This window comes from Flavobacterium flabelliforme, assembly GCF_017948675.1.
Taxonomy (GTDB): Bacteria; Bacteroidota; Bacteroidia; order Flavobacteriales; family Flavobacteriaceae; genus Flavobacterium; species Flavobacterium pygoscelis.
In genome coordinates this window covers 57,672-115,342 of record NZ_JAGFBU010000002.1, presented here as the reverse complement: position 1 = coordinate 115,342, position 57,671 = coordinate 57,672, and the positions used below count along the sequence as shown (strand labels likewise).

64 protein-coding genes (2 of these 64 cut by a window edge) are annotated in these 57,671 nt (G+C 32.9%); 6 read left to right on the top strand and 58 right to left on the bottom strand.

Annotated elements, in window-relative coordinates; all coding sequences use genetic code 11:
• The 15 genes from J3S90_RS06820 to J3S90_RS06750 form a co-directional block, all read right to left on the bottom strand.
• Positions 1-1,525, bottom strand: the 5' portion of a protein-coding gene (locus J3S90_RS06820; protein ID WP_210645576.1) for an FAD-dependent oxidoreductase. The gene continues 134 nt to the left of window position 1, outside the view; the window shows 1,525 of its 1,659 coding nt (coding positions 1-1,525); the start codon lies at positions 1,523-1,525; the stop codon falls past the left edge of the window.
• 54 nt (positions 1,526-1,579) lie between these two features.
• On the bottom strand, positions 1,580-2,977 hold the full coding sequence (locus tag J3S90_RS06815; protein ID WP_210645575.1) for a lipopolysaccharide biosynthesis protein: 1,398 nt from the start codon (positions 2,975-2,977) through the stop codon (positions 1,580-1,582).
• 2 nt (positions 2,978-2,979) lie between these two features.
• Positions 2,980-4,098 (bottom strand): non-hydrolyzing UDP-N-acetylglucosamine 2-epimerase, encoded by a 1,119-nt coding sequence (wecB, locus tag J3S90_RS06810; RefSeq protein ID WP_210645574.1) that lies wholly within the window; start codon positions 4,096-4,098, stop codon positions 2,980-2,982.
• Between the two features lie 3 nt (positions 4,099-4,101).
• Positions 4,102-4,536 (bottom strand): adenylyltransferase/cytidyltransferase family protein, encoded by a 435-nt coding sequence (locus tag J3S90_RS06805; RefSeq protein WP_210645573.1) that lies wholly within the window; start codon positions 4,534-4,536, stop codon positions 4,102-4,104.
• A gap of 2 nt (positions 4,537-4,538) precedes the next feature.
• Positions 4,539-5,606: a Wzz/FepE/Etk N-terminal domain-containing protein gene (locus J3S90_RS06800; RefSeq protein ID WP_210645572.1), complete on the bottom strand. Its 1,068-nt coding sequence runs from the start codon at positions 5,604-5,606 to the stop codon at positions 4,539-4,541.
• A gap of 92 nt (positions 5,607-5,698) precedes the next feature.
• Positions 5,699-8,104, bottom strand: coding sequence for an SLBB domain-containing protein (locus J3S90_RS06795; protein ID WP_210645571.1), 2,406 nt, complete (start codon positions 8,102-8,104; stop codon positions 5,699-5,701).
• Positions 8,105-8,645: 541 nt separating this feature from the next.
• Entirely contained in the window at positions 8,646-9,650 is a 1,005-nt protein-coding gene (locus tag J3S90_RS06790) for a mannose-1-phosphate guanylyltransferase (RefSeq protein ID WP_188049978.1), read from the bottom strand.
• A 57-nt stretch (positions 9,651-9,707) separates the two neighbouring features.
• Positions 9,708-10,991 carry a nucleotide sugar dehydrogenase gene (locus J3S90_RS06785; protein WP_210645570.1) on the bottom strand — a complete coding sequence of 428 codons (1,284 nt, stop codon included), beginning with the start codon at positions 10,989-10,991 and terminating at the stop codon, positions 9,708-9,710.
• A gap of 158 nt (positions 10,992-11,149) precedes the next feature.
• Entirely contained in the window at positions 11,150-11,623 is a 474-nt protein-coding gene (locus J3S90_RS06780) for a UpxY family transcription antiterminator (RefSeq protein ID WP_188049976.1), read from the bottom strand.
• 114 nt (positions 11,624-11,737) lie between these two features.
• A complete protein-coding gene (locus J3S90_RS06775) occupies positions 11,738-13,129 on the bottom strand; it encodes a UDP-glucose 6-dehydrogenase (RefSeq protein ID WP_210645569.1) in 1,392 nt (463 codons plus the stop codon).
• Between the two features lie 122 nt (positions 13,130-13,251).
• Positions 13,252-14,235 carry an SDR family oxidoreductase gene (locus tag J3S90_RS06770; RefSeq protein WP_210645568.1) on the bottom strand — a complete coding sequence of 328 codons (984 nt, stop codon included), beginning with the start codon at positions 14,233-14,235 and terminating at the stop codon, positions 13,252-13,254.
• Positions 14,236-14,266: 31 nt separating this feature from the next.
• Positions 14,267-16,714 carry a polysaccharide biosynthesis tyrosine autokinase gene (locus J3S90_RS06765; RefSeq protein ID WP_210645567.1) on the bottom strand — a complete coding sequence of 816 codons (2,448 nt, stop codon included), beginning with the start codon at positions 16,712-16,714 and terminating at the stop codon, positions 14,267-14,269.
• 16 nt (positions 16,715-16,730) lie between these two features.
• Positions 16,731-17,522 (bottom strand): polysaccharide biosynthesis/export family protein, encoded by a 792-nt coding sequence (locus J3S90_RS06760; protein ID WP_210645566.1) that lies wholly within the window; start codon positions 17,520-17,522, stop codon positions 16,731-16,733.
• Positions 17,523-17,597: 75 nt separating this feature from the next.
• The gene (recR, locus tag J3S90_RS06755) at positions 17,598-18,218 is read right to left on the bottom strand and encodes a recombination mediator RecR (RefSeq protein ID WP_188049971.1); all 621 of its coding nucleotides are present in this window, start codon (positions 18,216-18,218) and stop codon (positions 17,598-17,600) included.
• A 411-nt stretch (positions 18,219-18,629) separates the two neighbouring features.
• Positions 18,630-18,995, bottom strand: coding sequence for a CoA-binding protein (locus J3S90_RS06750; protein WP_210645861.1), 366 nt, complete (start codon positions 18,993-18,995; stop codon positions 18,630-18,632).
• A 146-nt stretch (positions 18,996-19,141) separates the two neighbouring features.
• On the opposite strand from J3S90_RS06750, the gene J3S90_RS06745 reads away from it, so the two are divergent.
• Complete coding sequence (locus J3S90_RS06745; protein ID WP_188049970.1) at positions 19,142-19,768, top strand: MarC family NAAT transporter; 627 nt, start codon at positions 19,142-19,144, stop codon at positions 19,766-19,768.
• Between the two features lie 53 nt (positions 19,769-19,821).
• Here the strand turns inward: J3S90_RS06745 and ctlX are convergent, their stop codons facing one another.
• From ctlX to rpsL, 37 genes are all read right to left on the bottom strand, one after another.
• The gene (gene ctlX, locus J3S90_RS06740; protein ID WP_188049969.1) at positions 19,822-20,757 is read right to left on the bottom strand and encodes a citrulline utilization hydrolase CtlX; all 936 of its coding nucleotides are present in this window, start codon (positions 20,755-20,757) and stop codon (positions 19,822-19,824) included.
• A gap of 50 nt (positions 20,758-20,807) precedes the next feature.
• On the bottom strand, positions 20,808-21,722 hold the full coding sequence (locus J3S90_RS06735) for a dimethylarginine dimethylaminohydrolase family protein (protein ID WP_210645860.1): 915 nt from the start codon (positions 21,720-21,722) through the stop codon (positions 20,808-20,810).
• A 62-nt stretch (positions 21,723-21,784) separates the two neighbouring features.
• Positions 21,785-23,068, bottom strand: a complete 1,284-nt coding sequence (locus J3S90_RS06730) for a citrate synthase (RefSeq protein WP_210645859.1) — start codon at positions 23,066-23,068, stop codon at positions 21,785-21,787.
• Between the two features lie 162 nt (positions 23,069-23,230).
• Positions 23,231-24,523: a phosphopyruvate hydratase gene (gene eno / locus J3S90_RS06725; protein WP_210645565.1), complete on the bottom strand. Its 1,293-nt coding sequence runs from the start codon at positions 24,521-24,523 to the stop codon at positions 23,231-23,233.
• A gap of 245 nt (positions 24,524-24,768) precedes the next feature.
• Positions 24,769-25,869 carry a glutamine-hydrolyzing carbamoyl-phosphate synthase small subunit gene (gene carA / locus J3S90_RS06720; protein WP_210645564.1) on the bottom strand — a complete coding sequence of 367 codons (1,101 nt, stop codon included), beginning with the start codon at positions 25,867-25,869 and terminating at the stop codon, positions 24,769-24,771.
• Positions 25,870-26,215: 346 nt separating this feature from the next.
• A complete protein-coding gene (rplQ, locus tag J3S90_RS06715; protein WP_188049966.1) occupies positions 26,216-26,704 on the bottom strand; it encodes a 50S ribosomal protein L17 in 489 nt (162 codons plus the stop codon).
• A 63-nt stretch (positions 26,705-26,767) separates the two neighbouring features.
• Complete coding sequence (locus tag J3S90_RS06710; protein ID WP_035668087.1) at positions 26,768-27,760, bottom strand: DNA-directed RNA polymerase subunit alpha; 993 nt, start codon at positions 27,758-27,760, stop codon at positions 26,768-26,770.
• 21 nt (positions 27,761-27,781) lie between these two features.
• Positions 27,782-28,387: a 30S ribosomal protein S4 gene (gene rpsD / locus J3S90_RS06705; RefSeq protein WP_188049965.1), complete on the bottom strand. Its 606-nt coding sequence runs from the start codon at positions 28,385-28,387 to the stop codon at positions 27,782-27,784.
• Between the two features lie 91 nt (positions 28,388-28,478).
• On the bottom strand, positions 28,479-28,862 hold the full coding sequence (gene rpsK, locus J3S90_RS06700; protein WP_024981527.1) for a 30S ribosomal protein S11: 384 nt from the start codon (positions 28,860-28,862) through the stop codon (positions 28,479-28,481).
• 8 nt (positions 28,863-28,870) lie between these two features.
• Complete coding sequence (rpsM, locus tag J3S90_RS06695; protein ID WP_161644169.1) at positions 28,871-29,245, bottom strand: 30S ribosomal protein S13; 375 nt, start codon at positions 29,243-29,245, stop codon at positions 28,871-28,873.
• A 2-nt stretch (positions 29,246-29,247) separates the two neighbouring features.
• Positions 29,248-29,364, bottom strand: coding sequence for a type B 50S ribosomal protein L36 (ykgO, locus tag J3S90_RS06690; RefSeq protein WP_008992256.1), 117 nt, complete (start codon positions 29,362-29,364; stop codon positions 29,248-29,250).
• A gap of 12 nt (positions 29,365-29,376) precedes the next feature.
• Positions 29,377-29,592, bottom strand: coding sequence for a translation initiation factor IF-1 (infA, locus tag J3S90_RS06685; protein WP_007136545.1), 216 nt, complete (start codon positions 29,590-29,592; stop codon positions 29,377-29,379).
• A 4-nt stretch (positions 29,593-29,596) separates the two neighbouring features.
• Entirely contained in the window at positions 29,597-30,943 is a 1,347-nt protein-coding gene (gene secY / locus J3S90_RS06680; protein WP_188049964.1) for a preprotein translocase subunit SecY, read from the bottom strand.
• Positions 30,944-30,956: 13 nt separating this feature from the next.
• Positions 30,957-31,409 (bottom strand): 50S ribosomal protein L15, encoded by a 453-nt coding sequence (gene rplO / locus J3S90_RS06675; RefSeq protein ID WP_066081007.1) that lies wholly within the window; start codon positions 31,407-31,409, stop codon positions 30,957-30,959.
• A gap of 11 nt (positions 31,410-31,420) precedes the next feature.
• On the bottom strand, positions 31,421-31,603 hold the full coding sequence (rpmD, locus tag J3S90_RS06670; protein ID WP_166138180.1) for a 50S ribosomal protein L30: 183 nt from the start codon (positions 31,601-31,603) through the stop codon (positions 31,421-31,423).
• 12 nt (positions 31,604-31,615) lie between these two features.
• The gene (gene rpsE / locus J3S90_RS06665; RefSeq protein WP_121925773.1) at positions 31,616-32,143 is read right to left on the bottom strand and encodes a 30S ribosomal protein S5; all 528 of its coding nucleotides are present in this window, start codon (positions 32,141-32,143) and stop codon (positions 31,616-31,618) included.
• A gap of 6 nt (positions 32,144-32,149) precedes the next feature.
• On the bottom strand, positions 32,150-32,500 hold the full coding sequence (gene rplR, locus J3S90_RS06660; protein ID WP_121925772.1) for a 50S ribosomal protein L18: 351 nt from the start codon (positions 32,498-32,500) through the stop codon (positions 32,150-32,152).
• Positions 32,501-32,511: 11 nt separating this feature from the next.
• Positions 32,512-33,054: a 50S ribosomal protein L6 gene (gene rplF, locus J3S90_RS06655; RefSeq protein WP_121925771.1), complete on the bottom strand. Its 543-nt coding sequence runs from the start codon at positions 33,052-33,054 to the stop codon at positions 32,512-32,514.
• Between the two features lie 18 nt (positions 33,055-33,072).
• A complete protein-coding gene (rpsH, locus tag J3S90_RS06650) occupies positions 33,073-33,471 on the bottom strand; it encodes a 30S ribosomal protein S8 (RefSeq protein WP_121925770.1) in 399 nt (132 codons plus the stop codon).
• Between the two features lie 124 nt (positions 33,472-33,595).
• A complete protein-coding gene (gene rpsN / locus J3S90_RS06645; protein ID WP_188049963.1) occupies positions 33,596-33,865 on the bottom strand; it encodes a 30S ribosomal protein S14 in 270 nt (89 codons plus the stop codon).
• Positions 33,866-33,868: 3 nt separating this feature from the next.
• Positions 33,869-34,420: a 50S ribosomal protein L5 gene (gene rplE, locus J3S90_RS06640; protein ID WP_121925769.1), complete on the bottom strand. Its 552-nt coding sequence runs from the start codon at positions 34,418-34,420 to the stop codon at positions 33,869-33,871.
• A gap of 2 nt (positions 34,421-34,422) precedes the next feature.
• Entirely contained in the window at positions 34,423-34,737 is a 315-nt protein-coding gene (gene rplX / locus J3S90_RS06635) for a 50S ribosomal protein L24 (RefSeq protein WP_188049962.1), read from the bottom strand.
• An 11-nt stretch (positions 34,738-34,748) separates the two neighbouring features.
• Entirely contained in the window at positions 34,749-35,117 is a 369-nt protein-coding gene (gene rplN, locus J3S90_RS06630; RefSeq protein WP_026717863.1) for a 50S ribosomal protein L14, read from the bottom strand.
• Positions 35,118-35,119: 2 nt separating this feature from the next.
• On the bottom strand, positions 35,120-35,380 hold the full coding sequence (rpsQ, locus tag J3S90_RS06625; RefSeq protein ID WP_072992295.1) for a 30S ribosomal protein S17: 261 nt from the start codon (positions 35,378-35,380) through the stop codon (positions 35,120-35,122).
• 17 nt (positions 35,381-35,397) lie between these two features.
• Positions 35,398-35,589, bottom strand: coding sequence for a 50S ribosomal protein L29 (gene rpmC / locus J3S90_RS06620; RefSeq protein ID WP_066081030.1), 192 nt, complete (start codon positions 35,587-35,589; stop codon positions 35,398-35,400).
• 13 nt (positions 35,590-35,602) lie between these two features.
• A complete protein-coding gene (rplP, locus tag J3S90_RS06615) occupies positions 35,603-36,028 on the bottom strand; it encodes a 50S ribosomal protein L16 (protein ID WP_121925766.1) in 426 nt (141 codons plus the stop codon).
• Between the two features lie 19 nt (positions 36,029-36,047).
• Positions 36,048-36,809 carry a 30S ribosomal protein S3 gene (gene rpsC, locus J3S90_RS06610; RefSeq protein WP_039110223.1) on the bottom strand — a complete coding sequence of 254 codons (762 nt, stop codon included), beginning with the start codon at positions 36,807-36,809 and terminating at the stop codon, positions 36,048-36,050.
• Positions 36,810-36,815: 6 nt separating this feature from the next.
• Complete coding sequence (gene rplV / locus J3S90_RS06605) at positions 36,816-37,226, bottom strand: 50S ribosomal protein L22 (protein WP_007136561.1); 411 nt, start codon at positions 37,224-37,226, stop codon at positions 36,816-36,818.
• 6 nt (positions 37,227-37,232) lie between these two features.
• Positions 37,233-37,511, bottom strand: a complete 279-nt coding sequence (gene rpsS / locus J3S90_RS06600) for a 30S ribosomal protein S19 (protein WP_007136562.1) — start codon at positions 37,509-37,511, stop codon at positions 37,233-37,235.
• 6 nt (positions 37,512-37,517) lie between these two features.
• Positions 37,518-38,342, bottom strand: coding sequence for a 50S ribosomal protein L2 (gene rplB, locus J3S90_RS06595; RefSeq protein WP_035668122.1), 825 nt, complete (start codon positions 38,340-38,342; stop codon positions 37,518-37,520).
• A 6-nt stretch (positions 38,343-38,348) separates the two neighbouring features.
• Entirely contained in the window at positions 38,349-38,639 is a 291-nt protein-coding gene (rplW, locus tag J3S90_RS06590) for a 50S ribosomal protein L23 (protein WP_066081040.1), read from the bottom strand.
• A 6-nt stretch (positions 38,640-38,645) separates the two neighbouring features.
• Positions 38,646-39,275, bottom strand: coding sequence for a 50S ribosomal protein L4 (gene rplD, locus J3S90_RS06585; RefSeq protein WP_035668126.1), 630 nt, complete (start codon positions 39,273-39,275; stop codon positions 38,646-38,648).
• Positions 39,275-39,892 carry a 50S ribosomal protein L3 gene (gene rplC, locus J3S90_RS06580; RefSeq protein ID WP_072945403.1) on the bottom strand — a complete coding sequence of 206 codons (618 nt, stop codon included), beginning with the start codon at positions 39,890-39,892 and terminating at the stop codon, positions 39,275-39,277. The genes rplD and rplC overlap by 1 nt, the downstream gene beginning before the upstream one ends.
• Before the next feature lie 155 nt (positions 39,893-40,047).
• The gene (rpsJ, locus tag J3S90_RS06575) at positions 40,048-40,353 is read right to left on the bottom strand and encodes a 30S ribosomal protein S10 (RefSeq protein ID WP_011963470.1); all 306 of its coding nucleotides are present in this window, start codon (positions 40,351-40,353) and stop codon (positions 40,048-40,050) included.
• Positions 40,354-40,364: 11 nt separating this feature from the next.
• Positions 40,365-42,521, bottom strand: a complete 2,157-nt coding sequence (fusA, locus tag J3S90_RS06570; protein ID WP_210645563.1) for an elongation factor G — start codon at positions 42,519-42,521, stop codon at positions 40,365-40,367.
• 10 nt (positions 42,522-42,531) lie between these two features.
• Positions 42,532-43,008: a 30S ribosomal protein S7 gene (rpsG, locus tag J3S90_RS06565; RefSeq protein WP_035668130.1), complete on the bottom strand. Its 477-nt coding sequence runs from the start codon at positions 43,006-43,008 to the stop codon at positions 42,532-42,534.
• A gap of 70 nt (positions 43,009-43,078) precedes the next feature.
• Positions 43,079-43,462, bottom strand: a complete 384-nt coding sequence (rpsL, locus tag J3S90_RS06560; protein WP_022828353.1) for a 30S ribosomal protein S12 — start codon at positions 43,460-43,462, stop codon at positions 43,079-43,081.
• 267 nt (positions 43,463-43,729) lie between these two features.
• On the opposite strand from rpsL, the gene J3S90_RS06555 reads away from it, so the two are divergent.
• The 4 genes from J3S90_RS06555 (at position 43,730) to rlmB (ending at position 51,105) form a co-directional block, all read left to right on the top strand.
• The gene (locus tag J3S90_RS06555) at positions 43,730-45,433 is read left to right on the top strand and encodes a BamA/TamA family outer membrane protein (protein WP_236023904.1); all 1,704 of its coding nucleotides are present in this window, start codon (positions 43,730-43,732) and stop codon (positions 45,431-45,433) included.
• An 85-nt stretch (positions 45,434-45,518) separates the two neighbouring features.
• Positions 45,519-48,788 carry a SusC/RagA family TonB-linked outer membrane protein gene (locus J3S90_RS06550; protein WP_210645562.1) on the top strand — a complete coding sequence of 1,090 codons (3,270 nt, stop codon included), beginning with the start codon at positions 45,519-45,521 and terminating at the stop codon, positions 48,786-48,788.
• 18 nt (positions 48,789-48,806) lie between these two features.
• Positions 48,807-50,291, top strand: a complete 1,485-nt coding sequence (locus J3S90_RS06545; protein WP_210645561.1) for a SusD/RagB family nutrient-binding outer membrane lipoprotein — start codon at positions 48,807-48,809, stop codon at positions 50,289-50,291.
• A gap of 79 nt (positions 50,292-50,370) precedes the next feature.
• Positions 50,371-51,105, top strand: coding sequence for a 23S rRNA (guanosine(2251)-2'-O)-methyltransferase RlmB (gene rlmB, locus J3S90_RS06540; protein WP_188049955.1), 735 nt, complete (start codon positions 50,371-50,373; stop codon positions 51,103-51,105).
• A gap of 57 nt (positions 51,106-51,162) precedes the next feature.
• On the opposite strand, the gene J3S90_RS06535 is transcribed toward rlmB, so the two are convergent.
• Positions 51,163-51,939 carry a rhomboid family intramembrane serine protease gene (locus J3S90_RS06535; RefSeq protein ID WP_210645560.1) on the bottom strand — a complete coding sequence of 259 codons (777 nt, stop codon included), beginning with the start codon at positions 51,937-51,939 and terminating at the stop codon, positions 51,163-51,165.
• Positions 51,940-52,222: 283 nt separating this feature from the next.
• On the opposite strand from J3S90_RS06535, the gene J3S90_RS06530 reads away from it, so the two are divergent.
• Positions 52,223-53,500, top strand: a complete 1,278-nt coding sequence (locus J3S90_RS06530; RefSeq protein WP_210645559.1) for a replication-associated recombination protein A — start codon at positions 52,223-52,225, stop codon at positions 53,498-53,500.
• Between the two features lie 48 nt (positions 53,501-53,548).
• Here the strand turns inward: J3S90_RS06530 and J3S90_RS06525 are convergent, their stop codons facing one another.
• The 5 genes from J3S90_RS06525 to J3S90_RS06505 all read right to left on the bottom strand — a co-directional run.
• Entirely contained in the window at positions 53,549-54,862 is a 1,314-nt protein-coding gene (locus J3S90_RS06525; RefSeq protein ID WP_210645558.1) for an amidohydrolase family protein, read from the bottom strand.
• A 67-nt stretch (positions 54,863-54,929) separates the two neighbouring features.
• A complete protein-coding gene (locus J3S90_RS06520; protein WP_210645557.1) occupies positions 54,930-55,679 on the bottom strand; it encodes a hypothetical protein in 750 nt (249 codons plus the stop codon).
• Positions 55,680-55,682: 3 nt separating this feature from the next.
• On the bottom strand, positions 55,683-56,372 hold the full coding sequence (locus J3S90_RS06515; protein WP_210645556.1) for a YjjG family noncanonical pyrimidine nucleotidase: 690 nt from the start codon (positions 56,370-56,372) through the stop codon (positions 55,683-55,685).
• A gap of 9 nt (positions 56,373-56,381) precedes the next feature.
• Positions 56,382-57,077 carry a RadC family protein gene (radC, locus tag J3S90_RS06510; protein WP_210645555.1) on the bottom strand — a complete coding sequence of 232 codons (696 nt, stop codon included), beginning with the start codon at positions 57,075-57,077 and terminating at the stop codon, positions 56,382-56,384.
• Between the two features lie 33 nt (positions 57,078-57,110).
• Positions 57,111-57,671 carry the final stretch of a UDP-N-acetylmuramate--L-alanine ligase gene (locus J3S90_RS06505; protein ID WP_210645554.1) on the bottom strand. Its footprint extends 798 nt past the window's final position, so 561 of the gene's 1,359 nt are visible here — the last part of the coding sequence; its start codon lies off the right edge, out of view; it ends in the stop codon at positions 57,111-57,113.

Genomic DNA, 57,671 nt, shown 5'->3' with positions numbered 1-57,671 from the left:
GCTCCATTCGTATAGAACCCATAGCGATATGACTTGCAGAAAGGCAAACCGGAACAAATAAATTAGTACACTCTGTACTTTTAGGAACAATCGAACGGTAATCTATAGGGTAAGGTTTAGGCGTGGTAGCCATTAACTGTCCTTCATTTTTTAAATTACCCTTACTATCTATATAACGTTGTACAATATGGGAATCCATAGGGTAATCAGCTAGCGTTACTGGTTGGCTAACTACAATTTTACCAGTACAATTATTCTCAGTCATCACATAATCACTAATCATACGTCTTCCTTCTCTTATGTACAATTGTTTAGGCCAATTATCACTTTCAACAAATTCATCCTTAGGCAATCCCCATTCTTTATAAAATTCACGTATTCTTTCTGGAATTTTAGGATGATTTGCTAACGTCCACATAAAACCTATTTGATATCTTTTATGCTCTTCAGTGATTCTTTGTCTTTCAGCATAATTACCCTCTGGATAATTGTAGTTTTTTCCAACATAATCAGTAGAGATTGGACCAAAATTATTTGAATCTGTTTTTCCATTAGGCAGTGGGCCAAAATCGCATAAATAATTACCTGCATAATTTTTTACGTATTCAAATAAAATTTTATAATCATCCTCATCATAATCAAAAGGCTTTGCAATTGTTCTGCGATTTTCTTTAACATTAGTCAAACACATCCTATAGCAATAAGCTTGTATTTTTTTGTCTGAAGTTCCGTTTGGTGCTAAAGTTAAAGATCCAAGTCCATATATGAATATTCCGTCTGGTAATTCATTGCGTTCCCAAGAATGCAATCTTTGCACTCCATTTACCCTCTCATTGTATTGACTATTACTCTCTCTACCATAAGTATATGAAACTCCTGACTTAGCCATTAAATCACCTTCATAACTTGCATCAATAAACATTTTGCCTTTTATCACTAATCCGGATTCCATTTTTATGGAAGTTATTGCATTAAGCATATTCTTTTTTACTCCATTTTTTAAATCTAGCCTTTCAGAATGCAAAACGGGAATGGCATTTTTAATAATCAAATCTTGCAATACAAATTGAGCTGCTTTTGGTTCAAACCAGATCATTACATCACCGTTAGAAGAATATCTTCTGTAAGTCGAGGCATTACCCAAAAACCAATTTTGACTATTGCTGTAATATTCTTTTATTTTTTGATAAAAATCTCTAGTCAGGCCGCCCAGAATTTCAGTATTTAACACATCTGTCACTCCTAAACCATTGGTAGTCATTCCGCCTAAGGCAGTATCAGAAGGTTTGATAAGCAGGACTGTTTTACCGGATTGAGCAACTTCAAGAGCCGCAATAATTCCTGCAGAAGTACCACCATAAACTACAACATCATATTCTTTAGCTTTGTCTATTTTGTCTACTCCTGTGGTATTATCAAAATTTACTGGAACTCTTATTTCAGGTGGAATTTCCTTAGAACAAGAAAAAAAAACTGAACAACAAACTATTAATAAACTACTACAATATAATTTTATCTTACTCACCTATCTTATTTGATATTAATTTTTTTTAAAATAATTATCTTAAATTTAATATCATCACTTTTTAAAAATTTTGAATACCAATTTCATATTGATAATTACAATAATTATTAAAACTAAAAAGAAAAGGATTAAATTCGATCTAAATGTAATACTATTTATACCAAATATTAACCCAATTATAAGTAGTAAATAGAAAAAATAAACATAATCATTAATTCCGAGATTTAATTCTTTTCTTAAATCTACATACCTTAACAAATAGATCGTAAAAAAGCCAAGAAAATAAGATATTGAAATACCGTACAAACCTAACTTATTTACCAATAAAAAACAGCAAATAATTGATACTAAACCTCCAACTATTGATGTAAAAGTTATTCGTAATGTATTACGTTTTTTTTGATAAATAAGACTTATTAAAGTTGCAATCGTATTAAATCCAACCCCTAAATACAAGAAAGCCATGTATTTCCAAGAATCATAAAACTCATAATTAACTAAAAACTTTGTATAGATTGGCGCCCCTGCAATAAGAAGTATAATAATACTAAACTCTAATTTAATGAAATGCACCAATAGCTTACTAAAATCTTTAGTTTCGGTATCGTTTTTAAGAAATGCATCTTGAATGGGTAAAATAAAAATAGAGTTAACAATTACAATTATAGACGGAAATCTAGAAGATATAGCGTAAATACCATTAGATTCTGGGCCTAAATAATGCAATATGATAAATTTACTGGCAGAACCTATTACCCACCAACTCATTAAATTGGGTATTAGAGGAAGCGAGTAACGAGACATTTCTATTAGTAATTTTTTATTAAAATTAGCAAAAGAAAAATATTTAAAAAGATTGATTTGAAATAAAATAACGATGCAGGCAATGGAGTATGCCATGATATTTGCTAGCAAAATTCCCTCAACCTTCAAATTCAAGCCATAAATAAAGACAACATTAAATACAATTACTAGAAAAGTTGTAATAAGCCCATTAAATGCAAATAATTTGGTCTTACCTTCTCCTCTTAAAACACTTTGAAGTATGGGCAATAAACAGTTAAGAAACATCAGGGCAAAAAAATAACCTTTATAAACAAAAGGTTCTAAAACAACATAAATTAAAAATAAAACAGAAAAAAGAAAAAATCCTATCCCAAATGCTATAAAAGTATTTGTGATTATTTCACCTTTTAGCTGCTCATTTTGTTTTTCTTTATCGATCAACCAACGATAAACTGCATCTGATATTTGAAGCGAAACTAAAGGAATAAATAATGTAATTGTGGTTATGAATATATCGTATTCTCCTAAATCTTTCTTTGTTAGTAAGAAAGTATAAAACGGAAGTAATAAAAAAGATAAAATTTTAGATCCAAAGCTACCTATAGAATAAATTAATGTTTCTTTAAATAGTTTTTTACCAAGATGCCCTGAAGAAACTTCATTCATAATTAATTTCTTCTTATGAATTCTACAATTCTTTGACATGCTTTACCATCCCCATACGGATTATGCAAGGCACTCATGTGTTGATAATGCTCTATGTTCATCAATAGTTTATTTGCTTCTAAAACAATTTTATCTTTATCTGTTCCTACTAGAATTACAGTACCCGCTTCTACTGCTTCAGGACGTTCTGTAGTATCACGCATTACAAGCACTGGCTTCCCTAAACTAGGTGCTTCTTCTTGTACCCCACCAGAATCAGTGATAATTAAATAGGATTGTTTCATTAACCATACAAATGCAGGATATGCTAGAGGGTCTATTAATTTAATATTAGAAATATTGGATAATATTCCATAAACCGGCCCTTTTACATTTGGATTCAAATGCACTGGATATATAATTTGTACCTCAGGATGCTGAATTGCAATTTCTTTTAATGCACCACAAATATTAATAAACCCTTGTCCATGATTTTCTCGTCGATGTCCTGTTACCAATATTACTTTATTTGAACTATCTACTATGGATTTTAGAAATTTAATTTCTTCATTTTCTACATGATCGACTTTTTGTACACTTTCTAATAAAGCATCTATAACCGTATTACCTGTTACAATAATATTTTCAGGCTTTATATTTTCAACCAAGAGATTATCTTGAGATGCAGTGGTTGGAGCAAAATGAAAATCTGCCATACGACTAGTCAGTTGTCTATTTATTTCCTCTGGAAATGGGGAACGTTTATTATGAGTACGCAAACCTGCTTCTACATGACAAATTTTTGATCCAGAATAAAAGGCGGCTATACTAGCAGCCATTGTAGTTGTAGTATCACCATGGACATACACATAATCTGGTTTAAAATCTTCTAAAACAAACTTTAGTCCAGTAATAATATCTGAAGTAAGTGAATACAAATTCTGATCTGATTTCATTAAATCTAGATCATAATCTGGTTTAATTTCAAAGAAAGATAGTACTTGATCTAACATCTCGCGATGCTGTGCTGTTACACAGATTCTTGTTTCAAACTCTAAATTATTTTTGTTAAATTCTTTGACTAAAGGAGCCATTTTGATAGCTTCTGGTCTCGTTCCAAATATTATTAAATTTTTCTTCATTCCCTATTTTAATAATTCATTATTTGATACTATCGCTCTAAGACCACTACTAGAAAAGCGATGATCTCTTTGATTAAAATATAGCTCAATCCCTTTTTCCTCACAATATGATCTCCCAGTAAAATTATGATCTCTGTATTCATCTCCTACAATTCGAAGATCAATTTTAAATGAACGTAAAATATCTTCTAAATCTTGCTCAGTTGCATAAGGAACGATTTCGTCTACAAAACGACATCCCTTTAATTGGATGTAGCGTTCTACAACTGTCTGAGTTGGTTTGTTTTTTTCTGGACGATCAATCGTTGGATCTGTTTGTAAACCAACTATCAAATAATCGCATTGTCTTTTAGCTTCTTCAAGCATTTTTATATGACCAGCATGCAATAAGTCGAATGCACTAAAAGTAATCCCAATTTTTAAATTATCTCTTTCCATCTCTATACCAATTGTTTAAAAATTCTTCTTACTATTAAGAGGATAATTATTAAAAACCCTGCAAAAAAACCACCTAATATAATTCCCTTAGCTTTTCCAAATTTTTCTTTTTTTAAAGGTAAAATCGGTCTATCTATAATTTGAATTAAAGGGATTTCTTTGCGTAACGTTACTTTTGCCAGCTCTGTTTGCTTAACTAATTCAGTCAAAATAGCTGTGTTTGCTTGAACATCCACTTGCCTGCGTGCAGATGGCGCACGTTTAACGTTTAAGGCAGGGTTTAACATAAAGGTATTGTCATTTGCAATTGCTACACCTGTTATAGCTCCATTTAATTCCCCACGTATTGAATCAGTTTGCCTCTGTAAAATAGCCATATTCTCACGTGCTTTTTTACTTTTGGTATTTACATAAAAATCTGAAACTTGTTTCGCTAAGGCTTCACAAAAATATTTTGAAAAAAGTTCATTCTTGGTTGCAACATCAATATTGATTATAGTTGCTTTTTTATCTTTTTGAGCTACTGAAAGACCTTCCTTTGATAGACTTTGGTACATCACACCCAAAATACTATCTTGAGCACGACTAAACAGTGATCGATCTGCGTTTGGTAAAAAAGAAAGTGAAGCAAATTCAGGTTTATTAGTCCAATTTTTTCTCCATTCATTATTTTGAATGTACATTTCTGCTAAGGAAATTGTTTTACCATTCCAAGAAACAGGGTATAGCAATGTTTTTTCTACCATAGATCGCGATTTAAACAACTCTGTTAAATTAGATCCGGAAAAAATACTACCACCACTTCCTCCGCCTACATCAATTCCTAAAGAATTAGCTAATCCTAATGCGCCTCCAAATCCACCACCACCTTTTTCATCTTCTAATGCAAAAGTGATTGTTGCAGTATAAATTGGTTTCTTAATAAATGAATAAGCTAATCCTAACCCTCCACCAACTATTGAGGCTAGCAAAATAATTTTCCATTTAGAAAACAGATATTTGTACCAATCTTTTATTTTTAATATAAATTCCTTTAACGATATTTGATCGTTTGGGGTTTGTTCGTTCATATTTTTATTTTTTTCCTTTTGATTAGACAAAGCAAAAGGGAATATATTTATTAATTAAACATGCATAACATGACTGAAAATGTAAAAATCAATTATTTAAAAGCTGTAATAATCAACAATGCTAAACTCGATATTACGCTTCCTATTCCTACCCATTCTCCCGTACTGGTTTTTCTAACTTCTGGTTTTTGTGGCACTATAATTTGCGAACCTGGTTTCACTTGCGGCGATGATCTGAAAAACAAGAAAGAATTGGTCACCGCTGCTTTACCATTTGGATAAATAATATATGCTTTTCTTCTCCATCCTTTAGCATCTACTCCGCCAACAGCATTTAAGTAATATCCAAAAGATCGTCCACTTTCATAAGGAATTTCTGAAATCAATAATACATTACCAGCGACTTTGACTCCTTCGTTAAAAGTAAGTACTTCTATTTCATCACCTGGAAATAGAGTTACATTGGCGCTATTATTTTGATTTTTCACAATTGCTTTCCAATCCAGTGGTATAGTAGCGTATTTTACTTGATGTTTTAATTTATCTTCTATGTTATTTTGAATACTATCTTTTTTTCCTAAATTAATGTTTACATTTTCTATATCTTCAATTTGACTCGCTTGGATGGGTCTTTTGATTTTTACCCCTTCAATATTTGCTACAGCTGTTAAACCACCCGCTCTTTGAATCACATCATATACTCTCGATTTCTTATTGACTAATGCATATTTACCCGCATAATGTACTGCACCAGAAACCGTAACCATTTCTGGCTTTTCATAAACCGCCATTTTACGAATACTTATTACATCAAACGGTTTTAATTCGAAATTTTTTGCTTGCTCATTATTGTTTGGACTAATTTCTACTGCAAACAATTCTGCTTTATTTGGATTCGCGTTGTCAATTTCTTCGGAAGTAATCATACGAGCTATTTCCACTCTTTTAGATGCAGAACCTGTTAGTCCTCCCGACTGAACAATCAAATCATTTAAAGTTAAGTTTTCATAATACATGTAAGTACCTGGTTTTTGTACCTCACCATCAATCGTTATTTTATACTCTTCTTTGAAATCTAAAATAGAATAAACCGACACTACATCTTCTCTTTTCAAGATGATATTTTGCTCTACATCTCCTGCTAAGGCTTTTGTAATATCAAAATTGACTATTTCAGTAGTTAAATCTGATTTTAAACGGATAACAGTTCCTCTTTTACTGTAAGCATCTTCACGAAGTCCATCGGCACGCGCTATTAAATCTGACACATGCATCCCTTCTGAAAAAGAATAAAAATTAGGCCTAAATACGGCACCTTCAATTTTAACACGATTTTCAAATCGATTTAAAATTTTTGAAACTGTTATTACATCTCCTGATTTGGGTTGGTAGGTTTTAAAATCATTTTCGGTTACATCTCGAACTTTAAACTCCTTTCCTGTTTTTTGTAATACATTTACAGCTGCAGTGTACGCAAACTCATTAAAACCAGAAGCAAATGACAGTAGGTCTATAAAACTCTCTCCTGCTTTCATTTCGAAAATTCCAGCACGTTTTACTTCTCCCTCTACAATTACTCTTTGGCTATACGCTGGAATTCGAATGACATCATTGTCTTTTAATCCTATATTAGCTGATTGATCTCCGTTGACTAAAAATTTATAAATATCAATTTTTGCAAATACCTTATTATTACGTATTAACTCTATATTTCTATAACTTCCATTTTTTCCTGGTCCTCCTGCTAAGTGTAGTGCATTGTAAACAGTTGCTAAGGAAGATACAGAATAATTTCCTGGTTGTTTTCCTCCGATTACCGTAATTTTTATAGTACGAATACTCCCTAAAGTAACACTCAATTGTGATTGACCAGAAGCTAATGTACTATACACTCTACTCATTGCCGCTTTGATTTTTTGAGTAGCAGCCTCTATCGTCATCCCTGAAACTAAAATATCTCCTACATACTGAACACTAATCTTTCCCTCTGCAGTTACTGGAATGCTCGCATTAAATTCCTGAACACCAAATAAGCTTATCTGTAACTCATCTGCAGGGCCTAAAGTATAATTGACTGGTGTTGCTAGTTTAAGATTGGGTTCAAAATTGAGGCTTGGATTATCAAAAAGTTCAGAACCAAAAATCAAACTATTGACCGAATCTTTTATTTTAGGATTAACTATAGGATCTTGTTTTCTAACAGATTCTTTTTCTTTGATAGTATTTACTGGAGAATTATTATTTCCCGATTGAATTCTTTGTTTCAATTTTGCAAATTCAGAAGCTGACATTCCCTTAGACAAAGCCATTGGTTCCGCTTGCTCAATTGTTATATTATTAGAACTAAGCTGTAGCTTTAATTTTGCAATATCATTTTCTGATAAATTATCTACATTTAAAGTACTTAGATCCGTTTTTCTTAGTAAATCTTGTGCTAATGTTGTGTTGCTTTGCAAAAGAACGATAAGCAATACAATGGCAGTAAATATTTTTTTCATAAATTATGGTATTGTAAAAAAACGACTCTGTTTGGTCGTACTTTGTTTAAAATCAATTTTTTTATTTTATCCTAATAGAGTTTTAATTGTAAAGACAATGATTTACATAAATGGCTCCGCCGTAGTGAATCCCAATTTGGTTCACTAAATTACAACTCTTTTTAGATTCATTTATTTTGGATTTAAATCAAAAAATAAATTAATTCCTATTTTTGCAAATATACTCTTAAAAAATAAGAATCGAAATATTGTTTTAAGAATCGATTTAAATTAAAATTCAACTTTAAAAAACTCAATAACAAATACTTCAAAATCAAAAAAAATAAGATTTAAAAATTGAATTTCCACACATTAAAAATCGCTAGATTTAGTTAAGAAAAATGATTATTTAGGCGGACTTATATTAGATTATTAGTTATAACAATATGTCGAAAAAAAACTACAATTCATAAATAACTGTTGAAATCCGATTCCTGTTGTTTTTTTATTCAATAAAAAAATAGTGGCCGTGTTTTAAATGAAATTTTCAAAAATCTATTTTTTAATTTAACAAATCCGACTGATCTCGTTCCAGCGCATTGTAAACACTTTTTACGTCTTGAGAAAATTCTTTTTTCAGGATTAAATTAGCAGTGTCCGTATGCACAAAAATAGTATCCTTGATGCCAATAAAAGCCGTATAATTATTAGTTCCTATAACCATATTCCCGTTTTCATCTACTGGATGTCCAATGCTAATTAAATAATCGTATACTGATTCGAAAGAACCTAAATCTGACCATTCAAAATGAGAAGAAACTACTTTTATTTTTTTGGAACGTTCCATTATCGCATAGTCCACACTGATCGAAGGGATATTTAACGAAAGTTCTAAGTCTAAATTACCGTCCTTATGGTTTTCCCAGGCTAATTTAGATGTTTCATACACTTCTGGTGCATATACTTTTAATTCCTCCAGAAAAACAGACGCTTTAAAACAAAACATACCACTGTTCCAAAGGAAGTTCCCTTTAGCAATAAAATCACGTGCCGAAACCTGATTAGGCTTTTCCCTAAAAGAAACTACATTATCTCCTTTGCGTTCAATATATCCATATCCTGTTTCTGGTTTAGTGGGAACAATTCCGAATGTTACAATAAAACCTTTAGAAGCCTTTTCTATTGCTTCTTGAATAGCGTCTTCGTACAATTGCATTTGACCAATAATATGGTCTGAAGGTGTGACAATAAGAATATCATCATCGTTCGACGCAAAAGCAGCAAAGGCAATTGCGGCAGCAGTATTTCTTGGAGTTGATTCGATAATATCAATATAAGCTGTGTCTGATTTCTCTAATACATTTTTGCTTAAATGACAATTATCAATATTACCAACCACCATAACTTTATCCGCAATATTACGGTTTCGATCTACAGTCATTTCAAACAGTGACTTTCCGTCAAAAATATCTAGGTATTGTTTCGGTTTACTCTTTCGTGATAAAGGCCACAAACGGCTTCCCACTCCTCCTGTAAGTATAACGTGTGTAATTGAATGGTTTTCCATACTATAACTTTATAGGTTTGTTTGTTTTTATGAAACTACTATTATTTTTTGTGCAAACTACAATCGTCCATCAACGGAATCTCCTAAAACTCCTTTTACATCGTATACGATACTATTGGGATGTTGCAGATGCTTAAGGTCTAAGTTTAAAAACGCTTCATGAGCCACACCTAAAACTACAGCGTCAAACTTTTCGTTCGGTAAAACATTGGTTGTTTCCAATTTATATTCTTGATAAACGGCAGCTGGATCAGCTAGAGGATCGTAAATAGTAATTGCTATTTCATAATCTTGAAGAGCAGCAATCACATCTACTATTTTAGTATTTCGAACATCGGGACAGTTTTCTTTAAATGTGATTCCTAACATCAAAATACGCGCTCCATTAACAGAAATCCCTTTCTTAATCATCAATTTAACGATTTGCGAAGCGATATACTCGCCCATACTATCATTTAATCGTCTTCCTGCCAGAATAATCTCTGGATGGTAGCCAAACTCTTGTGCTCTTTGGGCTAAATAATAAGGATCTACACCAATACAATGTCCGCCCACTAATCCGGGTTTGAATGGTAAAAAATTCCATTTCGTTCCGGCTGCTTCTAGTACTGCGTAGGTATCAATATCCATAAGATTGAATATTTTAGCTAATTCATTTACGAAAGCTATGTTGATATCGCGTTGAGAATTTTCTATCACTTTGGCTGCTTCTGCAACCTTTATCGAAGGTGCTAAGTGTGTTCCAGCAGTAATAACGGATTGGTATAATTCATTTACTTTTTGCCCAATTTCTGGAGTCGAACCCGAAGTAACTTTTAATATTTTATCAACGGTATGTTCTTTGTCTCCCGGATTAATTCGTTCTGGTGAATAACCAACAAAAAAATCAAAATTAAATTTTAGACCTGAAATTCGTTCTAAAACAGGAACACATTCTTCCTCTGTGACTCCAGGATAAACAGTAGATTCATAAACAACAATATCTCCTTTTTTTAATACTTTGCCCACCGTTTCACTCGATTTATACAAGGGTGTTAAATCGGGACGATTGTTTTTATCTACTGGTGTTGGGACTGTAACAATATAATAGTTGCAGTCTTGTATGTCTAAAATATTAGTAGAACAATACAAACCATTTGAACTACTTGTTTTATCTTTTAGCACTTCTTTTAGTGAATCCACACTGATCTCAAGTGTTGTATCGTTTGCTAACTTTAATTCTGAAACTCGTTTTTCATTGATATCAAACCCAACCACACTATGCTTTGTCGCAAATAGACGAGCTAATGGCAATCCTACGTAACCAAGACCTATTACAGCTATTCTTAAATTTAATTTCATTTGTTTAAAATAATATCTATCCCGATTACTCGTATTTATACTTTCGATTTTTAAAGTAAGCTATTTGAACATTTTTTTGAAACGGACATCCTAATCATAAATCCTTTATTTTAAAATAAATAAAATGGATAAAGATCCTTTTCACACTATCAACGGTTTCAAACTAGACTATTTTTTTTCATCTTCAAAACACATCCCAATGATTCTAAAACCAAAACATAATGGGTGTTTTTAACTTCTTGCACAATCGCTTTTTGATCCGTAAAAGGCCCAGATACTAATTGTATTTCATCGCCAATTTTATAATATTCTACCATTACATCAGCAACATCAGAAGTATCAAGCCATTTTTTTATAATAGTTATCTCTTCCTCTCTTACAATTGCTGGTTTGCCTAACCAAAACAGATAACGTACTACTCCAGAGGATTGAAATATTGTATTTCGATCTGCCTCTTCTAATTTTACAAAAACATAAGAATTAAATAAAGGCACCTCTACTTTTTTCTTTCGATCAGACCATTGTTTTATTTGTGTGACCAATGGACAATAACATTCTATTCCATTTTTTTGTAATTGTTCTGCAACTTTTTTTTCCCATCTGGGCTTTGTATAAACTACATACCAATTCATGCTTTATCTTTTTTTGTTGTGCTCTGAAACTAATTGCACCACTTACTATAAACTATAAAAACTTTATTTTATTTGCTGTATAAACCATTTTTACACAAAATAGCCCAATCAAATTTACGAACCTATATTTTGATATACAAAACCAATCTCGCGTAACGCTGCACCATTTAACAAATTTCTTCCATCAAAAATAAACGCGGGTTTTTGCATCGCATTATAAATTTTCTGCCAATCATAGGTTTGAAATTCATCCCATTCGGTAAGAATTGCTATCGCATGAGCATTTTTACATGCTTCATAAGGATTTAAGAAAGAGGTAATACTACTTGCATTTGCAACTGATGATCTTGTCTCTAAATAATTTAAATCATTCAGTATTTTTTCACTTGAAACTTTAGGATCATAAACAGCAATATTGGCATGTTCATTTATCAAATCATCTGCTACGTAAATAGCGGCAGATTCTCTAGTATCATTCGTATCTTTTTTGAATGCCCATCCCAAAAAGGCAATTTTTTTATCCGATACTGTGTTATATAGCGTTTGAACGATCTTATTTGAGAACCTTCTTTTTTGATGGTCATTCATTATTATTACCTGCTCCCAATAATCAGCAACTTCATTCAAACCATAAGATTTAGCTATGTAAACCAAATTTAATATATCTTTTTGAAAACAAGAACCTCCAAAACCAACAGATGCTTTTAGGAATTTAGATCCAATTCTACTGTCCATACCAATTGCTTTTGCTACCTCATTTACATCAGCTCCTGTTTTTTCACACAAGGCAGACATTGCATTGATCGAAGAAATTCGTTGTGCTAAAAAAGCATTTGCAGTTAGCTTTGACAACTCAGAGGACCAAACGTTTGTAGTCAATATTTTATCCGTATCAACCCAGTTAGAATAAACGTCTACTAAAGATTGAATTGCTTTTTGTCCTTCAAAAGTGGCATCACCACCAATTAGAATTCGATCGGGATTCAATAAGTCTTGAACCGCAGTTCCTTCAGCAAGGAATTCTGGATTAGACAAAATCTGAAATTGTACCCCATTCCCAGTGTTGTCCAAGATGCTCTTTATCGCTTCTGCAGTTCTTACAGGAAGTGTCGATTTTTCGACTACAATTTTATTGTCTTTCGCTACTCTTGCAATCTGTCTGGCACAAAGTTCTATGTATTTTAAATCAGCTGCCATTCCTTTGCCTTTACCATAGGTTTTAGTAGGTGTATTTACGGATATAAAAATAATCTGAGCTTCCTCTATCGCTTTATCCACATCGGTTGAAAAAAATAAATTTCTACCTCTAGCTTCACCAACTATACTGTCTAAACCGGGCTCATAAATGGGAATATTACTTAAATCTGCATCATTCCACGCCGCAATACGCTCTGTATTCAAATCGACAACTGTGACTTGAATGTGCGGACATTTTTGTGCTATTACTGCCATAGTAGGTCCGCCTACATATCCTGCTCCGATGCAACAAATTTTTGTAATTCCCATTTTTTTAATTCAATTTTTAATTTTCTACTTAGAGTGTCAACTAACCTTCTTTTCTTTTTATTTAAAGAAAAAGCTACATCATCTTATTCAGCTCCAGCAACATCGTATTTGTGTATTATTTTTTATTTTAAATTGTTCCAATACCATTCAACAGCTTGTTTTAGACCTTCTTGCATAGAAAATTGTGGATTATACCCCATCATTTTTTTTGCTTTGTCAATACTTGCTAAGGAATGCGGAATATCTCCTGCTCTATTTGGACCATACTCAATCTTAATATTGGCTATTTCTGGATCGTATTCTGATAAAAATTCTTTTAAATAATGTATTAAGTTATTTAATGTATTTCTATCTCCATAAGCCGTATTGTAAATGGAATTGATTGCTTCAGGATTTTGGGTTAGCATCGCCAGTTCATTCATTTGAATTACATTATCGATATAAGTAAAATCACGAGAATAATTACCATCGCCATTAATTTTAGGACTTTCGTGTTGCATTAATTGCATCACAAATTTTGGAATAACAGCAGCGTACGCGCCATTTGGATCTTGTTTTCTTCCAAAAACATTAAAATAACGGAGACCAATTGTTTCTAGACCGTACGTAGTGCTAAAAATTTGAGCATACAACTCATTTACATATTTGGTAATTGCATAAGGAGAAAGCGGATTACCAATTACCTCTTCTACTTTTGGTAGGGCAACTGAATCCCCATAAGTAGAAGAACTCGCTGCATATACAAATCGTTTAACTTTTGCATCTCTAGCAGCAACAAGCATATTCAAAAAACCGCTTACATTAACATCATTTGTAGTAATAGGATCATTTAAAGATCTTGGCACAGATCCTAAAGCGGCTTGATGCAAAACATAATCTACTCCTTGAACGGCAGTTATACAATCCGAAAGATTACGTATATCCCCTTCTATTAAAGTAAAATCAGGATGATTGATGCAATCTTTTAAATTATGTCTGTGTCCGGTAGCAAAATTATCTAAACAGACTACTTTATTATCCTTAGATAAAAAATACTCACAAAGATTTGAGCCTATAAAACCCGCACCACCAGTAATTAAAATAATTTTTTGTTTGCTCTCTTCCATATTTTTACTTTTGAGATAATCGATACTGAGTTTATTTTTTTATAATCTTTTTTACAATCTTTTGGTATGTCGTCATTGGCTTATCATCTTCATAATATCCATTTGCATAAGCACCATAGCCGTAACCATAGCCATAACCAGTGCCGTACTTCGCTTTGTTTTCTAGACCATTCAAAATTATACTGGTATTATTCAACTCCCCTCGTTTTACTCTATTATTTAATAAGGTAATCATTTCTTTTTTAGTGAAATTTTGTCTTACAATATAAAGTGTAACATCAGCATATTGTACGAGTTCTAACGCATCCGAAACTAAACCAACCGGTGGTGTGTCTAGAATAATGTAATCGTACTTACCTTTTAATTCTTCAATCAGTTCTCCCATTCTTTCACTAATAATTAGTTCTGCAGGATTTGGAGGAACTGGACCGGATAGAATCACATCTAAATAAGGAATATGAGTTTGGTTGGTAATTTCTTCCACCGTTTTTTGCTTAATTAGATAATTAACAACCCCAACATCATTAGATAAATTAAACTCAGCAGCCAATTTTGGCTTACGCAAATCAAGTCCAATTATAACTGTCTTTTTTTCACTTAAAGCAAATACTGTTGCTATATTTATAGAACAAAAAGTTTTTCCTTCGCCACTTATTGACGATGTAATCATTAAAGTTTTTGCCCCATCTACATTTTGTTTTTTATAAAGAAACTGAAGTGAGGATCGAATGGCTCTAAAGGATTCTGACAAAGCCGATTTGGGTTTATCAAATACCGCTAGATTTGTATTTTCTTTATTGATTCCAACCACACCTATTAATGGTATTTTTGTCATTTTACTAATATCTTCAGCGTTTTGAACTGAATTATTAATAAAGAAAATTGCAAAAATAAAAATCAAGGGGATCAGTATTCCTAAGAATAATGCTAATACATAATTTGCAGAAGTTTTTGGGCCAATTAAACTACCTCCAACATCTTTTGCGGGGTCAATAAAGTGAATGTCTGATAAATTTGCTGCTTTGACAATATCTGCTTCACTTCGTTTTTGAAGAAAAGTGCTGTAAATATTGTCGCTTAAATCATATTTCCTTTTAATTTTAATTAATTCTTGCTGATCCTCTGGAAGTTGCTTTATTGTACTTTCAGTTTCGTTTATCTTACTACTGATCATAGCCAAATCATACTGCAAAGAAGCCTTGGCGCTAGCAATATTTTCTAGAAGAACATTTTTTACAGCCTCCATTTGATTATCAAAATCACTAAATATCTTTTCGCTTTTTACGGCATAGGCCATTTCAGATCTTTGAGCAGATAGCGCTATTAATTTTGAAACATTGACAACAATATTTGGATCTTCGATTCCTGCCACTGATGGCGCTGGAAGTTTTGCATAATTGACACTATTTTTTAGGTAGGATTTTAAAGAATTATAATAGGCAATTTTGCGATTTACCTCGTCCTTTTTGACGTCAAATTCAACTATTTTTTCTGAGAATTTTACTCCACCATCCTCAACATCGTAAATATTTTTGCCTTTCCTAAAACTCTTTAATTCATTTCCGGTCTCTTTCAATTGAGACTCCATAGCCACCAAAGTACTATCTATAAAGGAAATCGTATTCGTAGCAAACTGATTCTTACTATCCAATTGCCTTTTGATCAGCATTTTTACAGTAGCATTCAGGTATTCTACCATTCTTGCTTTATTATTCCCTTGCATCGACAAGGTTATAATAGAACCTCCTTTGTCATCAGATCGAACTCCAATCCCTTTATAACTAGAAACTGTCCCGTCATAATCATTAAAACGAACAAAGTATTCTTTGCCTTTATAAAAACCTGGATTGTCATTTATTTGTAATTTCCAATTCAAAAAAGGCAACGACACTGACTCACCTACTTTATATTTTTTTACGAAATCACCAATTTCAACAGCTGTATTGCTGTAGGAATTAGTAGAATAAGTTAATATAGATACATTTGATGTAGCAAATGGAATTCTAAGTTCATATTCATTTTCACTTAAAAACTTAATGCCAATTAGATTTCCAACAAGTTGTCCCTTTGACTTATCGATTGCCACGTAAAAAGGAACGGCACCATAAGCATCTATTAAATTGTATTTTCCTTGAACTAAATAATCAATATAAAACTGGAGCTTATCTACCACTAACTCATTATGCGATCTAGACTGTAAAGTTGTTGAAATAGTTTGTACCTGATCTGATGTTCCACCCCAATTAAAAACTAGGCTGGTATTTGAGGTAAAAAGTGGATTGCTTTCTTCTTTGACAGAAATAAGCGTTTCCATGGCATAAATTTTTTCTTTGCGTACGTTGACTTGGTACGCAATTGTAAAAGTGATTATTAAACAAATTAAAAACCATTTCCAATAGCTTACAATTTTAATCAAAAACCCTTTGAAGTCAAAATTGACTTGATTTTCAAAAATTGAAAAATCTTTTATATCTAACATTTTCTATGTAAGGTTTTTATTTTTTTAACAACAAAAAAGTCGTTGTTGCCAAAGACAATAAGGTAATAATAGTCCCCAAAGATTCTATTCCCGTTTTCCCCGTTCCCCAAGTCTTTTGTTTTAAGGGCTTAATATAGACATAATCATTGGGTTGCAAGTAATAATAGGGAGATTTCATTACATTAATATCCGTGAGATCTAAGTCATGCATCTCGACACCAGTTGGTGTTTTTCGCATAATAGTAACTGCTTTCCTATTTCCTGTAATTGTAATATCGCCAGCATTTGCAATAGCTTCCATAATATTTAAATGCTCCTGAAACAAGGTCTTAGTACCTGGAGTTCCAATTTCTCCGTTGATCGTATATCGAAAACCAGCCAATTTTACAGTGACAAAAATATTGGCCTCTTTATTAAAATATTCGGCTAATAATTGCTTTTCTACAAATTGTCTAACTTCATCTAACGTATATCCAATTACATTTATATTTCCTAATACTGGGATTCTAATATTTCCATGATCATCCACTGTAAAACCATCAAAATATAATCCTGTTTCAGATTTACCCGCTGAAGCTTCATTATTTGTTGTATTAAAAATACTCACTAATTTAGGATCAATCGCTTTTATAGTAATGCTCAAAACATCATTAATTTGCAAACGATACGGTTTAGATTCGACAGCAGAAATAATTTCTTCTGGCTGTGCATTATCTTTTTTCTGAAGATAAATTAAATCTTTGGTTGGTATGCAAGACGAAACCATCAGACCTATAATTAGCGACAAACAGAGTACGTATTTGCTCATTTTTACTGTTTTTATTAAGCAACAAATATAGCTTTTCATTTACGAATTTAAAGCATCACTATTCTTTAAAATAGATTAATTATTTTTAAACCCTTTTTCAAACGGAATTCTTTGCAAAATACTTCTTCCGAGTGTTACTTCATCCGCATATTCTAGTTCATCACCCACTGAGATTCCTCTTGCAATGGTAGATATGATTATTTCAGATTCCGCAATTTGTTTGTAAATATAAAAATTAGTAGTATCCCCTTCCATAGTCGAACTTAACGCAAAAATAATTTCCTGAACTGTGCCTGATTTTACTTTTTCTACTAATGAATTTATATTCAATTGACTCGGACCAACCCCGTCAATTGGTGAAATTTTCCCTCCCAGAACATGATAAATCCCTCTAAATTGGCCTGTATTTTCGATGGCCATAACATCGCGTATGTCTTCAACAACACAGATTAATTGATGATTGCGATTATTATTAGCGCAGATTTCACATAAAATACTGTCCGAAATATTGTGACAACTCCCGCAATACTTTATATCTTGTCGCATCGCAACTAGCGCTTGTGACAAAAATACAGTTTGATCTTTGGGTTGTTTTAATAAATGTAAAACCAATCGCAATGCGGTTCGCTTACCTATTCCTGGTAACTGAGACATTTCATTAACTGCTTTTTCTATTAATTTTGATGAAAATTCCATAATTACAAAAGTAATGAATTTGAAAAATAGTTATTTTAAAAACTGGAGTTGTATTTGAAAGGAAAATCTAATGGATACTTTTTTAAAATAAAATGTCTAACAATATTCTTTGAACAATATAAGAGTTGAAATTTCAAATCAATTTGTAAAAGAAAATAGGAATTAAAACACTTCAATTTTGGTATTTCTTTTTTTATTAATCCTAAATATAATATCAAAAACCCGATTCTAATGTTCACTTATAGTATAAAACAAAAAATTTTTTTGATGAAGTTGTAACTCTCAGTAAAAAGAATTTAACACAATAATTAGGTCAGTTAATAACAAAACCAATATTCTTATCTCTTTATTGCTTAAAATAAAGAAACAAGAATACTGACCGTATCATTAAGATTAAAAAAATATTGAAATTTAATATTGATTTGTAGTCAACAATACTAATGTACAAGCTATTTCTACCTTAATATCATTTAATTTTAATAACTGATAGAATTCTGGATTTTCGGTACCAGGATTAAAAATAACACGTTTCGGTTTTACCTCTACGATGTAATTATAATAATCACGTTGGCGGGTTGGATTTAAATATAAAGTAACCGTATCAATGTTTTTTATTGGAATAGCTTTCGTTTGAATTTTTATTCCAGCCACTTCACCAGCGTTCTGACCTAATGCAAGCACTGAGTGTCCTTTATCAACCAACATTGTTATCGCTTTAAAAGCATATCTGTCTGGCTTTGTAGTAGCGCCAAGAACTAAAGTTTTTTTACTCTTTATCATTTTATAGAATTGTATTGCACAAAAGTAAGCAAAAAGGATTGTTGGTTAAACTATTTTAAGGATTACTTATAAGTCAATAAAAAACATTAGGTTAACGTTAAAAAGTAAAAAAAGAGTATTTTTGCTATCATAAAAAACAAAACATGGATTTATTTATTTATCTTTTTGTAGCTCTTTTTTCGGTGTTAAACCCTATTGGCACAGTGCCTATTTTTGTAGGATTAACTCAAAATGACACTAAAAAAGAACGTTCAAGAATTTCTTTATGGACAGCGATAAATGTATTTATCATTCTTATTGTTTCTTTTTTTATCGGCCAATATGTATTGATTTTCTTTGGAATTAGCATAGATGCTTTAAGAATTGCCGGAGGAATTATCATTGTGAACTCTGGATTCTCATTACTTTCAGGAAAATTCAATAAAAAGAGAGGTATTAACAAAAAAGCAGAAACTGACGCACAAAAAAGAAATGACATTGCCTTAACACCGCTTGCAATCCCAATGTTGGCTGGCCCAGGATCTATTTCTCTTCTTATTGCTTTTTATCAAGAACACAACGAAACAGTAGAGATTATTGTTTCTTCTTTAGCAATTCTTGCTATCGCTTTTACAATCTTTATCATTCTTAGGAGCGCTCATTATTTAGCAAAAATTCTAGGAGCATCAGGAATAGTAGCTATTTCTAGAATCGTTGGTTTTATAGTTATTGCGATAGGCATACAATATATTGTAAGCGCCATTATTAATATTATAAAGACTAATTTGTAATAGTAAATTTAGAAGCCCTATCAAGTTAAATAAACGAGATAGGGCTTTTAAATTTAATTTCTTGGCAAGAAAATTTCTGCCATCATACATCTGGCGCTTCCACCTCCGCAAGCTTCAATTGTGTCTAAACTAGAACTCAATATTTCGGCATGTTTTTCTAACTGTGTAATTTGTTTTGAAGTCAAAGATTGATGCGCAGCTGCACTCATCACCAAATACCTTTTGTCGTTTGTTCCTCTAACTTCAAGCATGTTTCCTGCAAAATTATTTACCTGATCTTCTGAAATCAAAATAACTTCTTTATTATTTTCCTTGAGATTATCAAGAACCATTTTACGTTCTTTTTTATCATCAATGCAATCCATACAAATAACAGCAAAAGTTTCTCCCAAACACATCATTACATTAGTATGGTAAATTAATTTGCGTTCTGAATCAACCGTTTGAAAAGCTTCAAAGATTACTGGCGCATAATCAAAATCTTCACAGAATTCAATAAAGAGCTCTTCATCTGCACGTGGTGATAAAGCACAATATGCTTTGCTATTCGCTCTATCCAGAAGTAAGCTTCCTGTCCCTTCCAGAAAGAAACCATCTTCTTCTGCAGAAGTATAATCTACAATATTTTGAATCATAAATCCCTTCTCTTCCAGCATATCTAGAATTTCTTCTCTACGTTCTTGACGGCGATTTACAGCAAACATTGGATACAGTGCTACATCTCCATTTTCATGGAAAGAAATCCAGTTATTCGGGAAAATACTATCAGGAGTATCCGGATTTAAAGTATCATCCACCACAGTAACATCTACTCCTACAGCTTGTAATTTCTCTACAAAAACATCAAACTCTTGTTGCGCTTTTGCATTTACAGTAGCAGGCAAAAGCCCATCTAGCACTTTTTGATAATAGTTATTTACTGCCGTTTGTTCATTCATACGAAACGCAACTGGGCGAATCATTAATATAGAATTTGTTGTTTGTTTCATAATTTTATTATTGGTAATAATGACATCTAGCAATGTTCATCATTGTTAAATTAATCTCTAATTAATGGCAAAGTAGAACATCTTAATAAACCTTCTTGCTTTGCAATTTCTGCATATGGAATTTCTTCTACAATAAATCCGTTTTCTCGCAACCAATTGTTTAAACGAGTAAAATTTCTTTCGGAAACAACGACATTAGTATCAATAGAAAACACATTAGAATTCATATCATACATTTCATCTCTAGTAATTTGAAATAAATTTTCTTTTCCAAAAAGATTGACTAAAAACAGATAATCGGCTTCTTCGCGAAAACCATTTTTATATATAATTGCCTTATTATTACCTAATGGCTGAAAACAACAATCTAAATGCAAGGCATTATCACGAGCTTCTATTTTTGATTTAACTAAGTCGAATTCCTTGACAATTTTGTGAGGGAACAAGTCTCTAATATACTGAACCCCTAACATATTTGTTCTTGCTGTAATATAATCTTTATAATCACTTCCTTTATAAGTCCCTATAAAAATATAATCGTTCCAAAGCATAACATCACCACCTTCTATATGAACTTCAGACGGTGGACGTACCACTTTTTTAGGATCTATTTGATCAATGATATACTGTATCGCATCTATTTCTAGTTCTCTATTGGGCAATATATTTGATTTTACAAAAATGTCTTCAATAACAAAACCAATGTCTCTTGTAAATATCTGATTGTAATTTTCAATATTTTCTGGACGATACACAGCTACATCGTATTTTTGTAAAACATTTTTAAAAGCTTGCATTTCATTGATCATATCTTGCTCTTTTGGATAAGTACCCGCTAAAATATGCTCTAATGATTTGGGATCGTAAGCCTCGGCTACTTCGGGTACAGGCCCACTACTAACCGCCGAACCCAGTACTACTGCTCTAAGTCTTGAACTTTCGTTATTTATATTTAGTTTTAACATCATTTTGGATTTTAGCAAATATAAAAAAGCTTCACTAATTAGTGAAGCTTTTACATTTGAAATTATCTTTTATCGGATTCTTTAAAATCTCTTAAAGGATGACCTGTATAAATTTGTCTTGGCCTTCCAATTGGCTCTTTATTTTCACGCATTTCTTTCCATTGTGCAATCCAACCTGGTAAACGACCAATAGCGAACATTACTGTAAACATATCAGTAGGAATACCTAAAGCTCTGTATATAATTCCTGAATAAAAATCTACGTTTGGATATAATTTTCTTGAAACGAAATAATCATCAACTAATGCTGATTCTTCCAGTTTTTTTGCAATTGCAAGAATTGGATCATTAACACCTAAAGTTGATAAAACTTCATCCGCTGCTTTTTTAATAATTTTTGCTCTTGGATCGAAATTTTTATAAACTCTATGTCCAAATCCCATTAAACGGAATGGATCATTTTTATCTTTGGCTTTAGCTAAATATTTATCTGCATCTCCACCTGTTCTGTGAATTTCTTCTAACATCTCAAGAACAGCTTGATTAGCACCTCCATGTAAAGGTCCCCAAAGTGCTGAAACTCCAGCAGAAATAGAAGCGAATAAACCTGCATGAGAAGAACCTACCATTCTTACAGTAGAAGTAGAACAATTTTGTTCGTGATCTGCATGAAGAATAAATAATTTATCTAACGCATCAATAACAATTTGGTTTGGTTTGTAAGGCTCATTAGGTAGCTCAAACATCAATCTCATAAAGTTTTGAACATATCCTTTTGTATTATCGTAATAATTTAAAGGATAACCCATACTTTTTCTATAAGTCCATGTTGCAATAACTAAAAATTTACCCATCGTTTTACAAACAGCCTCATACATCTCTTTCTCATTCTCTGCATTTACAGACTTTGGATTGAAAGCAGTTAAAGCACTAGTCAAAGCAGCTAAAACGCCCATAGGATGAGCCGTTTTAGGAAAACCATCAATGATGCTTTTCATTTCTTCATTAACTAAGGTATATCTTCTAATATCTTTTTCAAATTGCTCTAACTGAACTGCAGTTGGTAATTCTCCAAAAATAACTAAATACGAAACCTCAAGAAAATGTCCTTTTTCTGCTAAATCTTCAATTGCATAACCTCTATATCGAAGTATACCCAATTCTCCATCTAAGAAAGTAATTTTACTAGTACATGAACCTGAATTTTTATAACCTGGATCTAGAGTTATCATACCTGATAAATCACGTAATTTGCTAATGTCAATAGCTACTTCATTCTCACTACCTGTAACAATAGGCAGTTCAAATTTCTCGCTATCAACCTCTAATATTGCTGTTTTTGACATCATATAATTGGAATAAACTTTTAAAAATAATAATTTACCAAATCTAAGGAATTTAACATTAAATAAAAAGAGAATTGTACCTTCAATATGTTAAATATAATAAAAAACCCACCCTCTTTTGGAGGGCAGGTTTTTTATAAGTTAAGTACTATGTTTAAAGTTTTATTTTATTTTAAATGCATTTTTGCCCGGGAAATAAGCAGTATCACCTAACTCTTCTTCTATTCTTAATAACTGATTGTATTTTGCCATTCTATCGGAACGAGAAGCAGAACCAGTTTTTATCTGACCACAGTTCAATGCAACCGCTAAATCTGCAATAGTATTATCTTCAGTTTCTCCTGAACGGTGCGACATCACAGAGGTATACCCAGCATTTTTAGCCATATTAACCGCCGCAATAGTTTCTGTCAAAGTTCCAATTTGGTTTACTTTAATAAGGATAGAATTAGCAATTCCTTTTTCAATACCTGTTGACAAACGCTCTACGTTAGTTACAAATAAATCATCACCTACTAATTGTACTTTACCACCAATTTTTTCAGTCAATAATTTCCAACCATCCCAGTCATTTTCATCCATACCGTCTTCAATAGAAATGATTGGATATTTCGCTACTAATTCAGCTAAATAATCAACTTGCTCTGAAGACGACCTAACTTTTCCAGTTTCACCTTCGAATTTAGAATAATCATATTTACCATTTACATAGAACTCTGCAGCGGCACAATCTAAAGCGATCATGATTTCATCTCCAAAACTATAACCAGCGTTTTCAACCGCTTTTTTGATAGTATCAATCGCATCTTCAGTTCCACCAGGAAGATTTGGCGCAAAACCTCCTTCATCACCTACAGCAGTCGAAAGACCTCTATCATGAAGTACTTTTTTCAAACTATGAAAAATTTCAGTTCCCATTTGCATAGCTTGAGAAAATGAAGTTGCTTTAACCGGGAAGATCATAAATTCTTGAAAAGCAATTGGCGCATCAGAATGCGATCCTCCATTAATGATATTCATCATAGGCACAGGTAATGTATTTGCTGAAACACCACCAACGTATCTGTATAAAGGCAATCCTAATTCATTTGCAGCAGCTTTTGCTACAGCAAGTGAAACCCCTAAAATAGCATTAGCACCTAGATTCGATTTATTTGAAGTTCCGTCTAAATCAATCATCATTTGATCAATTAAATTTTGTTCAAAAATAGAAACTCCCAAAAGTTCCTCAGCAATAATGGTATTTACATTTTTCACTGCATTCAAAACTCCTTTTCCTAAATAGGCTTTTCCTCCATCGCGTAATTCTACTGCTTCATGTTCGCCTGTAGAAGCACCAGATGGTACTGCCGCTCTACCTAAAATTCCATTATCTGTAATTACATCTACTTCAATTGTAGGGTTACCTCTTGAATCAAAAATTTGCCTTGCGTGAATTTTTATAATTATACTCATAATACTTCGTTTTATATTTAAATTACAAATATATCCTATCTATTTTGATTGATTTTATGAAAACTACGAATCTTATTAACGAAAACGTTGTAAATTATTTACAATTAATCTGTTTAAACTATTAAAAGTAAAAATAGATTCAAAAAAGAAATTATAGATGTAATCTGGTTAGTTTTTATACATTTTAGGATTGAATCAAATAGAGTCAATCCTAAATCTGTCTTTTGTAAAAATAATAACTGAAATTATCTTTTTAGATTCTTAATAAATTCATCAAATAAATAAGAAGAATCATGAGGACCTGGGCTAGCTTCTGGGTGATATTGAACTGAGAAACAGTTTTTATTTTTCATTCTCATACCTGCTACTGTTCCATCATTAAGATGAAGATGCGTAATTTCGAAATCATCATTAGCTTCTAATTCTTCTTTATTTACAGCAAAACCATGGTTTTGAGAAGTAATTTCCCCTTTTCCTGTAATAATATTTTTTACTGGATGATTAATACCTCTATGTCCGTTGAACATTTTATAAGTAGAAATTCCATTCGCTAAACCAATCACTTGATGTCCAAGACATATACCAAATAAAGGTTTATTATTTTCAAGTATTTCTTTAGCTACTTGAATAGCACCAGAAAGTGGCTCTGGATCACCAGGTCCATTCGATAAAAAATAACCATCTGGGTTGAATGATGCTAAATCTTGATACGTTGAATCATAAGGAAAAACCTTAATGTAACAATCTCTTTTAGCTAGATTACGTAGTATGTTCGTTTTTATTCCTAAATCAAGTGCTGAGATTTTATAAGTAGCATTCTCTTCTCCGTAAAAATAGGGTTCCTTAGTAGAAACTTTAGAAGCTAATTCTAAACCTTTCATATCGGGAACGTTGGCTAAAGCTGTTTTTAGATCAGCAACAGAAGTTCCATCTGTGCAAATTACTGCATTCATAGCTCCGTTGTCACGGATATAGCTAACCAATGCTCTAGTATCTACATCAGAAATGCATATGAGATTTTGTTTAGTAAAATAATCCTCTAAACTTCCTGAAGCATCTTCACGAGAATAATTAAAACTAAAGTTTTTACAAACCAAACCTGATATTTTGATACTTTCTGATTCTACTTCTGAATCATTCACACCATAATTTCCGATATGTGCATTTGTAGCTACCATTAACTGCCCAAAATAAGAAGGGTCAGTAAAAATTTCTTGGTAACCAGTCATTCCTGTATTAAAACAAACTTCTCCAAAAGTAGTTCCACTGATACCAATAGATTTCCCGTGGAAAATAGTTCCATCGCTTAGTAGAAGTATAGCGCTTTGTCTTGTTGTGTATTTCATTCGTTTATTTCTAAATGTTGTAAGGTTGTTTGAGACACACTATGCGTGTAACATTTGTAGTCAATTCTGGTGCAAATTTAATTTAATAAAATAGTGAAAGCAAAAAAAATAAAAAAATATATAATTTTAAACTTTCTTTATAAAAGTTGTTAGAATGGCACAATTTCTAACCTAGCCCTGATGGAAGCGGCATCCTTATTACCCAGTGTTTGGTTAAGAAGATACAGCAAAGAGCAGGACAAATTATCTTATGAAATTGAAACTTCTGCTAAAAAAAAAAATCAAAAAAAAAGGATAAACTATAAATAGCTTATCCTTAATTTTTATTGAATGATTATCTTCATAATTATTCAGCAGCGTCAGTAGTAGTTTCTGTTTCAGCAGCTGGAGCTTCAGTAGCTTCATCTGCCTTCTTAGTTTTAGCACCACGACGGCTTTTTGCTTTCTTAACTTCTTTTTTACCACCATTGTAAAGTTCGTTAAAATCTACTAATTCGATCATTGCCATATCAGCATTATCTCCTAGACGATTTCCAACTTTAATGATACGAGTGTATCCACCTGGACGGTCACCAACTTTAGCAGCTACGTCTCTGAACAAGTCAGTTACCGCATATTTACTACGTAAGTAAGCAAAAACGATACGACGATTGTGAGTCGTATCAGATTTAGATTTTGTTATTAAAGGCTCAACAAATTGTTTAAGCGCTTTTGCTTTAGCAACAGTAGTGTTAATACGTTTGTGCTCGATAAGAGAACAAGCCATATTAGCTAACATAGATTTTCTATGTGCTGTCTGTCTGCTTAAGTGATTGAATTTTTTTCCGTGTCTCATGACGTGTTTTTTTATACTTTCATCTTGATGCTATCCGTTTTGGAGATCAAAATATGAAGTAATTTATTCTTTATCTAATTTGTATTTCGCTAAATCCATACCGAAGTTTAAATTTTTAATGGCTACAAGTTCATCTAGCTCAGTTAAAGATTTTTTACCAAAATTACGGAATTTCATTAGGTCATTTTTATTGAACGATACTAAATCACCAAGTGTATCAACTTCAGCCGCTTTCAAGCAATTTAATGCTCTTACAGAAAGATCCATATCTACAAGCTTAGTTTTAAGCAATTGTCTCATATGTAATGATTCTTCATCATACGATTCTGTTTGTGCAATTTCGTCAGCCTCAAGTGTAATTCTTTCGTCAGAAAACAACATGAAATGGTGAATTAGAACTTTAGCAGCCTCAGTTAAAGCATCTTTAGGATTGATTGAACCATCAGTTTTAATTTCAAAAACTAATTTTTCATAATCTGTTTTTTGCTCAACACGGAAGTTTTCAATAGCGTATTTTACATTTTTTACCGGAGTAAAAATTGAGTCTGTAAAAATAGTTCCAATAGCAGCATTCTGTTTTTTATTCTCCTCAGCAGGAACATATCCTCTACCTTTTTCGATTGTTAAGTCGAAATTAAGTTTGATTTTACTATCTAAATTACAGATAACTAGTTCTGGATTCAAAACTTGGAAACCTGAAATAAATTTTTGAAAATCACCAGCTGTCAATTGATCTTTACCTGAAACAGAAATAGTAACTGATTCATTATCTATATCTTCAATCTGGCGTTTAAAACGTACTTGTTTAAGATTAAGAATAATTTCGGTAACGTCTTCAACAACTCCTGAAATAGTAGAAAACTCATGATCTACACCTTCAATGCGAACAGATGTAATTGCATAACCTTCTAATGCTGAAAGCAAAACTCTTCTAAGTGCATTACCAACGGTCAATCCGTAACCAGGTTCTAAAGGTCTAAATTCAAATTTACCTTCAAAATCGGTTGAATCGATCATGATAACTTTATCGGGCTTCTGAAAATTAAATATTGCCATAAATTTCGACTAAGTCAATTATTATTTGTTGTACAACTCTACGATTAATTGTTCTTTAATGTTTTCTGGGATTTGAAGTCTTGCAGGTACAGAAACAAAAGTACCTTCTTTAACGTCATTATTCCAAGTAATCCATTCATAAACATGACTTGAATTAGATAAAGAACGTTCGATAGCCTCTAAAGATTTAGATTTTTCACGAACTGCAACTTTGTCACCAGGTTTAAGGTGGTAAGAAGCGATATTTACAACATCACCGTTAACAGTGATATGTCTGTGAGAAACTAATTGTCTAGCGCCTCTTCTAGAAGGAGCGATACCCATTCTAAAAACAACGTTGTCTAATCTTGCTTCACATAATTGTAAAAGAACCTCACCAGTAACACCTTTAGTAGCTGATGCTTTTTTGAATAAACCTCTGAATTGTTTTTCTAAAATTCCATAAGAATATTTAGCTTTTTGCTTTTCCATTAACTGGATTGCATATTCAGATTTTTTTCCTCTTTTTTTAGCCATCCCGTGTTGTCCAGGTGGGTAATTTCTTTTTTCGAAAGATTTATCATCTCCGAAGATTGCTTCGCCAAATTTACGAGCAATTCTAGTTTTTGGACCAGTATATCTTGCCATTTCTAAAAAATTAAATTAAGGTAGAGATTATGAATTCAGGTCATATCCTTCGATAATCGTATATTCTACCTAGTTATACTTAAATATATTATTAAACTCTACGTCTTTTTGGAGGACGACATCCGTTGTGAGGCATTGGAGTAACATCGATAATCTCAGTCACTTCAATTCCACCGTTATGCAAAGAACGAATAGCAGACTCACGTCCGTTTCCTGGTCCTTTTACATAAACTTTAACTTTTTTAAGTCCAGCTTCAAGAGCTACTTTACTACAATCTTCTGCTGCCATTTGAGCTGCATATGGAGTATTCTTTTTAGAACCTCTAAAGCCCATTTTTCCAGCCGAAGACCAAGAAATAACTTCACCTTTTTTGTTAGTCAAAGAAATGATGATATTGTTAAAAGTAGCAGAAATATGAGCTTCTCCCGTTGATTCAACGATAACTTTACGTTTTTTTGCAGTTGCTTTAGCCATATTACTTATTATTTAGTTGCTTTTTTCTTGTTAGCAACAGTTTTTCTTTTACCTTTTCTTGTTCTAGAGTTGTTTTTAGTTCTTTGTCCTCTTAAAGGAAGACCAGTTCTATGACGGATACCTCTATAACATCCAATATCCATTAAACGTTTGATGTTTAAAGAAACCTCAGAACGCAATTCTCCTTCAATTTTGAAAGTTGATACTGCTTCACGAATTGCTCCGATCTCATCATCATTCCAATCTTGAACTTTTTTATCTTGGCTAACTTGAGCTTTTTCTAAAATCTCAATAGCTCTACTTTTTCCTAATCCAAAGATATAGGTAAGTGCTATAACACCTCTCTTATTTTTTGGGATATCTACCCCTGCTATTCTTGCCATAATTATCCTTGTCTTTGTTTAAATCTAGGATTCTTTTTGTTTATTACGTACAATCTCCCTTTTCTTCGCACAATTTTGCACTCGGGACTTCTCTTTTTTACTGAAGCTCTAACTTTCATTTTGAATATCCTTTAATATCTATAAGTAATTCTTGCTTTTGACAAGTCATAAGGGCTCATTTCTAGCTTCACTTTATCACCAGGTAATAATTTGATATAATGCATACGCATTTTTCCAGAAATATGGGCGATTACAATATGTCCATTCTCTAACTCTACACGGAACATCGCATTTGATAATGCTTCGATGATTGACCCGTCTTGTTCTATTGCTGATTGTTTTGCCATAAAGTTAAGCTACTGCTTTTCTATTTTTTCCACTTTTCATTAAACCATCATAATGTTTGTTCAACAAATATGAATTGATTTGCTGCATTGTATCTATGGCAACTCCAACCATAATTATTAATGAAGTACCTCCAAAAAACATTGCCCAAGATTGTTGAACATCCATAACACTTACAATTATTGCTGGGAACACAGCAATTAGAGCTAGAAATAAAGATCCTGGAAAAGTTATTAAAGACATCACTTTGTCAAGATAATCTGAGGTTTCAACTCCTGGACGAATCCCTGGAATAAATCCACCACTTCTTTTCAAGTCATCTGACATTTTGTTCGTAGGAACAGTAATGGCCGTGTAAAAGAATGTAAAGACAATAATTAAAGTTGCAAATACAAAATTATACCAAAAACCAAACATATTACTAAAAGCACCAACGACAGATTGTGATGCATCTGATTTTGACAAACCGGCTAAAGCAGCTGGTATAAACATAATCGCTTGTGCAAATATTATTGGCATAACTCCAGAAGCATTAAGCTTTAAAGGAATCCATTGTCTATTTCCATTAAGCATATCTTGCTCGAAATCACCTGAAGTTGTACGACGTGCATACTGAACAGGTATTTTTCTAACTGCCATAACTAAGAGTACACAACAGATAATAACTAGTAACCAAACAATGATTTCAATAACTAATAACATTGGACCACCATTATTGTTGGTAACCCTAGTTGTAAATTCCTGAATAAATGCTTGTGGTAGCCTAGCTAAAATACCAACCATAATCAACAATGATATACCATTTCCAATTCCCTTATCAGTAATTTTCTCTCCTAACCACATGGCGAAAATTGTACCTGTAACTAAAATAACTACTGAAGAAAATAAGAATTCAAATGAATTGAACCCCAATAAAAATGCATTACTAGGTAATGTTCTATATAAATTATAGATGTAAGTTGGACCTTGAACTAAAGTTATTCCAATTGTCAACCAACGAGTAATTTGATTAATCTTTTTTCTACCGCTTTCTCCATCACTTTGCAATTTTTGTAAATAAGGAATAGCAATTCCCATTAACTGAACTACAATTGAAGCAGAAATATAAGGCATAATTCCTAAAGCAAAAACTGACGCTTGAGAAAATGCACCTCCAGTAAACATGTCAAGAATTGAACCAATTCCCTCTTTGGTTTGCCCAGCTAAATTACCTAACTGTGTAGCATCAATGCCTGGTAGGGTAACTTGCGCCCCAAAACGATAAACTAAAAGTAATCCTAATGTAATTAAGATTCTATTTTTAAGTTCTTCAATTTTCCAAACATTACTTATTGATTCAATAAATTTCTTCATATTAATAGAAAAATTACATTGTTACAGCTTCTCCACCAGCAGCTTCAATAGCAGCTTTTGCAGTAGCAGTAAATTTGTGAGCGGTTACTTTTAATTTTGCTGTCAATTCACCTCTACCTAAAATCTTTACGATTTCATTTTTAGTAGCTAAACGATTAGCAACATAAACTGTCATATCAACAGTATCTTTAATAACACCATTATCAACTAAAAGTTGAAGTGTATCAAGATTTACACCTTCGTAATCTTTACGATTGATGTTTGTAAAACCAAACTTAGGCACACGTCTTTGAAGTGGCATTTGCCCTCCCTCAAAACCAATCTTTTTAGAATAACCAGAACGAGATTTTGCTCCTTTGTGTCCTCTTGCAGAAGTACCACCTTTTCCAGAACCTTCTCCTCTACCTAATCTTTTATTCTGATTGTGTGTAGAACCTTCAGCAGGTTGTAAGTTACTTAAATTCATAACAGTATTTGTTATTTAGTTTCTTCAACAGAAACTAAGTGTTTAACTTTATTTATCATCCCAAGGATTGTAGGGTTTGAATCATGCTCTACAACTTGTCCCATTTTACGTAGACCTAAAGCTTCTAATCCTCTCTTTTGAGAAAGAGGACAGTTGATTTTGCTTCTAACTTGTTTTACTAATAATTTAGCCATAATTTCCTTGAATTAACCTTTAAAAACTTTTTCTAAAGAAACACCTCTTTGTTTTGCAACAGCATAAGCACTTCTCATTTGTAATAAAGCATCAAAAGTTGCTTTTACTACGTTGTGAGGATTTGAAGATCCTTGTGATTTAGATAATACATCATGAATCCCTACTGATTCAAGAACTGAACGAACAGCTCCACCAGCAATAACTCCAGTACCATGAGAGGCAGGAATTAAGAAAACACGTGCACCACCAAATTTACCTTTTTGTTCGTGAGGAACTGAAAGACCATTCAAAGGAATCTTAACTAGATTTTTCTTAGCATCTTCTACTGCTTTCGCAATTGCTTCAGAAACGTCTTTAGATTTCCCTAAACCATGTCCAACCACTCCATTTTCATCACCTACAACTACAATAGCAGAAAAACCGAAAGCTCTACCACCTTTTGTAACCTTAGTAACACGATTTACACTTACCAAACGATCTTTTAATTCAAGACCACTTGGTTTTACTAACTCTACATTCTTGTATTTACTATTAGACATACTATATTAGAATTTAAGTCCAGCCGCTCTTGCGCCTTCCGCTAATGATTTAATACGACCGTGATATAAATAACCTCCTCTATCGAAAGTTACTACCTCAATTCCGGCTTTTAAAGCTTTTTCAGCAACTAGTTTTCCAACTGCTGTAGCCACTTCGATATTCGTACCGTTACCTATTTCTTTTTCTCTTGAAGAAGCTGCTAATAAAGTAACACCGTTTACGTCATCAATAAGTTGAGCGTAAATTTCTTTGTTACTTCTAAATACAGATAGTCTTGGATTTGTAGCAGTACCACTAATCGTTTTTCTAATTCTGAATCTAATTCTTTGTCTTCTTTCAGGTTTTGTTAATGACATAATCTTATTTTTTAAGCTGATTTACCTGCTTTTCTTCTTAATACTTCACCTACAAATTTAACACCTTTTCCTTTATACGGCTCTGGCTTACGGAAACCTCTGATTTTCGCAGCTACTTGCCCTAAAAGTTGTTTGTCAAATGATGTTAATTTAACTATAGGGTTCTTACCTTTTTCAGATATTGTTTCTAAAGTAACTTCAGGAGCAATTTCTAAAACTATATTGTGAGAGAATCCAAGTGCTAAATCTAACTTTTGTCCTTGATTTGAAGCTCTATAACCAACTCCTACCAATTCTAATGACTTTGTAAAACCTTCTGTAACACCGATAATCATATTATTGATTAAAGATCTGTACAAACCATGTTTTGCTCTTTGGTCTTTGTGATCAGACGATCTTTCTACTTGAACTTGATCGCCTTCAACTGTAACAGTAACGTCCGAAAACTCCTGAGTTAGTTGACCATTTTTTCCTTTTACTGTAATAATACCATTTGCAACTTCAACAGTTACACCAGCTGGTATAGTTACCGGACTTTTACCTATTCTTGACATCTTTATATAGTCTTTAAATTAGTATACGTAACAAATAACTTCACCACCTACGTTCAATTGTTTTGCTTTCTTTCCAGTCATTAACCCTTTAGAAGTTGACACGATAGCAATACCTAATCCATTAAGGATTCTAGGAATAGATGAAGAACTTGAATATTTACGTAAACCTGGTTTACTAATTCTTTGGATATCTTTAATTACCGGCTCTTTAGTATCTTTATCATACTTTAAAGCAATTTTGATTGAACCCTGAACAGCGTTGTCCTCAAATTTGTAACTCAAGATATAACCTTGATCAAATAAGATCTTAGTTATTTCTTTTTTTAGATTAGATGCAGGAATTTCTACAACTTTGTGGTTTGCAGCCACAGCGTTACGAACTCTTGTCAAATAATCAGCAATAGGATCTGTATACATTATGTATCAATTTGCGGTTTTGGTTTTCGATGAACTATTCATCGAACCTGAAACCAGTTTATAAATATGAATGATACAGACGTAACTAGGTTGCGTCTGTATCAGAACGTAATAAAATTACGTATTACCAAGATGCTTTTTTAACACCTGGAATCAATCCGTTATTTGCCATTTCACGAAATGTAACACGTGAAAGACCGAATTGACGCATATATCCTCTTGGTCTACCTGTTAATTTACAACGATTGTGCAAACGAACTGGTGAAGCATTTTTCGGTAACTTTTGCAAACCTACGAAATCTCCAGCTTCTAACAAAGCTTTTCTTTTCTCAGCAAACTTAGCTACTGTTTTTTCTCTCTTAACCTCGCGGGCTTTCATTGATTCTTTAGCCATGTCTTAATTCTTTTTAAAAGGTAATCCTAATTCTGTTAATAGAGACTTTGCTTCTTTATCCGTTTTTGCAGACGTTACAAAAGTAATATCCATTCCTGATATTTTGTTTACTTTGTCAATATCAATTTCTGGGAAAATGATTTGCTCTAAAACACCAAGATTGTAATTACCTCTTCCATCGAATCCAGTAGCTTTGATACCACTAAAATCTCTAACACGTGGCAAAGCTGAAGTTACAAGTCTATCTAAAAACTCATACATTCTTTCTCCACGCAAAGTAACTTTTGCTCCAATCGGCATCCCTTTTCTCAATTTAAAAGACGCAACGTCTTTCTTAGAGATAGTAGATACTGCTTTCTGTCCAGTGATCTTTGTTAACTCATCAACTGCATAGTCAATTAGTTTTTTATCAGATACAGCTGCACCAACTCCTTTACTTAAAACGATTTTTTCCAATTTAGGAACTTGCATTACGTTTACGTATCCGAATTCCTCTTTAAGAGCAGCGATTACTCTGCTCTTATATTCTTCTTTTAGTCTAGGTATATACGCCATTACTATAGTACTTGATTAGATTTTTTTGAAAATCTTACTTTCTTATCTCCTTCTACTCTAATACCAACTCTAGTTGTTTCCTTAGTTTTAGGATCAATTAAAGAGATGTTAGATATTTGTATAGAAGCTTCTTTCTTTACAATACCACCTTGAGGGCTTTTTGCACTTGGTTTCGTGTGTTTAGAAACCATATTTACACCTTCAACAATCGCTTTGTTTTTCTCTTTGTACACACGCAATACTTTACCTTCAGCACCTTTATGGTCTCCAGCAATTACTCTTACGATGTCACCTGATTTTATTTTTAGCTTTATCATCTTAAAACGAATTAAAGCACTTCTGGTGCTAATGATACAATTTTCATGAATTGTTTTTCACGAAGTTCTCTTGCTACTGGACCAAAAACACGAGTTCCTCTCATTTCACCTGCAGCATTCAAAAGAACACATGCATTGTCATCGAAACGGATATAAGAACCATCAGCTCTTCTCACTTCTTTTTTGGTACGTACAACAACTGCAGTTGAAACAGCTCCTTTTTTAACGCTTCCGTTAGGTGCTGTATCTTTGATAGAAACTACAATTTTGTCACCAACAGAGGCATACCTTCTTTTGGTACCTCCTAAAACACGGATAGTTAAAACTTCTTTAGCTCCAGTGTTATCTGCTACTTTTAATCTTGACTCTTGTTGTACCATAATTATTTAGCTCTTTCTAAGATTTCAACTAACCTCCAACATTTAGTTTTACTTAAAGGACGCGTTTCGCTAATCCTTACCGTATCTCCAATGTTACAGTCGTTCATTTCGTCGTGTGCGTGATACTTTTTAGTTTTCAACACGAACTTACCGTATAATGGGTGTTTTACTTTACGTACTTCTGCAACAACAATAGACTTATCCATTTTGTCTGAAGTAACAACACCAATTCTCTCTTTTCTTAAATTTCTTTTTTCTTCCATCTTTCAGCAGACTACAGTTATTGTAACTCTCTTTTAGTAAGTTCTGTAGCTAATCTAGCAACCACTCTTCTTACACTTCTAATTTGAAGTGGGTTCTCAATTGGTGAAATAGCGTGAGCCATTTTTAGATCAGCATATGTTTTCTTAGTCTGGCTAAGCTTTTCTTGCAACTCTGCTGCAGAAAGATCTTTTATTTCTGATTGTTTCATAATATAATATAGATTATGCTTCGAAATCTCTAGCAACAACGAATTTTGTTTTTACTGGAAGCTTTTGAGCTGCAAGACGCAACGCCTCTTTTGCAACTGATAAAGGAACTCCTCCAACTTCAAACATAATTCTTCCGGGTTTAACAACAGCAGCCCAATATTCAACGGCTCCTTTACCTTTACCCATACGTACCTCAAGAGGCTTCTTAGTAATTGGTTTGTCTGGAAATACTTTGATCCATAATTGTCCTTCTCTTTTCATAAAGCGAGTTGCAGCAATACGCGCAGCTTCGATTTGACGTGAGGTTAAGAACATTCCATCTTCATGTACAGATTTAATACCAAACATTCCATTTGAAAGCTCATACCCTCTATGAGAGTTCCCTTTCATTTTACCCTTTTGTACCTTACGGTATTTTGTTCTTTTAGGCTGTAACATTTTTCTTTAATTTAAAAATTTACTTTCGTTTACGAGCATCTGGTTTTCCACCTTTGTTAAAAGGTTTTCTGTCTCCTCTTGGAGAATCTCCACCTTTACCTCCACCAGTACCAGATTGTTTTTTGTCCATTCCAGCAAGCGGAGAAAGATCTCTCTTTCCATAAACTTCACCTTTCATGATCCACACTTTGATCCCCATTCTACCATAAGTAGTATGCGCTTCAGCTAATGCATAATCAATATCGGCTCTGAAAGTTGATAGAGGAATTCTTCCTTCTTTGAAACCTTCTGAACGTGCCATCTCTGCACCATTCAAACGACCAGAAATCAAAACTTTGATACCTTCAGCGTTCATACGCATAGAAGCAGCAATAGCCATTTTGATTGCACGTCTGTAAGAAATACGGCTTTCGATTTGACGACAGATGCTTGTAGCAACTAGATACGCGTCAAGTTCAGGTCTTTTTATTTCAAAGATGTTGATTTGAACCTCTTTGTCAGTAATTTTCTTAAGTTCTTCTTTCAACTTGTCTACCTCTTGTCCACCTTTTCCGATAATGATACCAGGTCTAGCAGTAGTGATAGTAACGGTTACAAGTTTCAAAGTTCTCTCGATGATTACTTTTGATACACTAGCTTTTGATAAACGAGCATGGATATACTTTCTGATTTTGTGATCTTCGGCAAGTTTATCACCATAATCATTTCCACCATACCAGTTTGAGTCCCATCCTCTGATGATACCAAGTCTATTTCCAATTGGATTTGTCTTTTGTCCCATCTTGTATTAAATTGCTTGTGTGTTATTAATAGATCCAAGCACGATTGTTACGTGATTAGAACGTTTTCTAATTCTGTGAGCACGACCTTGTGGAGCTGGACGAAGTCTTTTCAACATCATTCCACCATCTACTGTAATCGTTTTAACAAATAAACCAGCTTCTTCCATATTAGCGTCTGGGTTTTTTGCTTGCCAGTTGGCAATAACAGATAAAACCAATTTTTCTAATTTTCTTGAAGCTTCTTTAGAACTAAATCTTAAGATGTTCAATGCTCTCTCTACCTTCTGACCTCTTACCAAGTCCGCTACTAAGCGCATTTTTCTAGGTGAAGTAGGGCAGTTATTCAATTTTGCGAAAGCTATAGACTTATTAGCCTCTTTTCTCGCATCTGCTGTTTCTCTTTTACGAACTCCCATTGCTTCTTATTTTTTACCTTTATTTTTTGCTCCAGCATGACCTCTAAAAGATCTAGTTGGTGAAAATTCTCCTAATTTGTGACCTACCATGTTTTCTGTTACGTAAACTGGTACAAATTGACGACCGTTATGAACTGCGATAGTTTGTCCAACAAAGTCTGGAGTAATCATAGAAGCGCGAGACCAAGTCTTAACTACTCCTTTATTTCCACCAGCGATGTTTTCTTGAACTTTCTTGTCTAACTTATAATGAACGAAAGGTCCTTTTTTTAATGAACGTGCCATATCTTATTATTTCTTTCTACGTTCTACGATATACTTGTTACTCGGGTTTTTCTTAGAACGAGTTCTATAACCTTTAGCTGGTATTCCATTTCTTGAACGTGGATGTCCACCAGAAGAACGTCCTTCACCACCACCCATTGGGTGATCGACAGGGTTCATTGCAACAGGTCTTGTTCTAGGTCTTCTACCTAACCATCTTGTTCTACCTGCTTTACCAGATACAACTAATTGGTGGTCTGAATTTGAAACCGCTCCAATTGTAGCCGAACAAGTCAACAAGATTAATCTTGTTTCACCAGAAGGCATTTTGATTGTAGCATATTTTCCATCTCTTGCCATTAATTGAGCAAATGTTCCAGCAGAACGAGCGATTACAGCTCCTTGTCCTGGTCTCAATTCGATACAAGAAATTACAGTTCCTAGTGGAACTCTACTTAAAGGTAATGTATTACCAATTTCAGGCTGAGATTCTGGACCAGAAACTAATTTCTGACCAACTTTCAATCCGTTTTGAGCAATAACATAAGTTTTCTCACCATCAGCATACGCTAATAATGCGATAAACGCAGTACGATTTGGATCATATTCGATTGATTTCACCGTAGCTGGAATTCCTTCTTTTGTACGTTTGAAATCAATAATACGATATCTCTGCTTGTGACCACCACCCGTATAACGCATGGTCATCTTTCCTTGACTATTTCTACCTCCAGAGTTTTTTATCGGCGCTATCAAAGAGCGTTCCGGCTTATCAGTTGTAATGGCGTCATAACCATTCACAACTCTAAATCGCTGACCTGGGGTAATAGGTTTTAATTTTCTTACTGACATTTTATCTTAGATATTGTTGTAAAAATCAATTGTTTCTCCTTCTTGTACTTGTACAATTGCTTTTTTGATTGCATTTGTCTTTCCACTGATTAAACCACTTTTAGTGTATTTTGTAGTTCTATCCGGTCTTACGTTCATCGTGTTAACGCTCAAAATCGTTACTCCATAAGCAGCTTCAATAGCTTTCTTAATTTGTACTTTATTTGCTTTTTTGTCAACAACGAATCCGAAGCGGTTTAAAACTTCACTTTCTTTGGTTACTTTTTCCGTTACTATAGGCTTAATTATGATGCTCATATCCTATTATTTACTTAAATTTTCTTCAATTATCTCTAAAGAACTCTCTAAAAGAACTAAATTATTAGCATTTAGAATAGCATAAGTGCTTAATTCTAAGCTACTTACAACGCTAGAGCCTTTTAAATTGCGTGAGGACAAATATACATTTTTATTGGTATCACCCAATACAAATAGAGATTTTTTATTTTCTAACTCTAAAGCTTTCAAAACGTTGATGAAATTTTTAGTGTTTGGTGTTTCAAAATTAAAGTCTTCAAGAACGATAATATTCGATTCTTTTGCTTTGATTGAGAAAGCTGATTTTCTAGCCAAACGTTTCAAGCTTTTATTCAATTTGAATGAATAACTTCTTGGTCTTGGTCCGAAAACTGTTCCACCACCTTTAAACAATGGATTCTTTGCACTACCCGCACGAGCAGTACCAGTTCCTTTTTGTTTTTTTATCTTACGAGTACTTCCCGCTACTTCAGCTCTTTCTTTAGCTTTGTGCGTTCCTTGTCTTTGATTAGCAAGATATTGCTTTACATCAAGGTATACTGCGTGATTGTTTGGTTCTATACCAAATACTGAATCAGAAAGTTGCACTTTTCTTCCAGTATCTTTTCCGTTGAAATCTAATACTTTTGCTTCCATTACTTCTGAATGATTACATAAGAGTTGTTATGACCAGGAACACATCCTTTTATAACAAGTAGGTTCTTTTCAGCAACTACTTTTAAAACTCTAAGGTTTTGAACTTTTACATTGTCTCCTCCCATACGTCCAGCCATACGCATTCCTTTGAATACTCTAGATGGATAAGAAGAAGCTCCTACAGAACCTGGCGCTCTTAAACGGTTGTGTTGACCGTGAGTTGCTTGTCCAACACCACCAAAACCGTGACGTTTAACAACCCCTTGAAAACCTTTACCTTTAGATACACCTTGTACATCTACAAATTCTCCTTCAGCAAAAATAGAAACATCTATAAGATCTCCTAATTTTTGTTCAGTTGCAAAATCTTGGAATTCAACGACTTTTTTCTTAGCTACAGTTCCCGCTTTTTTAAAGTGACCTAAAGCCGCTTTTGTGGAATGTTTCTCGTTTTTGTCATCGAAACCTAGTTGCAACGCTTCGTACCCGTCAACACCTTTGGTTCTGACTTGGGTAACAACGCATGGTCCAGCTTCGATTACTGTACAAGGAATGTTTTTCCCGTTCTCGTCGAAAATGCTAGTCATGCCGATTTTTCTACCAATTAACCCAGACATAATTATTAATTATTAATTATTAAATATAAACATAGAACGCAGCTTTTAACCGAATCCTATTTTTTTTAGTGGTGCAAAAGTATAACTTATTTACACACAAACCAAAAAAAATATTTTTCAATTAAAAGCAGCGTTCTTTTTTACTCTTAAACTACTTAAACTTTGATTTCAACTTCAACTCCACTTGGCAATTCAAGTTTCATTAACGCATCAATAGTTTTAGATGAAGATGAATAAATGTCAATTAATCTCTTGTATGACATTACTTCAAATTGCTCTCTCGCTTTTTTGTTAACGTGTGGAGAACGCAATACAGTGAAAAGTTTTTTGTGAGTTGGCAAAGGAATTGGTCCTGTAACTACTGCACCTGTACTCTTAACAGTTTTTACAATCTTCTCAGCAGACTTGTCTACCAACATGTGATCGTAAGATTTTAATTTTATTCTGATTTTTTGACTCATTTTCTTAAAGATTAAGCGTTTCCTTTTGCTTTTTTGATTACTGCTTCCGAAATATTAGCAGGTGTTTCAGCGTAGTGTGAAAATTCCATTGTAGAAGTTGCTCTACCAGAAGAAAGTGTTCTTAATGTTGTAACATAACCAAACATTTCTGATAACGGAACATCCGCTTTAATAGTTTTAGCACCAGCTCTATCACCCATGTCATTTACCTGACCTCTACGACGGTTGATATCACCTACGATATCTCCCATGTTTTCTTCTGGCGTAATAACTTCCATCTTCATGATTGGCTCAAGAATAACAGCTCCAGCAGCTTTAGCTACTTCTCTGTAACCCATTCTAGCAGCTAACTCAAAAGATAGTGCATCTGAATCCACAGGGTGGAAAGATCCGTCTGTTAAAGTTACTTTCAAACTATCTACTTGGTATCCAGCTAATGGACCAGTTTTCATAGCTTCTCTAAAACCTTTTTCAACAGATGGGATATATTCTTTAGGAACGTTACCACCTTTTACAGCGTTAACAAATTGTAATCCATTAGGAATTTTTCCATCAACTTCGTCAGCTGGCTCTAATTTAAATACGATATCTCCGAATTTACCACGACCACCTGATTGTTTTTTGTAAGTTTCTCTGTGAACAGCAGATTTTGTGAAAGCTTCTTTATATTCAACTTGAGGCTCACCTTGATTTACTTCAACCTTGAATTCACGTTTCATACGATCAACTAAGATATCTAAGTGAAGCTCACCCATACCAGAGATAATCGTTTGACCTGAAGCTTCATCAGTTCTAACTGTAAACGTAGGATCTTCTTCAGCTAATTTAGCTAAAGCCATACCCATTTTATCTACATCAGCCTTAGTTTTAGGCTCAATTGCTATACCAATAACTGGCGCAGGAAATTTCATTGACTCCAAAATAATTGGGTGTTTTTCATCACACAATGTATCTCCAGTTTTAATATCTTTAAATCCAACTGCTGCACCAATATCTCCAGCTTCGATGAAATCGATTGGATTTTGCTTGTTTGCGTGCATTTGATAAATACGAGAAATTCTTTCTTTATTTCCTGAACGAGTGTTCAAAACATAAGAACCTGCATCTAAACGCCCTGAATAAGCACGGAAAAAAGCTAAACGACCTACGAATGGATCAGTAGCAATTTTAAAAGCTAAAGCAGCGAATGGCTCTTTAACATCTGGCTTACGCAAAATTTTAGTTTGATCTTCTTCTAGCAATTCCGCATCATCAGGGTGAATCCCTTCGATACCTTCTTTATCCATAGGAGATGGCAAGTATTTACATACTGCATCTAACATGAATTGAACTCCTTTATTTTTAAAAGATGAACCAGAAGTCATTGGAATGATTGCCATATCCATTGTTGCAGCTCTTAAAGCTTTGTTGATTTCTTCTTCCGTTATAGAGCTTTCATCTTCCATGAATTTCTCTAATAAGTTGTCATCATAATCAGCCACTGCTTCAATAAGGATAGAACGATATTCTTTCACTTCATCCAACATATCTGCTGGAATATCAACGATATCATACGTAGCTCCTTGATTCTCATCATGCCAAATAATAGCTTGATTTTTTACTAAATCCACAACACCTTTGTAATCATTTTCTTCACCGATAGGTAAAGTGATTGCAACAGCATTTGATTTTAACATATCACGAACTTGTTGGCAAACCTTTAAAAAGTTAGACCCTTGTCTGTCCATTTTATTAACAAAACCAATACGTGGCACTCTGTATTGATCTGCTAATCTCCAGTTAGTTTCAGATTGAGGCTCAACACCATCAACTGCACTAAATAAGAAAACTAAACCATCAAGCACACGCAAAGAACGATTTACCTCTACAGTAAAATCAACGTGTCCAGGAGTATCAATAATATTAAAGTGGTACGGAATAGATTCCGGAAGCACTTTGCCTTGTTTTGTTGGGAAATTCCACTCACAAGTTGTCGCAGCAGAAGTAATGGTAATACCTCTTTCTTGCTCCTGCGCCATCCAGTCCATTGTTGCAGCACCATCATGGACTTCACCAAGTTTATGTGATTTTCCAGTATAAAAAAGAATACGCTCTGTTGTTGTTGTTTTACCAGCATCAATATGAGCAGCAATTCCAATATTTCTTGTATATCTTAAGTCTCTAGCCATTTCCTATGAATTAAAATCTAAAGTGAGAGAAAGCTTTGTTAGCTTCTGCCATTTTGTGAGTATCCATTCTTTTCTTAACAGCAGCACCTTCTTCTTTAGCCGCAGCTAAACATTCTGAAGCTAACCTTTGAGCCATTGACTTTTCGTTTCTTCTTCTTGAATATAGAATTAACCATTTCATCGCCATAGAAATTTTTCTATCTGGACGAATTTGCATTGGAATTTGGAATGTAGCTCCACCTACTCTACGACTACGTACTTCTACGTGAGGCATAACGTTAGTTAAAGCATCTTTCCATATTTCTAATGATGGTTTTTCTGCATCTTGTTTTTTAGACTCAATGATGTCAATAGCATCATAAAATACTTTAAACGCTGTCGATTTTTTTCCATCCCACATTAAGTTGTTCACAAAACGTGTTACCAGTTGATCATTAAACCTTGGATCTGGTAAAAGTGGTCTCTTCTTTGCCGCTCTTTTTCTCATGTCTTTTTTTTAATAAAATTACACACCTATAAGTCACGATTAATCGTGCCTATATAATGCAAACTTTAAATTACTTTTTTGCTTCTTTTGGGCGTTTTGCTCCGTACTTAGATCTTCTTTGCGTTCTTCCTGCTACTCCTGACGTATCAAGTGCACCACGAACGATGTGATATCTAACTCCTGGTAAATCTTTTACCCTTCCACCCCTAACTAATACTATCGAGTGCTCTTGTAGATTGTGTCCTTCACCAGGGATGTAGGCATTTACTTCATTACCATTTGTCAAACGTACACGCGCTACTTTACGCATTGCAGAGTTTGGTTTTTTTGGTGTTGTAGTGTAAACACGCGTACAAACCCCTCTTCTTTGAGGACAAGAATCTAAAGCAACCGATTTACTCTTCTTAGTCATCTGAGTTCTTCCTGTTCTTACTAATTGTTGAATTGTTGGCATAATTAATACTAAAAATTTCTTATTATATTAAATTCCCGCTTTTTACGGGGTTGCAAATGTAGAAAATATTTTTTACTCCACAAACGCTAATTCATTAAATTTTTATTCAACTAATAATTTGTACCTGAATAATATAAAGAAACACCTTTAATAATTGAGTTTTAAAATTACTAGGACAGTCTCAATTCCTAAAGAATCATTTTGAAGTTTGATTTACATTAGAAACAATAGATATTTGCATTACATTTATTAAAAAAACTAATCATTTTGAAATCATTTTTATTTTTTATTTTCTTTTTCACTATTTGCTGGAACACTTCTGCGCAGAATTTTTATTTAAAAATTAAAGGAAAAAATAATTTAGAAAATAAAACAATCGACTCTTTAATCTATAATACCAAGCATAAAAACATAAAATCATTAACTGACGAAATAAAGGCTTTCTCACTTAAACTAACAAAATTAGGATACATCGACAATATCACAGATGATGCAAAACTAATAAACGACTCTATTTATATATCGGAATTTATTCTAGGTGAAAAAATAAAATCTTTAATTATATCCTTAGACACAGACAGTTTACTCACCTCCATTATTTCATCAAGCATTAAAAACAACAAAATAGAATTACCCTACAATGAAATAGATTTTTTTTTAAAAGAAGCTTCACAAAAACTTGAAAAAACAGGATACGCATTAGCAAAATTAAAATTGATCAATATAGAAAGGAACCAAAATATTTTATATGCAGATTTAAAATTAGAAACAGCGCAAAAAAGAAATTTAAACACTATCACCATACGATATGCTGAAGAAGAAATGACTAAATTCCCAAAAGGACAATTAAAACAAATAAATAAGAAATACCAAAATACAATTTTCAATCAAAAGACGGTTGAAAAAATTAATGATGATTTTAATAAATTCAGTTTTGTAAATCAAGTAAAATATCCGGAAATCCTATTCACCAAAGACAGCACTACTATCTATGTGTATTTAGAAAAAAGAAAATCGAATAATTTTGATGGATTTCTAGGTTTTTCTAATAATGAAGATAAAAAGGTTACTTTAAATGGCTATCTAGATTTAAAATTAGATAATATTTTAGGCTCAGGAGAAGAACTTTCTGTCTATTGGAAAAGCGACGGAAATAACCAAAAGTCATTTAAAGGAAGCCTTGAAATTCCCTATCTTTTCAAAAGTCCAGTAGGCATAAAAACGCAACTAAATATTTTTAGACAAGATTCGACATTTCAAAACACAAATATAGCAATCGACTTAAGCTATTTTATAAATTACAGCTCGAGAATATATATAGGTTATCACACAACTGAATCGAGTAACATTCAAAATTTGGAATCAAATTTAATAAGCGATTTCAACAACTCATTCATCACTTCAAGCTTTGAGTATACTAAATTCAATAATCCCAATACCTCTTTCCCAATAAAAACCCAAATAGGGACATCTCTAGCATTAGGATCAAGAGAAATCAAAAATTTGACAAACAACACTACCAATCAACAATTTATCATTAATTTAAACATTATACATAACATTCTGTTAAACAACAAAAGCGCCATAGAATTAAAAACACAAAATTATTATATGCAAAGTAAACGCTATCTCGCAAATGAATTATTTCGTTTTGGTGGATTAAACAGCATAAGAGGTTTTCCCGAGAATAGTCTCAATGCCTACTATTATTCTACAATAACAACTGAATATCGTTATTTAATAACACCTAACCTTTATATTCATAGCATACTAGACTACAGTATTTTAAAGAATAAATTAGAATTTTCAAATTCAATTTACACCGAAAATTTAATAGGTTTAGGAGCAGGAATTGGTATAAACACAAAAAATGGATTGTTTAAAATAGCAGTTGCAAACGGCAACAATACCAAGAATAAATTCGAAACGTACAACACAATTATACACATTAGTTATAATGTTAAATTTTAAAGATATGTATAAAAAAGTAAAATTTAAATTAGGAAAGTTAACAAATTATTAAGAAGTTTGTGAAACTAATTCAAAATTTTATAAAATGAAACTAAAGTTCAATGGATTCTTAGTACTACTATTAGTACTAATCGCGCAAGTAACCTTTGCGCAAGAAAGAGTTGTTGCTGGAACTGTTTCCGACAATTCAGGAATGCCTTTACCAGGTGTTAGTGTATTGATTAAGGGGACTAAATCAGGAACACAAACTGATTTTGACGGAAAATTCTCCATCAAAGCATCACCAAATCAAACCTTATTATTCAGCTACATTGGGATGAAATCTCAGGAAGCACTAGCTAGTACTAGTATTTTGAATATTAGACTGAAAGATGATTCAGTAGAACTAGAAGGAGTTGTTGTAACTGCTTTAGGAGTGAAAAGATCTGAAAAATCGCTAACTTATGCTTCGCAAAGTGTAAAAGCTAAAGATCTAAACATTACTCAAGACGCAAATATTAAGACAGCAATAGCTGGAAAAGTAGCCGGAGTACAGATTGTTGGTCAATCTGGAGCAAAACTAGGTGCGTCAGGAAAAATACGTTTGCGTGGGGCTATTTCTTTAACTAGTGATAGTGATCCATTATACATCGTTGATGGTGTTCCTGTAAGCGACCCTAACGTTATAGACATGGAAAATGTAGCCAGTGTAAACGTTTTGAAAGGACCTAATGCAACTTCCTTATACGGTCAAAGAGCTGAGGCGGGAGTGATTATCATCACTTCTAAATCAGGTAAAGGAAAAAAAGTAGAAGTTTCTCTTATTAGCTCTACTACTTTTGATAAAGTAGCTTATTTACCAAATTATCAAAATGAGTACGGGCAAGGTTACGGTGGAGAAAGTGAATGGACTAATTTCGACTTTGCTAGCAATCCAAACTATCCTGCAGGATGGGCTTCACTTAATGGAAAAAAATATATTGGAACTCCAGATGCAGATGCGAGCTGGGGACCAAAATTTGACGGAAGCGACTATATCCCATGGTATGCATGGCAACCTGGAACTGAATATTTTGGAAAAACAGCAAAATGGGAAGGCCAAAAAAACAACATTAAAAACTTCTATGATACGGGAGTAACTAAAAAACAAGGTATTTCTGTTAGTGGAGGGAATGAAACATTTAGTTCTAGATTCTCATACACGAACTTAAACCAACAGGGTATTATACCAAATTCTGACTTAAACAAACATTTATTAAGCTTTAGAATAGATGCAAATTTAACATCAAAATTTACTATAGGGGCAGGTGTTAATTATACTACTCAAAAAACATTAGGAGATTTTGACGATGATTATTCAAATCAAACTTCGGGATCATTCAATTCATGGTTTGGAAGAGACTTAGATGTTCGTAAATTAAAAGAACTAAGAGGATTAAAAACCGATAATGGATATAGTGCCTCATGGAACTGGGCAGGACCGGAAGTTTATGCAAATTCATTAGCCGGAAATGATCCTACTGATCAAGGTGGTCAAAAACCAGTTTTTTGGTTTAACCCATACTATTGGCTAGATCAATACACTAACGAAAACTCAAGAAATCAACTAGTTGCAGACATCCATGGAGATTACAAATTTAGTGATCATTGGAGTGCGAATTTTATGGTCTCTAGAAATCAAACAGAAAACAGAGGTATTTTTAAAGTTCCTTTTGATGTACAATATTCATCTGATTTAGATGCAGGTAATATGAAAAACATCAATAGTTTTGGTAGAAGCTCATCTACTTTGATAGAAGACAACTACACTACTATTTTGAATTATAAAAACAATTTTGGCAAGTTTGAGGTTGAAGCACTAGCGGGTGGACAAATAAGAAGAAATAACAACCAAAGTTGGGCAGCACAAATGGACTCAGGAAATATTACAAGCGGAGGTTTATTAATTCCAGATTTGTATATTTATAGCAACTCCAAAGAACAAGTAGTGCCGTCAACAAGCTACACTGTTAAACAAGTAAACAGTATGTTTGCTAAAGCTTCTGTTGGTTATGGCGGATATGCTTACTTGGATGCTTCTATCAGAAAAGATTATAGCTCTGCATTATTTAATAATGCAAATGGATACATTTATCCATCAGTAGGAGGTAGCTTAATTTTCAGTGAATTAGCAAAATACGATTGGTTATCTTTTGGAAAAGTAAGATTTGGATGGGCGCAAGTAGGAAGTGACCTTGCTGCAAATCTAATCAATCCTGCTTTCCCAACCTATAACGGTAGTTATAATGGATACAATGGTAAACCTATCATGTACAATCAATCCCAATTAGTAGACAATCAAATAAAACCAGCAATAAATTCGTCTACAGAATTTGGTGTTGATTTAAAATTCTTGAATAACAGATTAGGATTAAGCGCTACTTATTACAATGAAACACGTAAAGATGATATCATTCCTATTAGTGTGTCTGCTGGTTCTGGTTACTCTACAAAATTAACAAATGCAGGAAAATCAGTAAGAAAAGGAGTAGAGTTAGTATTGAATGCTACACCCGTAAAAACAAATGATTTCGACTGGACTGTAGCTGTGAACTTTGCAAAAAACAAAACAACTATTGAAGAGCTACCTGATGGACTTCAAAGCATCAATGCTCCAGGTGGATCTAGTGCTTTCACATTCGTAACTGTAACACACCAATTAAATGGTGAATGGGGACAATTATTAGGTGCTGGTTTTGCAACAGATGCTAACAATAACAAAATAATAGATGAAAACGGATTATACGTTGTACAACAAAACAAATACCTTGGGTCAGTTTTACCAGAATTTACAGGAGGTTTTTTAAATACTATAACTTATAAAAATCTGTCTTTAACTGCTTTAATTGATTTTCAAAAAGGTGGTAAGTTTTTCTCACTTTCTGAAATGTGGGGAACAAATGGTGGTCTTTTAGATGATACCGTTGGGAATAATGATTTAGGAAATCCAAAAAGAGATGCTGTTAATGGTAAAGTAGGTGGAGGAGTTCATGTAGTTGGAGTTGACAAAGCCGGTGCCAAATTTGATGAATATGTTGAGGCTTATGATTATTACAACCAGTGGTATGCAAATAGATTAGCTGAACCATTTGTACATGACGCAAGTTATATTAAATTAAGAGATGTAAGTTTAACATATAGTATTCCTGGAAAATGGGTTAAAAATGTATTTGAATCTGCATCTGTAGGTATTGTTGGTCGTAACTTATGGCTTATTAGTGTATCAAAAGAAAACAAACACAACTGGGATCCTTCAGAAATGTCAAAAACTTTTGGTGAAGATGGTGGATTACCTGGTACTAAAAGTTATGGTATAAATTTAAAAGTTACTTTCTAAAAACTTAAAATGAAAAAAATGAAAAAAATAAGCATAATTTTAGCTCTGTTTACAGGACTATTTATAAGTTGCGAAAATAATGATTTTGGCAACCTAAACGATAACCCGAATGGTGCTCAAGAAAGAGACTTGCAAGCACTTATGGCTGGTTCTATTGTAAGATACACAACCCTTACTGGAAGAGACCTTTTGTTAAAACCGACTTTGTATGTTCAATACCAATCACAAAGAGTATATGTAGATGAGCAAAATTACAATCAAGCTCCTGCAAGCTGGAATGGCTTCTATGTTCAAACCCTTTCCAATTTAGATGTAATAACTAATTATTTTGAAACTACAACTAACCCAGATCCTAAAATTTTACTTAAAGGATCAGCTAAAAATCAATTGGGAGTTGCAAAGATAATGAAAGCTATAATCTGGAAAAGAGTAACTGATACATGGGGAGACGCACCTTATGAGCAAGCATTTAAAGGAATTTTAATTCCAACTTATTCGACTCAAGAATTTATTTATAAATCAGAAATCGCTAGTTTAATTGCCGCTAGAGATATGATTAATGTTTCTGAACTTCCTCCAACAGGAGATTTAATCTATGATGGAGATATGTTGAAATGGAAAAAATTGGCAAACTCTATGATCATGAGTATGTCTATTCAACTATCAAAAAAATATCCTGCTCCAGGAGGATATGCTGCAGTTCAGTTTAACAATGCTTTAAGTAATGCGAATGGGTCTATTGAAAATGTAGCAGATGAGGCTTGGTTTGCTCATACTAATGTTCCAGGATTTGAAAACCCTTATATAGCAAACAGAAGAAATGATTATGGCTTATCAAAAACACTTACTGATGCACTTCAGGGTGAAGCAGCATCTGACAATCCTACATCTAACCATATTTTAGATAATAGATTGAAAATATTTTCTAATAAAGCTGTTACTACTGATGGTATTCCTTACGGACTTTCACAAGCTGCAAGTACACCATTAAATTCAAGAGCGAAACTTAGTGGAAATATATGGGTTGCTAATGCTCCTACATCTTTCATGACTGCATCTTATACTTATTTAAATAGAGCTGAAGCTGCTGCATTAGGATGGACATCAGAAAACGCCCTCAATTTATTAGAAATGGGAATCACAAAATCATTTGAGAGTTTTACAAAAAAATTAGGTGGAGGTACAATTAACATAACTGCAGATGGTCCAGCCTATGCTCTTGTTAGAAAAGTTGATGCTGCAACTAATTTACTAAAAGTAATTAGAGAAGAGAAATGGGTTGCATTATTCCCTTCTGCATTTGATGCTTGGAGTGAATGGAGAAGAACTGGAGTTCCTGCTTTAGTACCTTCAACAAATGCATTGAATGGAGGAGTAATCCCAACAAGATATCTTTATCCATCAGCAGAACAAAGTACAAATACAGCAAATTATACAGCTGGAGTAAATACTTTAGCTCCTAAAACTGATGAGAATAAATCAAAAGTTTGGTGGCAACAATAGATTAACTAATTTATATTGATTACCATTATATTAAAACCACCACTTTAAAAAGTGGTGGTTTTTTTTATATCTTTGCACCATGGAAAAAGAACATCAAATATTTGGGATTAGAGCAATAATTGAAGCCATCCAAGCAGGCGCAACAGTAGACAAAGTTTACATTCAAAAGGAAGCAAGCAGCGAACTAATGAAGGACTTAATGAAAGTAATGAAGAGAGGTAACATCAACTTTTCTTACGTTCCTGTTGAAAAACTAAATAGGCTAACACCGAACAATCATCAAGGTGCTGTAGCCACAATCTCTCCTATTTCCTTTTTTGACTTGGAATCTTTAATTGAATCAGTTATTGAAAACGGAAAAAAACCATTGTTTTTAATTTTAGATCAAATATCTGATGCTCGTAATTTTGGTGCCATTATTCGTACAGCTGAATGCACAGGCGTAAATGGTATCATCGTTCAAAAAGCAGGATCTGCGCCAGTTAATGGTGACACGGTAAAAACATCTGCTGGAGCTGTATTTAATATTCCTATTTGTAAAGTGGAACACATTAAAGACGCCATTTTCTTATTGCAAGCTAGCGGAATTAAAACTATAGCTGCAACAGAAAAAACAGATAAAAACATTTACGATATTACTCTGAATGAACCTGTTGCTATCATTATGGGATCAGAAGATCGTGGGGTTAATCCATCGGTTTTAAAAATCGTAGATGAAAAAGCAAAACTACCTATGTTTGGAACAATTGGTTCGCTGAATGTTTCTGTAGCATGTGGTGCTTTTTTATATGAGGCCGTAAGACAAAGACAATAATTGTATTTTATACTTTTTCATAAAGCAATAAATTGCATTTAAAATATTAAAAGTGAATTAAGACTCCGGTTTTGATTCACTTTTTTCGTTAGAAATAATTTCATACGATACCGGAATGTTAGAAAAATAATAATTTAGAATGACCTCATCCTCTACTACTGGAAGATTTACAAAATTGCCGTTTTCATCAAAACGCTGCATAAATTTATCCTCTTCAGGATTATAATCTGGTTTTTCCCAATCGTATTTAGGTACCTTTTTATACTCTGGTGTTTTATAAATGATAGATAAAATAAAACCTGCTAGTAATCCAGATAAATGCCCTTCCCAAGAAATAGACTTTTCACCGGGTACATCTGGAGTTGGAAAAATATACCAAACTAACCCACCGTAAACAATGATTACTGTAAGTGAAAGAGCAATAAGCCGAATGTGCTTTGTTTGAATACCTTTAAAAAAAATGAAACTAAACAAGACATATATTAAACCACTTGCACCAATATGATAATTTTCTCTTCCAATGCTCCACGTTAATATCCCTGAAAGCAAAATGCCGAAAAGCACAACTTTTAAGGATTGTCTGGGATAAAAAAACTGCAATGCTGCCAAAAGAACTAGCAATGGAAGTGAATTGTTATATAAATGTTCTGAATCAGCGTGAATAAAAGGGCTAAAAATAACACCTTGCAATCCATAGAAAGTCCTAGGATAAATTCCGTTTTGAATAAAATCATAATCAAAGCGGACTTCTAACCAAAAAACAAGCCATATTACAACCACAAAAATTAATGGTAATATAACTACAGCATTTGTAAATTTAAAATCCTTATCCATTTAGTAAATATCATCAATCAATATTTAATTGGTTTCAAAAATATAGCCAAAGCCAAATAAATGCTAATTTGTCATAGTTAAAACCAAAAAAGACAATTATAAGCAAATACTTTAGCCCAGATTGCAGAGGAAATCCTTTTCTTTTTGTTGATTGCGAGGAACGAAGCGATCAATAAAAAAGAAAAGATTGCAACGGAAAGCTGGAAATAGCTCCAAGAAATAAAAAGAAAGGTTATTTTTACCGATGATAATTTTTAATTTAAAAATTAAAATTTAATAATAAATGGAAGCACCCCTTGCAGAACGCATAAGACCTCAAAAACTACAAGATTATGTAAGTCAATCTCATTTGGTGGGTCCAAATGGCTCATTGACACAACAAATTATTAAAGGAATTATACCCTCTTTAATTTTATGGGGACCTCCAGGAACTGGTAAAACAACTTTGGCTCAAATTATCGCTCAAGAATCAAAAAGACCTTTTTATATTTTAAGTGCTATTAATTCTGGAGTTAAAGATATTAGAGAGGTTATTGAAAAAGCCAAACAAAGTGGTGGATTATTTACAGCTAGAAATCCTATTCTTTTTATTGATGAAATTCATCGTTTTAGCAAATCACAACAAGACTCTTTATTAGCTGCTGTAGAAAAAGGTTGGATTACCTTAATAGGCGCAACAACAGAAAACCCAAGCTTTGAAGTTATACCTGCTCTTTTGTCCCGCTGTCAGGTTTATGTTTTGAATGCTTTTACAAAAAAAGATTTAGAATCTTTATTAGAGCGTGCCATGAAAACCGACAGCTATTTGGCTACAAAAAAAATTAATTTAAAAGAAACAGAGGCTTTACTGCGCCTTTCTGGTGGTGATGGACGCAAACTATTAAATATTTTTGAACTGGTCGTAAACGCTTCTAATGAAGACGAAATTATAATTACTAATGATCGAGTTTTTGAATTAGTACAACAAAATACAGTTCTATATGACAAATCTGGAGAGCAACATTATGACATTGTTTCTGCTTTTATAAAATCGATCCGCGGAAGCGATCCTAATGGAGCTGTTTATTGGCTTGCCAGAATGATTGAAGGTGGAGAGGATGTAAAATTTATTGCTAGAAGAATGCTGATACTAAGTAGTGAGGACATCGGAAATGCGAATCCTACAGCATTTATAATGGCCAATAATACTTTTCAGGCGGTTAGTACTATTGGCTATCCTGAAAGTAGAATTATTTTAAGTCAGTGCGCTGTGTATCTCGCAACTTCTGCCAAAAGCAATGCTTCGTATTTAGCAATTGGAACTGCTCAGCAGTTGGTAAAACAAACGGGGGATTTGCCAGTACCTATCCATTTGCGCAATGCACCCACAAAATTAATGAAGGAATTGGGATATGGTGAAGAATATAAATATTCTCATGATTACACTAATAATTTTGCAGATCAAGAATTTTTGCCAGAAGGACTGAGCAACAATCCGATATATATACCTGGAAATAATTCAAGAGAAAATAGTATTCGTGAATTTCTAAAAAATCGTTGGAAGGAAAAATATGGATATTAATTTTTTATTTAAAGGAAAGAGAAGTCAAGAAAAAGAAAAGTAGAAAATTTAAAGTTCTACCGAATTAATTAACTGCTGGCGAATTTCTTTTAAATTATTTTCATTTATAAAATGATTATTAGTGTAAACTGCTTTAATCTCTTTTAATGCATTTAAGTCTTGAAGTGGATTTTTTTCTAAAACTATAAAATCTGCAGTTTTACCTACTTCTAAAGTACCATAATTTTCTTTAAAAAAGTTAGCAAAATTAGTAGTCGCCATCTTTAAAATGCTGAAATTAGATAAATCGGCATTTTTAAGTAATTCCATCTCATCTAAAATAGTTGATCCAGCCATCATAAACTTTGATGAAGCATCAGGGCTTAGAATCATTTTTACGCCTGCTTTATCTAGTTTTTTTATAATTATATATTTTGCCTCTAATGATTTTAATTGTTTAGCAACTTCAGTCTGATATGCTTCGTTGCCCATTTTTTCTCTATACGCTTTTGTCTCTGAAATCCATTTGTCCATCATTATTTTTGAAACAAATTCCATTCCGCGTAAGTTTCTTAGCTCCTCTAATGAATATCTACCCGAACCAACATTATACCACGAAAGAGTAGGACAAATTACAATTTCTTTATTTTTAATAATATTAATTCTAGCATCAATTTTATCATCAGTTTCGCCTGACAAACCTCCTAAATGTTCAAAAGAATTGTAATTTGACGCAAAAATAGTTTTCTCTTCTGGCTGATTTCCATTTGAAACAAATGGAAAATGACCACTAATTGAAAAATTATACTTTTTACAAACACTATCTAATTGCTTAAAAAAAACGTCATTTTTAAGACTTAAAACTTTAAGGAAATCAAATCCATTCTCTTTTGCGGCTTTTACAAAAGATTCTATTTGTTCTAAGTTTAAATCAGAATTTCTTGTAATAGGTGGTGGAGAAAGATATAATTTTGGATAATAACTATCGATGCTATTATACTTATTTCTCCATTCTTTATGCATCCAATCCCCACGCATAGAACGTAACTTAGTCACACCATTAATCAAATTCAATTGCAAAATTCTTTCCATTTCCGGCTCTGTCTCAGGAAAATGAACATGAGCATCTGCGAGTGAAGGCATTATAAATTTTCCTGTACCGTCATATATTGTAGCATTCTTGTCTTTAATTTTCTTCGTTTTACCAATAGAAATTATCTTCCCATTTTGTACAATTACATCTTGATTTTTCACTACTTCATCTTTCGTCATTGAAATAACAGAAACATTAGAAACTATAAAATTCCTGGTCTCATTAATTTTATTCTGTGCCAGAAAGAACATTGATTGAAATACAAATAGAAGAGTGAACATTTTTTTCATGGAGAACAAGAATTTAATGAAAATAAACTTTAGCAAAAATAAATAGATAATTATATAAACAATGTGTCTAAAACTTAATATTTAATTTCTCAGAAACAAGTTTTTCATTCTGATAATATTCAAAAAACCATTGATTATCTTTTAGAATTAAAGAACCTTGTAAATTATCTTTCATTGCAATAAAAGAATTGGGCTGTGATGTTTTCATCAATTTCATTACTACTTTTGGCGTACTATCAATCAATTGATATCCCGTTGGTGTAACTTGTGCATACAATAAATTTTTATCGTTTAGTACCACAGCAGTCTGATTACTTTCAATAACTATAGTCTGATTAGTTGCGTTGTTGGCAACAGTTTCTTGACTAACATTTGTTTTTGTTTTATTAGAAGTACCGTTAAACTTATAATTCAATTCATTAACCGATTGAAAAGCTTCGTTGAGAGCTTGCGTGTAAGCAGTTTGAAAATCTTTATCTTTACTCCTACCGATTTTAGATTTAAAAATTACTTTATCATTACAATCTTTGAGCGTTATAAAAAGCTTTGTTACTAAAAAACCACTTTCCTTTTCTACATCTGCATATAGTAAACTGCAACGATCGTTATACTCTGCTGGCACACTTTCTTTAGCGTAAAAAGATTCAAAACCTGCTTTGGTAAAATAAAACTTCGTAATCGTGTTCAATCGATATTGATTTTCGGATCTTAAAAAATTAAATTTTAACGGAACAATAACCGCACTATAATCATTTACAGATTGCGCATAAGAAAAACTAAACGCGAACATTAGCAATAATAGGATTAACTTTTTCATAATTTATAAATATTTTTTTAGTTCTAATAAATGATTAATTTGCTTGATATGATTCTCAATAATAGTGTTGTTTTCATTAAAAAAAATTGCATCTAAACCTGCATCTAAAGCACCTTTTACATCTGCTTCTAAACTATCACCAATCATAATGCTATTTTCTTTTTTTGCTTTTGCTAAATCTAATGCATAATCAAATATAATAGGATTAGGCTTTTTTACGCCAGCCATTTCTGAATTAGTAACGGTTAAGAAATAAGGCGTTATTTTAGAATTATTCATTTTTTTAAATTGAACTTCAGCAAAACCATTAGTTATAATATGCAAATTATATTTTGACTTGAGGTAGTCCAACACTTCTATTGTGCCATCAAAAAGATGGTTGTTATCTGGTAAAAACTGAATATAATCATCTGAAATCTTATCAATTTCTTGATCAGAAATAGAATAATTTATAGCATCAAAAGAATTTTTTAATCTATTGTAACGCAATTCTTCATGCGTAATTTTATCATATTGGTAAAGTCTCCAGCATTCTTGATTTATTGGAATGTATTTTTCGATAAATTCTTTAGTTTCTATTTCTGGATGATTTCTGTTAAAAATCTCTTCAAAAGTCAGCTCTGAATTTTTATCAAAATTCCATAGTGTATGATCTAAATCAAAAAAAACATCGGTTATGTGTGGTAATTTCATTTTCTATTTTTAAAATATTCCTTCGTCTGCAAAACTAAAATAGCTAGATTCCGTTACTATTAGATGATCAAGTACTTTTATTTCTAAACTGTCACCTGCTAATTTTAATTTTTTAGTAATTTGTTTGTCAGCCTCACTAGGAATCAAACTTCCTGAAGGATGATTATGACATAAAATCAATGCCGTTGCACCCATTTCGAGTGCTGTTTTAAAAACAATTCTCACGTCAACTAATGTTCCTGTGATTCCACCTTTACTTAATTGCGATTTTGAAATTACCTTATTTGAATTATTCAAATAGATAATCCAAAACTCTTCATGAGGCAATTCTCCGATAATGGGTTGCATTATTTCAAAAATAACTTTACTAGAAGTTACTTTTTTTAATTCTACAGCTTCTTCGGAACGTCTTCTTCTCCCTAATTCTAAAGCTGCGATTATTGATATTGCTTTTGCTTCGCCTATCCCTTTAAAAACCATTAATTGTGTAATTGAGAGTTTGCCTAAAGCATTTAAATTACAATCAACACTTGCTAAAATTCGCTTACTTAAATCAACTGCCGATTCGCTTCTACTCCCCGATCCGATCAATATCGCAATTAGTTCCGCATCACTTAAAACACTTTTACCTTTCAGCATAAGTTTTTCACGTGGCTTATCATCTTCGGACCAATTGGTGATAGGAAAAAAGGAATTTTCAGCCATAGTATTTTTTATCTTTAATTCAATTTATCCTTTTTAGTTCACAATTATTTGCTTTACCTCATCAAAATTTAAGCCTCCATAATTCCCTGAACTCATTAATAGCAAAGCTGAGTTGTCAAAATTTTGTTTGAATAAAAATTCCTTAAATTCAATAGGATTAGTATAAATTATTAAATCTTTACGATTAAATGCAGTAGCAATTTGATCATAACTCACTTCATCCAACTGCTTTATTTTTACAGCATCTGGTGAGTAAAAAACAACTGCTGTATCTGCATATTCTAATGCGCCTTCATATTCCTTTAAAAACTCAGCATTCAAACTGCTATAAGTGTGCAATTCTAAACAAGCTATTAAGGTTCTATTTGGATATTGTTCTTTTACTGCTTTAGTGGTCGCTGCGACCTTACTAGGAGAATGTGCAAAGTCTTTATAAGCTACTTTAGTTTTGCTTTCTGCTATTTTTTCTAAGCGTTTTGATGCTCCTTTAAAACTAGCAATTGCTTCATAAAAATCAGCTTCATCGACTCCCATATTCTGGCAAATCCATTTGGCTCCAGCTAAATTATTTAAATTATGAGCACCAAAAACTTC

What these genes read in the sequence shown, in the direction of transcription:
- J3S90_RS06815 (WP_210645575.1), bottom strand. Translation starts at nt 2,977, where the DNA reads ATGAATGAAGTTTCTTCAGGGCATCTTGGTAAAAAACTATTTAAAGAA.
- wecB (WP_210645574.1), bottom strand. Translation starts at nt 4,098, where the DNA reads ATGAAGAAAAATTTAATAATATTTGGAACGAGACCAGAAGCTATCAAA.
- J3S90_RS06805 (WP_210645573.1), bottom strand. Translation starts at nt 4,536, where the DNA reads ATGGAAAGAGATAATTTAAAAATTGGGATTACTTTTAGTGCATTCGAC.
- J3S90_RS06800 (WP_210645572.1), bottom strand. Translation starts at nt 5,606, where the DNA reads ATGAACGAACAAACCCCAAACGATCAAATATCGTTAAAGGAATTTATA.
- J3S90_RS06795 (WP_210645571.1), bottom strand. Translation starts at nt 8,104, where the DNA reads ATGAAAAAAATATTTACTGCCATTGTATTGCTTATCGTTCTTTTGCAA.
- J3S90_RS06790 (WP_188049978.1), bottom strand. Translation starts at nt 9,650, where the DNA reads ATGGAAAACCATTCAATTACACACGTTATACTTACAGGAGGAGTGGGA.
- J3S90_RS06785 (WP_210645570.1), bottom strand. Translation starts at nt 10,991, where the DNA reads ATGAAATTAAATTTAAGAATAGCTGTAATAGGTCTTGGTTACGTAGGA.
- J3S90_RS06780 (WP_188049976.1), bottom strand. Translation starts at nt 11,623, where the DNA reads ATGAATTGGTATGTAGTTTATACAAAGCCCAGATGGGAAAAAAAAGTT.
- J3S90_RS06775 (WP_210645569.1), bottom strand. Translation starts at nt 13,129, where the DNA reads ATGGGAATTACAAAAATTTGTTGCATCGGAGCAGGATATGTAGGCGGA.
- J3S90_RS06770 (WP_210645568.1), bottom strand. Translation starts at nt 14,235, where the DNA reads ATGGAAGAGAGCAAACAAAAAATTATTTTAATTACTGGTGGTGCGGGT.
- J3S90_RS06765 (WP_210645567.1), bottom strand. Translation starts at nt 16,714, where the DNA reads ATGTTAGATATAAAAGATTTTTCAATTTTTGAAAATCAAGTCAATTTT.
- J3S90_RS06760 (WP_210645566.1), bottom strand. Translation starts at nt 17,522, where the DNA reads ATGAGCAAATACGTACTCTGTTTGTCGCTAATTATAGGTCTGATGGTT.
- recR (WP_188049971.1), bottom strand. Translation starts at nt 18,218, where the DNA reads ATGGAATTTTCATCAAAATTAATAGAAAAAGCAGTTAATGAAATGTCT.
- J3S90_RS06745 (WP_188049970.1), top strand. Translation starts at nt 19,142, where the DNA reads ATGGATTTATTTATTTATCTTTTTGTAGCTCTTTTTTCGGTGTTAAAC.
- ctlX (WP_188049969.1), bottom strand. Translation starts at nt 20,757, where the DNA reads ATGAAACAAACAACAAATTCTATATTAATGATTCGCCCAGTTGCGTTT.
- J3S90_RS06735 (WP_210645860.1), bottom strand. Translation starts at nt 21,722, where the DNA reads ATGTTAAAACTAAATATAAATAACGAAAGTTCAAGACTTAGAGCAGTA.
- J3S90_RS06730 (WP_210645859.1), bottom strand. Translation starts at nt 23,068, where the DNA reads ATGTCAAAAACAGCAATATTAGAGGTTGATAGCGAGAAATTTGAACTG.
- eno (WP_210645565.1), bottom strand. Translation starts at nt 24,523, where the DNA reads ATGAGTATAATTATAAAAATTCACGCAAGGCAAATTTTTGATTCAAGA.
- carA (WP_210645564.1), bottom strand. Translation starts at nt 25,869, where the DNA reads ATGAAATACACAACAAGACAAAGCGCTATACTTCTACTAAGCGATGGA.
- rplQ (WP_188049966.1), bottom strand. Translation starts at nt 26,704, where the DNA reads ATGAGACACGGAAAAAAATTCAATCACTTAAGCAGACAGACAGCACAT.
- J3S90_RS06710 (WP_035668087.1), bottom strand. Translation starts at nt 27,760, where the DNA reads ATGGCAATATTTAATTTTCAGAAGCCCGATAAAGTTATCATGATCGAT.
- rpsD (WP_188049965.1), bottom strand. Translation starts at nt 28,387, where the DNA reads ATGGCAAGATATACTGGTCCAAAAACTAGAATTGCTCGTAAATTTGGC.
- rpsK (WP_024981527.1), bottom strand. Translation starts at nt 28,862, where the DNA reads ATGGCTAAAGCAACTGCAAAAAAACGTAAAGTTATCGTTGAATCAACG.
- rpsM (WP_161644169.1), bottom strand. Translation starts at nt 29,245, where the DNA reads ATGGCAAGAATAGCAGGGGTAGATATCCCAAAAAATAAGAGAGGTGTT.
- ykgO (WP_008992256.1), bottom strand. Translation starts at nt 29,364, where the DNA reads ATGAAAGTTAGAGCTTCAGTAAAAAAGAGAAGTCCCGAGTGCAAAATT.
- infA (WP_007136545.1), bottom strand. Translation starts at nt 29,592, where the DNA reads ATGGCAAAACAATCAGCAATAGAACAAGACGGGTCAATCATCGAAGCA.
- secY (WP_188049964.1), bottom strand. Translation starts at nt 30,943, where the DNA reads ATGAAGAAATTTATTGAATCAATAAGTAATGTTTGGAAAATTGAAGAA.
- rplO (WP_066081007.1), bottom strand. Translation starts at nt 31,409, where the DNA reads ATGAATTTAAGTAACTTACAACCTGCTGAAGGTTCTACACACAATCAG.
- rpmD (WP_166138180.1), bottom strand. Translation starts at nt 31,603, where the DNA reads ATGGCTAAATTATTAGTAAAACAAGTTAGAAGCAAAATCAACTGTCCT.
- rpsE (WP_121925773.1), bottom strand. Translation starts at nt 32,143, where the DNA reads ATGTCTAATAGTAAATACAAGAATGTAGAGTTAGTAAAACCAAGTGGT.
- rplR (WP_121925772.1), bottom strand. Translation starts at nt 32,500, where the DNA reads ATGTCATTAACAAAACCTGAAAGAAGACAAAGAATTAGATTCAGAATT.
- rplF (WP_121925771.1), bottom strand. Translation starts at nt 33,054, where the DNA reads ATGTCAAGAATAGGTAAAAGTCCGGTAACTATACCAGCTGGTGTAACT.
- rpsH (WP_121925770.1), bottom strand. Translation starts at nt 33,471, where the DNA reads ATGTATACAGATCCTATTGCTGATTATTTGACAAGAGTTCGTAACGCT.
- rpsN (WP_188049963.1), bottom strand. Translation starts at nt 33,865, where the DNA reads ATGGCTAAAGAATCAATGAAAGCCCGCGAGGTTAAGAGAGAAAAAACA.
- rplE (WP_121925769.1), bottom strand. Translation starts at nt 34,420, where the DNA reads ATGGCGTATATACCTAGACTAAAAGAAGAATATAAGAGCAGAGTAATC.
- rplX (WP_188049962.1), bottom strand. Translation starts at nt 34,737, where the DNA reads ATGATAAAGCTAAAAATAAAATCAGGTGACATCGTAAGAGTAATTGCT.
- rplN (WP_026717863.1), bottom strand. Translation starts at nt 35,117, where the DNA reads ATGGTACAACAAGAGTCAAGATTAAAAGTAGCAGATAACACTGGAGCT.
- rpsQ (WP_072992295.1), bottom strand. Translation starts at nt 35,380, where the DNA reads ATGGAAGAAAAAAGAAATTTAAGAAAAGAGAGAATTGGTGTTGTTACT.
- rpmC (WP_066081030.1), bottom strand. Translation starts at nt 35,589, where the DNA reads ATGAAACAATCAGAAATAAAAGATCTTTCTGCAGCAGAGTTGCAAGAA.
- rplP (WP_121925766.1), bottom strand. Translation starts at nt 36,028, where the DNA reads ATGTTACAGCCTAAAAGAACAAAATACCGTAAGGTACAAAAGGGTAAA.
- rpsC (WP_039110223.1), bottom strand. Translation starts at nt 36,809, where the DNA reads ATGGGACAAAAGACAAATCCAATTGGAAATAGACTTGGTATCATCAGA.
- rplV (WP_007136561.1), bottom strand. Translation starts at nt 37,226, where the DNA reads ATGGGAGTTCGTAAAAGAGAAACAGCAGATGCGAGAAAAGAGGCTAAT.
- rpsS (WP_007136562.1), bottom strand. Translation starts at nt 37,511, where the DNA reads ATGGCACGTTCATTAAAAAAAGGACCTTTCGTTCATTATAAGTTAGAC.
- rplB (WP_035668122.1), bottom strand. Translation starts at nt 38,342, where the DNA reads ATGTCAGTAAGAAAATTAAAACCTATTACCCCAGGTCAGCGATTTAGA.
- rplW (WP_066081040.1), bottom strand. Translation starts at nt 38,639, where the DNA reads ATGAGCATCATAATTAAGCCTATAGTAACGGAAAAAGTAACCAAAGAA.
- rplD (WP_035668126.1), bottom strand. Translation starts at nt 39,275, where the DNA reads ATGGAAGCAAAAGTATTAGATTTCAACGGAAAAGATACTGGAAGAAAA.
- rplC (WP_072945403.1), bottom strand. Translation starts at nt 39,892, where the DNA reads ATGTCTGGGTTAATTGGTAGAAAAATCGGCATGACTAGCATTTTCGAC.
- rpsJ (WP_011963470.1), bottom strand. Translation starts at nt 40,353, where the DNA reads ATGAGTCAAAAAATCAGAATAAAATTAAAATCTTACGATCACATGTTG.
- fusA (WP_210645563.1), bottom strand. Translation starts at nt 42,521, where the DNA reads ATGGCTAGAGACTTAAGATATACAAGAAATATTGGAATTGCTGCTCAT.
- rpsG (WP_035668130.1), bottom strand. Translation starts at nt 43,008, where the DNA reads ATGAGAAAAAGAGCGGCAAAGAAGAGACCACTTTTACCAGATCCAAGG.
- rpsL (WP_022828353.1), bottom strand. Translation starts at nt 43,462, where the DNA reads ATGCCAACAATTCAACAATTAGTAAGAACAGGAAGAACTCAGATGACT.
- J3S90_RS06550 (WP_210645562.1), top strand. Translation starts at nt 45,519, where the DNA reads ATGAAACTAAAGTTCAATGGATTCTTAGTACTACTATTAGTACTAATC.
- J3S90_RS06545 (WP_210645561.1), top strand. Translation starts at nt 48,807, where the DNA reads ATGAAAAAAATAAGCATAATTTTAGCTCTGTTTACAGGACTATTTATA.
- rlmB (WP_188049955.1), top strand. Translation starts at nt 50,371, where the DNA reads ATGGAAAAAGAACATCAAATATTTGGGATTAGAGCAATAATTGAAGCC.
- J3S90_RS06535 (WP_210645560.1), bottom strand. Translation starts at nt 51,939, where the DNA reads ATGGATAAGGATTTTAAATTTACAAATGCTGTAGTTATATTACCATTA.
- J3S90_RS06530 (WP_210645559.1), top strand. Translation starts at nt 52,223, where the DNA reads ATGGAAGCACCCCTTGCAGAACGCATAAGACCTCAAAAACTACAAGAT.
- J3S90_RS06525 (WP_210645558.1), bottom strand. Translation starts at nt 54,862, where the DNA reads ATGAAAAAAATGTTCACTCTTCTATTTGTATTTCAATCAATGTTCTTT.
- J3S90_RS06520 (WP_210645557.1), bottom strand. Translation starts at nt 55,679, where the DNA reads ATGAAAAAGTTAATCCTATTATTGCTAATGTTCGCGTTTAGTTTTTCT.
- J3S90_RS06515 (WP_210645556.1), bottom strand. Translation starts at nt 56,372, where the DNA reads ATGAAATTACCACACATAACCGATGTTTTTTTTGATTTAGATCATACA.
- radC (WP_210645555.1), bottom strand. Translation starts at nt 57,077, where the DNA reads ATGGCTGAAAATTCCTTTTTTCCTATCACCAATTGGTCCGAAGATGAT.